General features: G+C 71.7%; 29 protein-coding genes and 2 pseudogenes. 6 read left to right on the forward strand and 25 right to left on the reverse strand.

Annotated features, from left to right (window positions below):
* Positions 1-371: pseudogene (locus VF106_RS43765) on the reverse strand (ABC transporter permease); the annotation flags it as partial.
* Positions 368-1,276 (reverse strand): ABC transporter ATP-binding protein, encoded by a 909-nt coding sequence (locus VF106_RS43770; protein ID WP_330845958.1) that lies wholly within the window; start codon positions 1,274-1,276, stop codon positions 368-370. The gene VF106_RS43770 and the pseudogene VF106_RS43765, both read right to left, overlap by 4 nt.
* 131 nt (positions 1,277-1,407) lie before the next feature.
* On the opposite strand from VF106_RS43770, the gene VF106_RS43775 reads away from it, so the two are divergent.
* Positions 1,408-2,613 carry a sensor histidine kinase gene (locus VF106_RS43775; RefSeq protein ID WP_330845959.1) on the forward strand — a complete coding sequence of 402 codons (1,206 nt, stop codon included), beginning with the start codon at positions 1,408-1,410 and terminating at the stop codon, positions 2,611-2,613.
* Positions 2,610-3,272, forward strand: coding sequence for a response regulator (locus tag VF106_RS43780; RefSeq protein ID WP_330845960.1), 663 nt, complete (start codon positions 2,610-2,612; stop codon positions 3,270-3,272). Before VF106_RS43775 ends, VF106_RS43780 begins: the two co-directional genes overlap by 4 nt.
* 76 nt (positions 3,273-3,348) lie before the next feature.
* Here the strand turns inward: VF106_RS43780 and VF106_RS43785 are convergent, their stop codons facing one another.
* The 8 genes from VF106_RS43785 to VF106_RS43820 all read right to left on the reverse strand — a co-directional run bounded on the left by VF106_RS43785 (position 3,349) and on the right by VF106_RS43820 (position 11,309).
* Positions 3,349-4,509 carry an MFS transporter gene (locus VF106_RS43785; RefSeq protein ID WP_330845961.1) on the reverse strand — a complete coding sequence of 387 codons (1,161 nt, stop codon included), beginning with the start codon at positions 4,507-4,509 and terminating at the stop codon, positions 3,349-3,351.
* A complete protein-coding gene (locus tag VF106_RS43790) occupies positions 4,506-5,630 on the reverse strand; it encodes a DegT/DnrJ/EryC1/StrS family aminotransferase (RefSeq protein ID WP_330845962.1) in 1,125 nt (374 codons plus the stop codon). Before VF106_RS43790 ends, VF106_RS43785 begins: the two co-directional genes overlap by 4 nt.
* A gap of 4 nt (positions 5,631-5,634) precedes the next feature.
* Positions 5,635-6,141 (reverse strand): cupin domain-containing protein, encoded by a 507-nt coding sequence (locus tag VF106_RS43795; protein WP_330845963.1) that lies wholly within the window; start codon positions 6,139-6,141, stop codon positions 5,635-5,637.
* Positions 6,142-6,183: 42 nt separating this feature from the next.
* The gene (locus tag VF106_RS43800; protein WP_330845964.1) at positions 6,184-7,383 is read right to left on the reverse strand and encodes a glycosyltransferase; all 1,200 of its coding nucleotides are present in this window, start codon (positions 7,381-7,383) and stop codon (positions 6,184-6,186) included.
* Between the two features lie 17 nt (positions 7,384-7,400).
* Positions 7,401-8,030: an HAD-IA family hydrolase gene (locus VF106_RS43805; protein WP_330845965.1), complete on the reverse strand. Its 630-nt coding sequence runs from the start codon at positions 8,028-8,030 to the stop codon at positions 7,401-7,403.
* Between the two features lie 50 nt (positions 8,031-8,080).
* The gene (locus tag VF106_RS43810) at positions 8,081-9,067 is read right to left on the reverse strand and encodes a BadF/BadG/BcrA/BcrD ATPase family protein (RefSeq protein ID WP_330845966.1); all 987 of its coding nucleotides are present in this window, start codon (positions 9,065-9,067) and stop codon (positions 8,081-8,083) included.
* Positions 9,054-10,295 (reverse strand): class I SAM-dependent methyltransferase, encoded by a 1,242-nt coding sequence (locus VF106_RS43815; RefSeq protein ID WP_330845967.1) that lies wholly within the window; start codon positions 10,293-10,295, stop codon positions 9,054-9,056. The genes VF106_RS43810 and VF106_RS43815 overlap by 14 nt, the downstream gene beginning before the upstream one ends.
* A 108-nt stretch (positions 10,296-10,403) precedes the next feature.
* Positions 10,404-11,309: an NAD-dependent epimerase/dehydratase family protein gene (locus VF106_RS43820; protein ID WP_330845968.1), complete on the reverse strand. Its 906-nt coding sequence runs from the start codon at positions 11,307-11,309 to the stop codon at positions 10,404-10,406.
* A gap of 238 nt (positions 11,310-11,547) precedes the next feature.
* On the opposite strand from VF106_RS43820, the gene VF106_RS43825 reads away from it, so the two are divergent.
* Positions 11,548-14,397, forward strand: coding sequence for an AfsR/SARP family transcriptional regulator (locus VF106_RS43825; RefSeq protein ID WP_330845969.1), 2,850 nt, complete (start codon positions 11,548-11,550; stop codon positions 14,395-14,397).
* A gap of 85 nt (positions 14,398-14,482) precedes the next feature.
* Here the strand turns inward: VF106_RS43825 and VF106_RS43830 are convergent, their stop codons facing one another.
* From VF106_RS43830 to VF106_RS43865, 8 genes are read right to left on the reverse strand one after another with little or no spacing between them, the layout of a single operon-like run.
* On the reverse strand, positions 14,483-17,161 hold the full coding sequence (locus VF106_RS43830) for an amino acid adenylation domain-containing protein (RefSeq protein ID WP_330845970.1): 2,679 nt from the start codon (positions 17,159-17,161) through the stop codon (positions 14,483-14,485).
* Entirely contained in the window at positions 17,158-17,982 is an 825-nt protein-coding gene (locus VF106_RS43835; protein ID WP_330845971.1) for an SDR family oxidoreductase, read from the reverse strand. The genes VF106_RS43830 and VF106_RS43835 overlap by 4 nt, the downstream gene beginning before the upstream one ends.
* 21 nt (positions 17,983-18,003) lie before the next feature.
* Positions 18,004-18,714, reverse strand: coding sequence for a thioesterase II family protein (locus VF106_RS43840; RefSeq protein WP_330845972.1), 711 nt, complete (start codon positions 18,712-18,714; stop codon positions 18,004-18,006).
* Entirely contained in the window at positions 18,711-20,507 is a 1,797-nt protein-coding gene (locus VF106_RS43845) for an acyl-CoA dehydrogenase family protein (RefSeq protein WP_330845973.1), read from the reverse strand. Before VF106_RS43845 ends, VF106_RS43840 begins: the two co-directional genes overlap by 4 nt.
* Positions 20,434-21,192, reverse strand: a complete 759-nt coding sequence (locus VF106_RS43850; protein ID WP_330845974.1) for a thioesterase II family protein — start codon at positions 21,190-21,192, stop codon at positions 20,434-20,436. The genes VF106_RS43845 and VF106_RS43850 overlap by 74 nt, the downstream gene beginning before the upstream one ends.
* Complete coding sequence (locus VF106_RS43855) at positions 21,192-24,134, reverse strand: type I polyketide synthase (RefSeq protein ID WP_330845975.1); 2,943 nt, start codon at positions 24,132-24,134, stop codon at positions 21,192-21,194. The genes VF106_RS43850 and VF106_RS43855 overlap by 1 nt, the downstream gene beginning before the upstream one ends.
* Positions 24,131-24,334 carry an MbtH family protein gene (locus tag VF106_RS43860; RefSeq protein ID WP_330845976.1) on the reverse strand — a complete coding sequence of 68 codons (204 nt, stop codon included), beginning with the start codon at positions 24,332-24,334 and terminating at the stop codon, positions 24,131-24,133. The genes VF106_RS43855 and VF106_RS43860 overlap by 4 nt, the downstream gene beginning before the upstream one ends.
* Before the next feature lie 3 nt (positions 24,335-24,337).
* Positions 24,338-25,999: a condensation domain-containing protein gene (locus VF106_RS43865; RefSeq protein WP_330845977.1), complete on the reverse strand. Its 1,662-nt coding sequence runs from the start codon at positions 25,997-25,999 to the stop codon at positions 24,338-24,340.
* 134 nt (positions 26,000-26,133) lie between these two features.
* Here VF106_RS43865 and VF106_RS43870 point away from each other — a divergent pair, with 134 nt between their 5' ends.
* The gene (locus tag VF106_RS43870) at positions 26,134-27,969 is read left to right on the forward strand and encodes an amino acid adenylation domain-containing protein (protein ID WP_330845978.1); all 1,836 of its coding nucleotides are present in this window, start codon (positions 26,134-26,136) and stop codon (positions 27,967-27,969) included.
* On the opposite strand, the gene VF106_RS43875 is transcribed toward VF106_RS43870, so the two are convergent.
* The 7 genes from VF106_RS43875 to VF106_RS43905 all read right to left on the reverse strand — a co-directional run bounded on the left by VF106_RS43875 (position 27,908) and on the right by VF106_RS43905 (position 39,196).
* The gene (locus VF106_RS43875) at positions 27,908-29,701 is read right to left on the reverse strand and encodes an AfsR/SARP family transcriptional regulator (protein WP_330845979.1); all 1,794 of its coding nucleotides are present in this window, start codon (positions 29,699-29,701) and stop codon (positions 27,908-27,910) included. The genes VF106_RS43870 and VF106_RS43875 overlap by 62 nt on opposite strands.
* A complete protein-coding gene (locus tag VF106_RS43880; RefSeq protein ID WP_330845980.1) occupies positions 29,698-31,509 on the reverse strand; it encodes a non-ribosomal peptide synthetase in 1,812 nt (603 codons plus the stop codon). The genes VF106_RS43875 and VF106_RS43880 overlap by 4 nt, the downstream gene beginning before the upstream one ends.
* Before the next feature lie 37 nt (positions 31,510-31,546).
* Positions 31,547-32,719, reverse strand: a complete 1,173-nt coding sequence (locus tag VF106_RS43885; RefSeq protein WP_330845981.1) for an acyl-CoA dehydrogenase family protein — start codon at positions 32,717-32,719, stop codon at positions 31,547-31,549.
* A 10-nt stretch (positions 32,720-32,729) separates the two neighbouring features.
* Entirely contained in the window at positions 32,730-35,834 is a 3,105-nt protein-coding gene (locus VF106_RS43890) for a non-ribosomal peptide synthetase (RefSeq protein ID WP_330845982.1), read from the reverse strand.
* A 9-nt stretch (positions 35,835-35,843) separates the two neighbouring features.
* On the reverse strand, positions 35,844-37,193 hold the full coding sequence (locus VF106_RS43895) for a hypothetical protein (RefSeq protein WP_330845983.1): 1,350 nt from the start codon (positions 37,191-37,193) through the stop codon (positions 35,844-35,846).
* Positions 37,186-38,460, reverse strand: a complete 1,275-nt coding sequence (locus VF106_RS43900; RefSeq protein WP_330845984.1) for an MFS transporter — start codon at positions 38,458-38,460, stop codon at positions 37,186-37,188. The genes VF106_RS43895 and VF106_RS43900 overlap by 8 nt, the downstream gene beginning before the upstream one ends.
* 154 nt (positions 38,461-38,614) lie before the next feature.
* Positions 38,615-39,196: a helix-turn-helix transcriptional regulator gene (locus tag VF106_RS43905; RefSeq protein WP_330845985.1), complete on the reverse strand. Its 582-nt coding sequence runs from the start codon at positions 39,194-39,196 to the stop codon at positions 38,615-38,617.
* Between the two features lie 390 nt (positions 39,197-39,586).
* Between VF106_RS43905 and VF106_RS43910 the strand changes: the two genes are divergently transcribed.
* A complete protein-coding gene (locus tag VF106_RS43910) occupies positions 39,587-39,793 on the forward strand; it encodes a hypothetical protein (protein ID WP_330845986.1) in 207 nt (68 codons plus the stop codon).
* 112 nt (positions 39,794-39,905) lie between these two features.
* A pseudogene (locus VF106_RS43915) lies at positions 39,906-40,265 on the forward strand (8-oxoguanine DNA glycosylase OGG fold protein); the annotation flags it as partial.
* Between the last annotated feature and the right edge of the window lie 169 nt (positions 40,266-40,434).

The following is a 40,434-nucleotide window of genomic DNA, read 5'->3' on the forward strand; positions in this document are numbered from 1 at the left end:
GACCGTCGGGCCGGGACGGCCGCGAGGGTCGGGCGGATGGTGCCGGTGCTGTACTCACTGATGATCACGAGGGCACCGAGCGTGCCGAGGGCGAGCATCATGATCAGCGCGCTGTTGGAGGTGAACGCCTCCAACAGGGGTATCCCGTCTCGGATGAAGTCGGCGCGGTCGGCGGCGTCCTGTTTCCAGTGGCTGTAGGTGTCGTAGGCGATGGCGGTGTTCAACCCGATGACGGTCAGACCTGTGGCGCCGTAGGCGATCCAGGTGGAGCGCAGGGACCGAAGTTTGATCCACTCGGCGGCGGCCAGGTCGCGAAAACGCGCGCGGGGTTCGATGGACACGTTCGCCGGGGTGGTGTTGGTCGTGGTCATCGGGGTTCTCCTGCGGGGTACTGGACGCTGTCGGCGGTGAGTTCCATGAACGCCTCTTCCAGCGAGGCGGACCGGGCGTCGAGGCGGTGCAGCGGGATGCGGTGCTGCTGGGCGATCTCACTGACCCGGGCCGCGGTCAGGCCGGTCACGGTGAGCAGGTCGCCTTCGGTGTGGACCGCCGCGCCCGCTGCCGTCAGCAGGTCCTTCAGGACGGGCGCTGCCGGTGTGCCGACCGTGACGCTTCGCCGGGTGCCACGGGCCGAGAACTCCGCGAGACTCTCCGCGGCGATCAGCACGCCACGGCCGATGACCACGAGCTGGTGGGCGGTGTGTTCCATCTCCGACATCAGATGGCTGGAGACGAACACGGTGCGGCCCTGCGCGGCGAGCCGCCGGAACAGGTCGCGCACCCACTTCACGCCCTCGGGATCCAGGCCGTTGAGTGGTTCGTCGAACAGCAGCACCGGCGGGTCGCCGAGCAACGCGGTGGCGATGCCCAGCCGCTGTTTCATGCCGAGGGAGAAACCGCCGATGCGGCGTCGCGCGGCAGAGGCGAGACCAACCTCCGCCAGTACCTCCGTCACCCGGCTCCGCGGGATCCGGTTGCCGCGGGCCAGGGCGGACAGATGGGCTATCGCGGTATGCCCGCCGTGCACATCGTGTGCGTCCAGGAGCGAACCGACGTGACGCAGGCCGCGGGACCGGGTCCGGAAGGGGCGACCGTCGACGGTGACCGTGCCGCTGGTGGGCGCGTGCAGGCCCAGGATCATGCGCAGCGTGGTGCTCCTACCGGCGCCGTTGGGCCCGAGGAACCCGGTCACCAGACCGGGCCGCACGGTGAAGGTCAGGTTGTCGACGGCCGTGGTGGCGCCATATCGCTTGGTGAGTTCGTTGACTTCGATCACGGCGACAACGGTGGCGGTGAGCGGGCCTGCTCGTCGTCGGACCGCCGCTGACACTTTGCCGGGCGGCACCAGCCCTGGTTGTACAACCACGGACCGATGCCCGGTCACGATCACACCTTTACGATCGCGGCATGCCCGCCGCACCCCGCCTGCCGCTGCTCAAGCGCATCCCGCCCGGCTTGTGGACGGCACTGGTGTGGTTCGTGGCGGCGGTGCAGCCCATCGTGGAATACGTCGTGCTGCCGCCGCGGGACGAGTACTCGCTCAGCTATCCCCGTGACGGTCTGGGTTCGTTCGAGGCCCGGGCGCTGCTCGTCCTCGCCGCCGCGCTGGTCGTGGCCGGCGGCGCACTGCTGCGCCGCCGGACGTCGGTGGGGTACGTGCTGGTGATCGCCGCCACGGTCGTGTCCACACTGGCCTGGCGGCAGGACGGGATTCCACCGTTCCAGTTCCTGGCAACCGATGTCGCCCTCTGCTACGTCGCCGCCACCCAGCCCCGACGCGGCTCGCTCACCGCGGCCGGCGGGACGCTCGGCGTCCTCGCCGGCTACCTCGTCCTGCGGTTGATCACCGGCGGCGACCTCAACACCGCTCCCGAGGCAGTTCTGGCCCTGACCGTGGCCATCGCCTGGCTCATCGGCAACTCGACGTCCCAGGCCCGGGCCCACACCCAGCAACGGCACGCCCAGGCCGCCGCGCAGGCGGTCACCGCCGAACGGCTGCGCATCGCCCGCGAGATGCACGACACGGTCGCCCACAGCATCGGCATCATTGCCCTGCAGGCCGGCGCCGCGGTCCGGGTCGCGCAGACCCAGCCAGACCGCGCCCGCGAAGCGATGCGCACCGTGGAGAAGACGGGCCGCGAGACACTGTCCGGACTGCAGCACATGCTCGGCACGCTGCGCGAGACCGACCACGACCACGCGCCGTTGCGACCCGCGGCCGGCCTGGCCGACGTCGAACAACTCGCCGCCACGACCACAGCGTCGTCGCACGTCCACGTGCGGGTGTGGTGGAAGGGCACACGCCGCCCACTGCCCGTCGACATCGACCTGGCGGCATTCCGGATCATCCAGGAATCGGTGACCAACACCGTGAGGCACTCAGGTGCCGATACCTGCCAGGTAAGCATCGGCTACCACGTCGACGAACTCGCCATCGAGATTCGCGACCGCGGGAACGGCGCCAGCACCGGCAATGGCACTGGCACCGGCTACGGGCTGGCCGGCATGCGCGAGCGAGTAGCCCTGCTGCACGGTGACCTCACCGCCGCGCCACATCCGGCGGGCGGCTTTCTGGTCACCGCCCGGCTGCCGATACCCGCGGAGGCCGGATGACCATCCGTGTCCTGCTCGCCGACGACCAACCCCTGGTCCGCACCGCACTCGAGATGGTGATCACCGACGCCGACGATCTCGAGGTCGTCGGCGAAGCCGCGGACGGCGTCGAAGCGGTCCGGCTGACCACAGAACTCGCCCCCGACGTCGTGGTGATGGACATCCGGATGCCCGGCACGGACGGCATCGAAGCCACCCGGCAGATCACCACCGGCACCCGCGCCGCCACACGGGTAGTCGTCCTGACCACCTTCGACGACGACGAGTACGTCTACAGCGCGCTACACGCCGGCGCATCCGGATTCCTCGTCAAAGCCATGGCCCTCGACGACATCCTCGCCGCCGTCCGCACCGTCGCCACCGGAGACGCCCTCATCGCCCCCAGCGTCACCCGCCGACTGATCACCGAATTCGTCAACCGCCCCACATCGACACCCCCACCACAGGCACAGCTCACCGGCATCACCGACCGGGAACGCGAAGTCCTGACCCTGGTCGGCAAAGGCCTGTCCAACACCGAGATCGCCCACGAACTGTCCATCAGCGTCGCCACCGCCAAGACCTACATGACCCGACTGCTGTCCAAACTCAGCGCCCGCGACCGCGTGCAACTCGTGATCCTCGCCTACGAAACGGGACTCGTGACAACAACCCGATAAACGCCAACATTCACCGACACGGCCTACCCGAACACAGTCCCACCGTTGGTGCGAGCTGATGCGGATCCGGTTGGGCTCATCCTGTTCGCGTGGTTCGACGGGCCCAGGACGTCGCCACCAAGGCTGCCAGGGTGCATCCGGCCAGTGTGGGGACGATCAGGTGCGGGCCGGCGAGGGTGATGACCGTTCCCACGGCAAGTGGCGCGGCGGTGCTGCCGAGCATCGCGCACGCCACGCCCGCGGCGCAGGCACGGCGAGGATTGGACGCCGTGGCGGACAACCATGCCAGGCACGTGGGCAGGACGGGGCCGGCGGCCAGACCTGCCAGGGCGTAGCCCGCCGGTGTGAGGCCCGGGATCATCGCGACGGCCAGGGCTCCCAGCCCGCCAGTCAGACACCAGGTGACCACCCGGTCCGGTGACGCGCGCCGTGCCAGCGCCGGGATCACGAGTCGGCCCGTTGCCAGCCCTGCCCAGAACAACGCGCTCAGCACGGCTGCCGCGCGTGGCGAATGGCCCTCCACCACCAGGTGTGTCGGCTCCCATGTCGCCACGCTCGACTCCAGGGCCGCGTAGCAGAACAGCAACGCGCAGAACGGGACCGCGACGCCTGTCCTCCCCGGGGAGGCAGTGGCCCGCGGGGTCAGGGACGGTGCGATGCCCGTCACCGGCACGACCGCGACCAGAACCACTGCCAGGACAAGGAACTCCACCGGGTAGGCGTCGGGCAGGCACAGTCCGGTGATGGCCGGGCCGGCCAGCGCACCGACGCCGAACGCCGCGTTGGCCAGGTTTACCCGGACGAAGCCGCGGCGGCCGGGCTGCCCCGCGAAGTAGGTGTTCACACACAGCGTCAGTGCGCCAAGTCCCAACCCGAACACGGCCGCGGCGACGACCTTGCCCCACCACCCGGGGGCGACGGCGATGCCCGACACCCCGGCGGCCGCCGTCACCAGCATGCCAAGCACCGCCGCGCGGGTGAGGCGCGCTCCCGGCAGTGCGCCGACGACCACCGTGCCGGTCAGCGCGCCCGCGAAGAACGCACTGACCAGCAGTGCCAACGATGATGCCGGCAGGTCGAACTCCTGCCTGAACACAGGGAGAAGGGGACCGAGACTGGCTTCTCCCACGCCGAGCAACGCGAACAGCAGGAACGCCGACAACTCCGTCGCCCCACCACCGGCCTCCCGCACGCGTCGACCGGCGATCACCCCGACGCGGGTCCGATCGGCCGTCACGGTGTGCCGTAGAACCCGCGCACCGTCTCGCAGACGTAGGAGATGTCGCCCTCGTCCAGGTCCGGGCGGATCGGGAGGCACAACGTTTCCACCGCGAGCTTCTCGGCGACCGGGAACCGGCCACGGCGCAGCCCCAGGTCGGCGAAGGCCGGTTGGAGGTGCAGCGGCACCGGGTACCGGACCACCGCGTCGATGCCGTGGTCCTGCAGGTGGTCGACCAGCGCGTCCCGCACGCGTTCGCTCTCGGTGCGGACCTGGAAAAGGTGGTACACGTGCTCCTCCGGCGCGGCGCCCTCCTGGAAACGCAGTGGCAGACCGGACAGTTCGGCGCGGTACCGGGCAGCCACTTCTCCGCGCGCCCGGCTCCAGTCGTCCACCATGTCCAGCTTGTGGCTGAGCACCAGCGCCTGGATCGCGTCGAGACGGGAGTTGTAGCCCAGGATCTCGTGCTCGTTCTGGCGCGGTTGGCCGAAGTGGCGCAGCAGCGCCACTCGACGGGCCACCTCCGGGTCGGGCGTGCTGATCGCACCGGCGTCGCCGGCCGCGGCGAGGTTCTTGGCCGGCGAGAAGCTCCAACACCCCGCGCTGGAGCGGGTGCCCACTCGGTGGCCGCCCGAACGGGCGCCGACGGCCTGAGCGCAGTCCTCGACCAGGGTGACACCGCCGGCAGCGCAGATACCGATCGCGCGCTCGACGTCGACCGCCTGCCCGAACAGGTGGACGACCACCACTGCCCGGGTCCTCGGCCCCAGCGCCGCGGGCACCTGGTCCAGGTCGACGAGGAAGTCGCTCTCGCGGCAGTCGACGAAGACCGGGGTCGCGCCGAGCCGCGCCGCCGCCAGTGCCGTGGCGTGGAACGTGTTCGCCACGGTCACGACCTCGTCCCCGGCACGCACCCCGACGGCGTCCAGGGCGAGCACAAGGGCATCGGTGCCGGAGTTGAGGCCGGCCACCCCGACACCGCCGAGGAAGTGGGCGAAGGCCCGCTCGAACTCCTCGGTGGGCGGACCGAGCACGTACCGCCCGTCCAGCAGGAGGCGCTCGATCTCGGGCACGAGGCCGTCCCGCAGCGCCCGGAACTGCGCGGCGTAGTTGTACTTGGGGACCTTGTAGTCGCGCATCTCGTCAGTGCTCCTCGGTGATCCGGCCGTCGACGCGCCCGTAGTCGTCCTCGACGCGGACGTTGTCGCTGCCGTCGTCACAGGTCGACGCCTCGACGAGGACCACGTCCGTCACCGCCGCGACCCGGTGGATGGCGCCGGGGTCCACGTGGGCGACCGAACCCGCCGGGAAGGGGATCTCCTCGTCCGGGGAGTCGATGCTCGCGCGGTAGTGGAGGACCGCGTCGCCGTCGAGGATGAAGTAGGTCTCCCGCTTGCGTTCGTGGTACTGCAGGCTGGTCCGGCGGCCGGCGAGGATGCGCACCACCTTGAAGCCGAACGGGCTGTCCAGCTCGTGCAACCACCTCTCCTGGCCCCATCGCTTGACCACGTTCTTGATCTCACGGAACGGGAGCATCCTGATGCCCGTCGTCACCACCTCCGGCGTGCCACACTCGTGCGGCACGTCCGGGGGCACCGGTTCCGCGATGCCCCTGGCGCGGTCCGCCGTTCCCGTCGACACCCTGTCCACTTGACCACTCCTGTCGGTTTCGCTGTTGATCAGAGCTGGTGATCAGCTGAGACGGCGCGCACGCGCGGAGGTCGTCGACCACAGCCGGATGGTCCGCCGCGACGACTCCTCCCATGTGGGTGCGGCCCACTGGTTGGCCGCGAGCACGGCCCGCCTGCGCCGCCGCTCGGCGGGATCCACGCACAGCCGGACGACGTGACCGGCGAACGTCGTGGCGTCGTCGGCGAAACAGACCGCCGAGCGCAGTGGCTCGGGGATGCCGCGGATCCCACCGACCGTCGTCGACACCAGCAGGCACGACCGGCGGATCGCCTCGATCACCTTGACCTTCACGCCGCCGCCGATGCGCAACGGACACAGGACGACGTCGGCCCGGTCCAGTTCGGCCGGGAGGTCGTCGACGTACCCGACGACGTCGACACCGGCCCGTTCGGCGACCGACCGGGCCAGGGCCGCCCCCACGTTGACCCCGACGAGCCGCAGCCGCGCACCAGGCACCCCTGCCTGGATGAGCGGGAAGACCTCGTCGACCAGCCAGCCGAGCGCGTCCCGGTTGGGCGGGTAGTCGTAGTCGGCGACGAACAGCAACCGCGGGGCGGTCAGACATCCGTCGTCCGGTGGCCGAGGAGGGGCCTCGGGCAGGTGGTCCCAGCCGTTCGGGATCAGGTGTGGCACGACGGTCGGCTCCCGACGGTGCATCTCGTCGGCGTCCTCGGGGCTGAGCGCGACGACCGCGCCCGCCTGCCGCCACGCCCACCCCTCGTGCCGCTCGATCTCCCTGATCCGGCTGTCCGGCACGGGTTCACCCGTGCTGGCGCGCTGCGCCACCAGCTGGGACTCGACGTTGTGGTCGACCAGGATCGTGCGGCCGTGCAACCTCAGGGGGACCAGGCGCACGAGATAGTGCCCCTCGACGTGCACCGCGTCGACGGGGTCACCGTCCCCGGTAAGCCGCTCGATGTGCGCGGCCGCGGCCCGCGACGCCCGGTCCGGCGTCGGGCCGGGCGGTGACTCGTCGACGAAGACGTGGGTCGTCAGGCCAGGGAGGTCGGGTACCGCGTCCCTGTGCCGGGCGACGTCGTCGGCCGGCGCGACGACGACCAGGTCGACGCGTGCCTCTCGCAACGCGTGCCGCACCAGGATCTCGCAACGCATCCGGCCGCCGCCCACGGGCGGCCACAGCATGTCGTGCGAGACGACGAGCACGCGTGGCCGCACGTCATTCGTGCCACCGATGTCCATGAACAGTCCTCCCCACGTCAGTGAGCTCTTCCCGGCACGACGGCCGGGTCGCCGCCGACCACGCGGGCGGTGAGCGCCCGCAGGTCTTCGACGCACCACTCGCACCCGAGTCGGTCGCGCCCGACGGTCGTGGTCACGCCCACGACCCGCATCCCCGCCGCACGCGCGGCGGCCACCCCGGCCGGGGCGTCCTCCACCACGACGCAGGCGGTGGGCCGGCACCCCAACCGCGCGGCGGCCTGGAGGTAGCCCTCGGGGTCCGGCTTGCCGCGCTCGACGTCGTCCGCGGTGACGAGGACCGGCGGGAGCTCCAGGCCGGCGGCGCCGAGCCGGATCCGCGCCAGCCGCCGCCACGCCGAGGTCACCACCGCCCAGCGCGCGGCGCCGAGTTGGGCGAGCAGCCGCCGCGCCCCCGGGACGGCCGCGATGCCGTCCCGGCAGTCCTCCTCCGCACTGGCGAGCCGGGCCAGTTCGCCCGCCACATCGAGCCACGGCGCCACGAGCCGGACGACCTCGTCGTTGCGGCGGCCGTGCGAGAGCCCCATCAGCTCGTCGACGTCGAATCCGTGGCCGTCACCCCAGTCCGACCACACCCGGCGCACGCACTCGGCCGAGTCGAGCAACGTGCCGTCCATGTCGAAGAGCACGGCTGCGCAGGAGATGGTGTGCCGAACCGGCCCGTCCGACACCCGGAGCTCTAGCACGAGGCACCGACCAGCCAGACGTGCTGGCCGCGGTAGGCGTCGGCCAACGCGGCCCGCTCGCCGGACTCGGCGACCCTGCGAGCGCAGGACAGTACCGCCGCGACGGGATCGGTGAGGACGACGACCGGGTGTCTGCCGCACCGGTGCTCGACCGCGGCGCGGACGGCCGCCGCGAACTCCGGCAAGCCGGTGACGAGACCGCCGGTGACGACCGTGCCGTCAGTGGCGGTCAGGCCCGACAGCTCGCGCACCCGGGCGGCCCCCGCGGCCAGTGCGTCCACCGCGGCGCCCACCACGTCCGCCGCGACCTCGTCACCGTCGAGCCAGCAGCCCAGCACCACGGGGGCCAGGCCGGCCACGGCCTGTTTGGGAAACGGCAGGGCGGCCATGCGCCTTGCCTGGGCGGCGACGTCCACACCCATCCGCCAGGACAGCGCGTCGGCGAGCGCGGACGGCGGGCCGGTGCCGTCGCGTGCCCGCAGTGCCGCCCGCAGGCCGCACAGGCCGATGTCGAACGCACTGCCCTGGTCGGCCCCGAGGTACTCGTGGCCGCCCACCTGCACCACGGTGTCCCCGTTGCCGCCGAGGAACCCGCTGCCGGTGCCGGCCACCACCACGGCCCCGCGGCCCGCGAGCGGAGGTGCGACGAGCATCGGGACCGCGTCGTTGGACACCGCGGTCACCCGCGATCGCGGCGGCAGCAGTGCGGTGATCGAGAACAGTTCGGCGGCCGCGCTCGGCGCCACGATCCCCGCCCCGGCGATCCAGCCCACCAGCTCGTGTCCCCTGGCCGCGTCGGCGATGACGGTGAAGACCTCGCGCAAGCGGTGGCGGAGGACGGCCTTTCCTGCCACGGCCGGACTGACCGAACCGAGCTCCCGCCGCACCGCGGGACGGCCGGGCACCTCGATCGCGACCCGGGTCGTCGTGCCACCCGCGTCGACGCCGTAGACGGCCGGCGGCCGACTACTCCTTGCCAAGGGGGGTCTCCTCGACGTGCCCGTCGACCAACCGGACCACCGAGGGTTCGGGGAGCGGGAAGATCATGGCCCCGCCGGACTCGAGGAAGTCCCGCTCCCGCGCCATGAAGCTGGCCCGGAAGTGCCACGGCAGGACGAAGTAGTGGTCTGGTCGAAGCGCCCGGGAACCCTCTTCGGACACGATCAGGATGTCCGTGCCCACGGTCCGCAGGCCCCACTTGTCCCGGTTGCGTTCCGCCGCCGCCGTGAAGTGCCGGTGGTCGAGGCCGAAGTACTGCAGGATCGTGTTGCCCTTCGTGGACGCGCCGTAGACGTGGAGAACACGGCCTGCCGCCAGCTCGCCGAGGACGAACACGCGCACCGCGTCCCGGATCCCGGCGATCCGGGACGCGAACTCCTGGTATGTCCGCACGTCACCCAGCCCCATGTCCTGCTCGGCCCGCGCCAGTGCCGCGACGCGTTCCGCTCCGCCGGAAAACGGCCACGGCGCGTCGTGGCCGTCGTGCTGGACGTAGAGCCGGAAGCTGCCGCCGTTGACGTCGTTGCGCTCGACGTCCCGTATCCGCAGGCCGTGCGCCCGGACCAGCCGGTCCATCACGTCCAGCGAGTAGTACCCGACGTGTTCGTGGCAGATGTTGTCGAAGTTGTTTCCGGCGAGCATGGTTGGCAGGTAGGCCATCTGCACGACCCAGAGCCCGTCGGGGGCCAGGACCGAGGCGATGTCGCGCACGAAGTCATGGGGGCGTTCGAGGTCGTAGAACATCGCGATGGACGTGACCACCTTGGCGCGCACCGACGGCCCCAGGTGCCGCCGGAACCCCTCGGCGCTGAAGAGTTCCGGCACGACCAGGTCGGTGCCGGCCGCCGCCTCCTGCTGCAGGTTGCGCGCCGGCTCGAAGCCCACCAGCCGCAGGTCCCCACGGCCGTAGGTCCGCAGCAGTGTGCCGTCGTTGGCGCCGATGTCGAGGACGACGTCATCCGCCCGCAGCGGAACGGCGGATCCGGCCCTGGCGGTGATGTCGGCCAGTGCCGCACGCATGGACTCGTTGGTTCCGGACCGGTACCAGTACTGGCTGTACAGCAGGGAAGGGTCGACGCCGCGGTGTTTGAGCTGCACGAACGCGCAGCCACCCTCGCCCGGGTCGCAGATCGCGAGGACGAGCGGGGCCAGGAGCGGCTCCGCGTCGTCCGCGAAGTCGGCCACGGCGAGGTTCCCCAGGTCGAGCACTTCCCGCAGGGCGCGCTTTCCGCAGGTTCTGCAGTTCTGAATTTCGTTGGCCGGCAGGTCCACCGGTGTCCTCCCCAGTCGCGGTCGGTGCGTACAGGACGATCGGCGTCAGGCGACGAGACTGGCGGCCGAGACGAGTTCGGCGAGCCCGGACTCGAGGTCGACGTCGGCCGTGAAGCCCTTCGCGCGCAACTTCTCGTAGGACACCGAGTAGTCGCGCTGATCCGGGTCCTCGGCGAAGTCGGCGAAATGCAGGTAGCAGTTGACGCGCCTGCGGACGGCGTGGACGATGTCCGCCTTCGACAGGTTCAGCGCCTCGTTGCCGACGTTGTAGACGTCATCGGCGACGACGTCCCAGTTCCTCAGCGCGAACACGATGGAGCGCGCCATGTCGCGGACGTGGACCAGTGTCCGTCGGGACTGCCCCTGGTAGACGACCAGGTTGCCGCGATGGACGGCCTGGTGCACGAAGTCGTTGACGAGCAGGTCGAAGCGCATGCTGGGGCTCACCCCGAACGCGGTGGCGTACCGGTAGACGACGCTGTTGCCGGCCGCCAGCACCAACTCCTCCGCCGCTGCCTTGGCACGGCCGTACAGCGTCAGCGGGGTGAGCTCCGTCTGTTCGGTACACACCGCGTCCAGCACCTTCCCGTAGACGCTCCCCGTGGACGCGAACACCACCCGCTGGTGGTTCCCGCGCAGCTCGAGCAGCAGGCGGGTGCACTCCACGTTCGTGGCCCATGCGTGCGCCGGTTCACGCTCGCACGCGGGCTGGCCCACGATCGCCGCGAGGTGGACCACGGCGTCGACGTCGGCCATGGCGACCGAGAGGGTGCCCTCGTCGGACATGTCCCGCCGCACCATGTCGAAACGCTGGTGCGTGCAGCACGACAGCAGACCGGGCCTGCCGGCTCTGACGGGGTCTATCACCCGGACGAAGTGCCCGTCGTCGAGCAGCATGGGGACCAGCACGGAACCGACGTAGCCGGCACCCCCGGTGACAAGTACACGCATCGTTCCCCTCTTCCTAACAACATGGATTCCCCCGTACGACCGCCGGAAGGCGTGGCTCGTGTGGTCACGACCGTGGCACGGGCCGTCCACAACCCGTCGACAACTGGGTGACACCGCGGGTGGTCGGGGCGGCGGCACGGCCGGTTCGGTCGGATGTCTTGATGTATCTGGACATCGTGGCCGTGGCTCATGTCAGTAGCGCATGGTTCGACGGGGTAGGGCGGGGTGGTGCTGGACCTTGGCAGAGGCGAAGTGGGGTGCGGCAGGCAGTGCGTGGACGTTCGGGGTGCTCGGCCCGTTGGAGGTCGCCGTGGGTGGCCGGGTTCTCGCGGACCTCGGCGGCCCCCAGCTGCGCGTCGTGCTGGCGTTGCTGGGGGCCAATGCCGGCCGTGCGGTGAGTGTGGCGGCGTTGGTGGAGGGGTTGTGGGGGACGCACGCTCCGTCGGACGCCGCCCGGACGACGCGCACGTATGTGTCCAGGCTGCGCAAGACGCTGCGGGCCGATGCGGGCATGGGGGCGGAGGACCTGATCGTGACTCGCCCACCCGGGTATGCGCTGCGACCGGATCCGGACACGGTGGACGCGGCACGGTTCGAACGACTGGCCACCGCCGGGCGGCAGGCCCTCGACGCCGGGCATCCGGCGCGTGCGGCCGAGCGGTTGACCGCCGCGCTGGAGTTGTGGCGCGGCGAGGCCTACGGCGAGTTCGCCCACGTCGCAGCACTCCAGGCCGAAGGCGAGCGGCTGGACCGGCTTCGCCTGACCGCCGTACAGGACCGGATCGAAGCGGACCTGGCGACCGGGATGGGCGAGGTGCTGATCGCGGAGTTGGAGGGGCTGATCACACGGCATCCCGGACACGAGCGACTGTGGGGCCAGCTGATGACGGCCCTGTACCAGGCCGGGCGTCAGGCCGACGCGCTGCGGGCGTTCCAGCGGGCCCGCGAGGTGCTCTCCGAGGAGTCCGGCCTGGAGCCGTCACCCAGGTTGATCGAGATTCAACGGCAGGTCCTGGCCCAGGACTCCCGCCTGCTCCCCACCCGTACCGCCAAAGCGGGCGGCGTCCCGGCCGCCCGGCCGGCGCAACTGCCGCCGGCGGTGCGGGCCTTCGCCGGCCGCCGCAGCGAACTGACCGGTCTGGACGCGGTTCTGCCTGGGCAGGCCGGGCCGGCGGGCGTGGTGATCTCGGCGGTGTCCGGGACCGCCGGGGTGGGCAAGACGGCGTTGGTCGTGTACTGGGCGCACCGGGTGGCCGCACAGTTTCCGGACGGGCAGCTGTATGTGAACCTGCGTGGGTTCGACCCGGCCGGGGCGGCGCTGGATCCGGCCGACGTGTTGCGGGGGTTCCTGGATGCCTTCGGGGTGCCGGTGGCGGGGCTTCCGGCCGATCGCGACACGTTGACCGGCCTGTACCGCAGTGTGTTGGCCGGCAAGAGGGTGCTGGTGGTGCTGGACAACGCCGGCGACGTCGAGCAGGTCCGTCCGCTGCTGCCCGGTTCTCCCGGCTGCCTGGTCGTGGTGACCAGCCGCCACCAGCTCACCCCGCTGGTCGCCGTCGAAGGCGCTCACCCACTGGTGCTGGGCCTGCCATCGCAGTCCGAGGCACGGGACCTGCTGGCCCGCCGGCTCGGACCGGAACGGGTCGCGAACGAACCCGCCGCGGTAGAGGCGATCATCGCCGGATGCGCGCGGTTGCCGCTGGCACTGGCCGTCGTCGCCGCCCGGGCCGCCACTCACCCCGGCTTCCGGCTCGCCACGCTGGTAACGCAGCTACGCGACGTCACCAGTGCGCTGGACGCTCTTCACGGCGGTGACGCGGCCACCGACATCCGGGCCGTGTTCTCCTGGTCGTACGGCGCGTTGAGCACAACCGCCGCCCGGCTGTTCCGCCTGTTGGGCCTGCACGTCGGCGCGGACATCGGGACAGCGGCCGCGGCCAGCCTCGCCGGTGTCCCGGTCCGAACGGTGCGGGTGTTGCTGGCCGAGCTGACCCGGGCCAACCTGCTCACCGAACACGCCCCCGGCCGGTACACCTTCCACGACCTGCTGCGCGTCTACGCGACCGAACAAGCCCACACCCACGGCAGCGACAGCCAGTTGCGGAGGGCCCGGCGACGGCTGCTCGACCACTACCTGCACACCGCCCACGCCGCGGCCCTGCTGCTCCACCCGCATCGTGCCCAGCCGATCACCCCGACCGCGGCCGAGACCGGAGTCACCGCCGCGCATCTCACCGACCTCGGGCAGGCACTGGCCTGGTTCACCGTCGAGCACCCCACGCTCCTGGCCGTGATCGAACTGGCCGCCGACACCGACACCTGCCAGTTGGCGTGGGCCCTCGCGACCTTTCTCGAGCGGCAGGGGCGCTGGCACGACCTGGCCGCCACCCAGCACGCCGCCGTAGGCGCCGCGCGGCGGCTGGCCGACCGGCCCGCCCAGGCCCGGGCCCACGGCAGCCTGGCCGGCGCCGATGTCCGGCTGGGTCGTTTCGCCGACGCCCACACTCACCTGCGGCTGGCCCTCGACCTGTTCGACCAGCTCGGCGACCGTGTCGGACGGGCCCACACACACCTCGACTTCGGGTGGCTGTTCGAGCGGCAGGGTCGCCACACCGAGGCGCTCGGCCACGCCATGCAGGCCCTCGACCTGTTCCGGGCGGCCGGCCACCAGGACGGGCAAGCAAGGGCTCTCAACCAGGTCGGCTGGTGTCATGCCCAGCTCGACGACCACCACCAGGCCCTCATCTGGTGCGAGCAGGCTCTTGTCCTGCATCAGGCACTCGGCGACCGCGCCGGCGAGGCCCACACATGGGACAGCCTCGGCCACGCCCACCACCACCTCGGCGCCCACGAGCACGCCGCCACCTGCTACCAACACGCACTGGACCTCTTCCGCCGGCTCGGCGACCGCTACAACGAAGCCGACACGCTCACTCATCTCGGCAACATCCACTGTGCGGTCGGCGACGCCGACGCCGCCGACGCCGCCTGGCAGCACGCCAAGACCATCCTCAGCGAGCTCGACCACCCGACTGGTGACGCGTGGGTCAGGTCAGGAGTGACTCCAGGAGTTGGGGCAGCACAGTGAGTTTGTGCGCGCACGTCCCGGTTGGCGCCCGGCCAAGCGGCACAGGAGGAACGCGCCATCGAACGCGACGAAGACGTGGGTCGCATCACTCCGCTTCGTGTGCGCGGGTGGCCTCGACGAGGGCGCGGATCGTCGGGTATCGGTAGAGCGATCGCAGTGGCACTGCCGGTAGCCGGCGTTCGCGGGACTTGGCCGCTATGCGCACCGCGAGCAGGGAGTTGCCGCCCAGGTCGAAGAAGTCGTCGTCCGGGTCGACAGGTATACCCAGGACAGAGCGCCACACCTCCAGCAGGGCTTGGATGAAGGCGTCCTCCGGTGGCTCACGTTCGCCGGCGGTGGATTTCGCGGGTGGCTTGGGGGGTGGGAGTCGGCGCAGGTCGATCTTGCCGTTGGTTGTCAGTGGGAGGCTCGGCACGGCGGTGACGGTGGTCGGCACCATGTGGTCCGGGAGGATGCGGCCGGCGCGCTCGCGGACCTCGTCCGTCGACGAACCGTCGAGCACGACGTAGGCGTCGATGCCGGTCGTGGCACGGTCCCCTTCGCGTAGCACCACGGCCGCCGCGCGTACCGCGTGGTCCTCGAGCAGCACCGACCGGACCTCGTCCAGTTCGATGCGGAAGCCGCGGACCTTCACCTGGTTGTCGATCCTGCCCAGGTGTTCCAGCGTGCCGTCCGGGCGGAGCCGGCCCTCGTCCCCGCTGCGGTAGAGCCGTCCGCCGCCGAACGGGTCGGCGATGAACCGCTCGGCGTTGAGTTCCGGCCGGTTCAGGTATCCAAGCGCCACCCCGGCCCCGCCGACGTGGATCTCACCGGGGATCCCGGGTGGCAGCAGCCGCCCGGCGGGGTCGAGGACGTGCGTGCGCCAGCCGGGGAGCGGCCGGCCGACCGTGCGGGACGCCGCGAGCGCCTCGCGGCGGGTGATGGTCCCCGCCGTCACGTGCACCGTGGTCTCGGTGATGCCGAACATGTTGACCACGCGGCATTCCGTCTCCGGGTGCCGGTCGAACCACGGCAGCAGCATCCTCGTGTCAAGCGGCTCCCCGCCGAAGACGACCAGGCGGACCGCGAGCGGCGGCCGTGTCCGGTCGGCCTCCAGCAACTGGGTGAACGCCGACGGGGTCTGGTTGAGCACGGTGACCTGCTCGTCGACGAGCAGGTCGTGGAACTCCTCCGGTGATCGGGACACCCAGAACGGAACCACCACCAGCCGCCCTCCGGTGAGCAGGCAGCCCCAGATCTCCCACACGGAGAAGTCGAACGCGCTCGAGTGGAACAGCGTCCACACGTCGTCGTGGCCGAGGCCGAAGTCCTCGCGGGTCGCGGCCAGCAGTGCGATCACGTTGGCGTGCGTGACCACGACGCCCTTGGGGCGGCCGGTGGAGCCCGAGGTGTAAATGACGTACGCGGGGTCGGCCGGCGTGGTCGCCGGCTCGGGTGCCGCCCGGTCGCCGAGCGCGGCCAGTTCCTCCGGGGTCACCAACCGGAGGCGGGCCGCGGTCGGGAACTCCTCGTGGGTGGTGACGACGACGCCGAGATCGGCGTCCGCCGTCATGTAGGCGAGGCGCTCCGCCGGGTAGGACGGGTCCATCGGGACGTAGACCGCGCCCGCCTTGAGCACGGCGAGCATTGTCGCCACCAGGTGTGCCGAGCGGTCGAGGCAGACGCCCACCCGGTCGCCGTCGCCGACGCCCGCGCGGCGCAGCCCGCCGGCCAGCCGGTCGGACAACTCGTCGAGCTCCCGGTAGGTGAGCCGCTCCCGCTGGTGGCACAGCACGACAGCGTCCGGCCGCTCGGCGACCCTGGCCGCGAACACGTCGTGGATCCGTGTCGCGCCGCCCTCCGGCGGTGCGGCGGAGCCGCCGAGGGCGATGACCCGTTGCCGCTCCCCTTCGTCGAGCAACTCGACGTCACCGACGGGCAGCCGGGGTGTCTCGACGACCTGCCGGTGCACCTCGGCGAGATGACGGACGAACTGCGCCGCGATCTCGCCGCCGATGCACGCCTCGTGCTCGTAGCGCAGTCGTGTCCGCCCGATTCCGATGGTGAGGGGGAATGGGAGCGCGAGCCAGCCGCGGTACTCGCCGGCGGCGGGTGGGTCGGTGTCGAAGACCAGGCCGACAGCGACCTGCCCGGCCGCCGTGCTCGCCGGTGACCGGAACCGGGTGACCAGGTCGTCGAGGGTGCGCGCCGCCATGTCCTCAACCGGTCCCGTCCCCCGGGTGGTCACGGTGTCGAGCACGGCAGTCAGCGCGCTCTCGCCGCCCTCGTAGCGCGACAGGACCACGGCGAGCGCGGCCAGCCAGGTGGGCGGGTCGCTGCCGTCGGCCCATGGGCCGAGGTCGAACTCGCCCGTGCCGGCCGCGGACCCACCGAGCCCCCACCGGGGGGCGGCCGTGGTCACCCGTGCCGGTGCCTGGCGGGACCACAGCGGTTCTGGTGTGGCACCACCGGTCAGGGCCGCGACGAGCCCGTCGAGGCCGCGCCGGCCGACCACCGCCCGGTCCGCCACGAGAACCAGGTCGACGCGGTCGTCGCCGCACAGCAGGACCGCGCGCAAACCGCGGGCGGCCGGGACGGCGAGTTCGGCGGCGAGCCGGCGCCGCGCGGCGGCGGTCGGCACCCGCTCCACCCAGAGCGTCGCCGGCACGTCCATCCCGGCCCGCCGAACGATCGCCGCGTAGTGCTCGGCGACCACCGCCGGCTCGACCGGTCCGGGCAGGCGGCTGCTGATGGCGTGACACCACACCGGGCTGACGGTGCTCATCGGACCGTGAACCCCCCGTCGACGGTCAGCACCGAGCCGGTGACCTGGCGGGACTCGTCCGACGCGAGCCAGAGCGCGGCGGCGGCGACGTCCTCGGGCTCGACCAGCGCGTTCATCGGCTGTGCCTGGACGAACGTGTCCTCGTGGTCGGTGACCGGCACGTCCAGCGCCCTGGCGATCTCGGACAGCATCCGGCCCTCCACCCATGCCGCGTCCCGGACCGACCCGGGGCACAGCGCGTTGACCCGGACCTTCATCGGGGCGTAGTCCAGTGCCGCGGCCCTGGTCAGGCCGATGAGTCCGTGTTTGGCGACGACGTAGCCGGCGAAGTTGCGGTAGCCGACGAGACCGGCCGTGGATGACACGTTGATGATGCTGCCGGCGCGCCTGCCGGTCATCATGGCGGCTACGGCCCGGGTCATCCGCCACGCGCCGGACAGGTCCACGTCGATCATGAGCCGCCACTCGTCTTCGGTGATTTCATGCACCGGCTTGCCGGAGGGCGCCGCGATTCCGGCGTTGTTCACCAGCACATCGACCTGTCCGAACCGTTCGTGCGCCAGGCCGGCGACCTCGGCGCTGTCCGCCGGCTCGCGCACGTCGGCCTCGGCGGTCAGCACGATCACGCCGTGGTCACGGCACAGGTCGGCGGTGTGCGCGAGCTGGCTCGCCGAGCCGAGCGGGTACGGGACGCCCGGCAGGTCCTTGGCGATGTCGACGAGCACGAGGCCCGCGCCTTCCCGGGCGAACGCGACCGCGCAGGCCCGGCCGATGCCCCGGGCCGCGCCGGTGATGATGGCCGCCTTGCTGGCGAGCCGCATGGCTGTCTCCCTCGTGGTCGGTCAGGCGGCGAAGGTTTCGACGTGGCGCAGCACCGGCTCGGCCCCTCGGGTGAGGTACATGTGCCCGCCGGGCACCTCGACGAGGGTGAAGTCCTTGCTGGTGACCGCCGCCCACTGCCCGGCCTGCTCACTACTCACCAGGTGGTCCTCCCGCCCGCGCAGCGAGATGATCGGCACCGGAAGCGGGGCGTCGTCGCTCGGCAGGTAGCTCTCGTGCATCGCCACGTCCGCCCGCAGGGTCGGCAGGATGAGCTGGCGCATCTCCTCGTCGGCGAGCGCCTCGTGGCTGTACCCGGCGAACTCCTGCACGCGCAGGAGGAACTCCTCCTCGGGCAGCCCGGTGGCGCGGCGCTCGCGCGGCGTCCACGGACCGGGCGAGCCGCTCACCACGAGCCCGGCGACGTCGTCACCGCGGGAAGTGAGGCGGTAGGCGAGTTCGTAGGCGAGGACGGCGCCGAGGCTGTGCCCGAACAGCACCAGCGAACGGCGTTGGGCGAGCCGGGCGGGCAGTCCCGGCAACACCTCCTCGATCGCCGCCGGCACGTCGCGGTGCGGCTGGTCGTCGATGCGCCGCTCCCGGCCGGGGAGCTGCGGTGCGAGGATCTCGATCGCCTCGCCGGCCAGCGCTGCCCACGGGCGGAAGAAGGAAGCGCCGGCGCCGGCGAAGGGCAGGCAGACCAGGGTCACGGATGCGTCGGCCTTGCTGGTCACCGGTCCCCCACCGCGGGCACGGCCGTGATGGCGTCGCCGAGCAGCGCGTCGTACCGGGGGCCGCCGAGCCAGCGCGCGGAGATCTCGGCGTACTCGCGCTCGTCGCCGTCGTCGAGCTCCGCCCACAGCGCCGCCACGCGACGCCGTGCGTTCGCGCAGTGGATGGCGGCGATCGAGGCGGCGTCATCGTCGCTCGCCGAGGCCGACCGGGCCAGGACGGTCGCCGCGGTGAGCAGTTCGTTGGCTATCCGGTTGAGCGTGAGCACCGTGTGCTGCCGGTTGAAGAGGTCCTCCCGGTCCGGGTGGCGCTCGGTCAGGTCGCGGCAGGTCCGGCCCAGCCGTGCGGCCTGCTCGGTGACGAACTCCACGTGCTCGGCGCCGTGGCGCGCGACGAGCCGCCGGGCCGCGGCGGTCTCGCCGTCGGCGCCGCTGTCCGCGGTGTAGAGGCGGTCGTAGTAGCAGTCGGTCAGGCGGATGCGGGCGGCCAGGTAGTCCACCAGGAAGTCGACCCCACCGGAGATCCGCAGCCCGCGGATGTCGCGGAAGAATCGTTCGACCGGCAAGGGCTGGGCGCCGCGGCGGGCCTTGCTGTGCGCGGTTTCGAAACCCTCTCCGCCGAGCAGCCCCATCGTGCGGTCGATGACGCGCCAGCAGCTCTCGGAGGCGACGTTCTTGAGCGCGGCGTGCTCGTGCAGGACATCGGCGCCCCGGCCGAGCATCGTCCAGTGGACGAGACTCTCCATGGCGAAGGTGTCAGCGACCGTGCCGGCGACGATGCGGTGGATCTCCTGGAACGAGCCAAGCGGACGGCCGTCGATCCGCCTGCGGTTGACGAACTCGCGGGACCAGTGCGCGCACAGCCTGGCTATGGCGAGCGAGGGCGGCACCACGCTCAGCGTCCGTGCCAGGTAGATGTGCTCCTTCATGTCGCGCGTGCGGCGGTCGCGGAACATGCGTGAGCTCGGCACCCGCACGTCGCGCAGCCGCAGGTTCGCGATGGGCGCGCCGCCCAGCCCCATGAAATCCTGACGCTCGACGACCTCCAGCCCGGGGGTGCGGGCGTCGACGAAGAACGACACGTCGCTGTCCACCACCCCGTCGGCGACGACGGTGGCGGTGACGTCGAGAAGATCCGCGATCGCGCCGTTGCCGATGAAGACCTTCTCGCCGTTCAACAGGTACGCCGTGCCGCCGTCGACCGGTGTCGCCGTGGTGCGCTGGCGAGGGTTGGCCGCGCCGGCCGGTTCGGCGTTCCCCGCGCCCGCCGGTTCGGTGTCGGCGCGGCCGGAGAAGTTGCCGGCGGCGACGTGGGCGCGGATCACTTCCCGCAGCGCGCCTTCGGGCAGCATTCGCAGGTAGCCGCCCGCGCCGAACCCGTTGCCGATCCCCATCATGTTGGCCACGGCGAGCGACCAGCTCGACGCGGTCTCGATGAGCCGGAAGGTGTTGAACGGGCTCAGGCCGACACCACCGTCCTCCTGGCCGACGAGCAACCGGAGGTAGCCCCTGTCCCGCACCGCCTCGATCACGTCGGCGGGCAGCTCGCGGGCGGCGTCCACCGCGTTCGGGTCGACATGCGCCCGCAGGTACCGGGTGAACTCGGCGACCCGCTCGTCGCCGACACGGCGGTCTTCGTCGTCCTGGACGGGAAACGGGACGAGCAGGTCCCAGCGCAGGACGCCGAGGAACAGCTCGTTGGACAGGCTCGGCCCGCCGGTCTCACCGGCGTTCTGCCCCGGTTGCCCGGCGGCTCCGGTCGACCGATTCGCGAATGACCCCAACGACGTCGTCATGGTGCTCCCTCAGGTAGAAGTGGCCGCCGGGCAGGACATGCAGGTCGAACCGGTTCGTGGTGTGGCCGGCCCAGCCCGCCAGGTAAGGGGTCTGCTGGTCGTCCGCGCCGCCGAGCGCGATGACGGGCATGTCCAGTGGCGGCGCGGGGGCATGGCGGTAGGTGTCCAGAACCGTGGCGTCCGCCCGCACACACGCCAGGACGATCCGCCGCATCTCGGCGTCCTGGTCGATGATGGCGGGCAGCTGCCCGCCATCGCCCGCGACGGTCGCCAGCAGTCGGTCATCGTCGAGTTGGTGCGTCGGCGGGCGCAGCGGCTGCACGTCCGGCGCGCCGAGTGCGGACACGAACAGCAGCGCCGGTTGCGGTCGGCCGGCGGTCCGCAGCGCACGGGCCACCTCGAACGCGAGGAGGGCGCCCAGGCTGTGTCCGAAGAACGCGAACGGCGGGGCGAAAGCCGCCTCGGTGGCGACGGCGTGCACGAGGTCGCTCATCCGGGTGTACGGCGTTTCGGCGATCCGCCCGCCCCGGCCGGGTGCCTGCACCCCGACCACCTCGAGGTCGGGCAGCTGGTCGGACCATCTCAGGTACTCGCCGGGCGAGGCGCCGCTGTGCGGGAAGCAGTACAGCCGAAGCGCCGCGTCCGGGACGCGCCTGCGGCACAACAGCCAACGGGGTGCGGGCATCACGTCGGCTCCTCCGCCTCGATCCGGGACAGCAGCTCGGCGACGCTCGGGGACAGCAGGATGGCGCGCACCGGGATCGCCACCCCGAAGTCCCGCTTGATGACACCGGCCAGCCGGGTGGCGATCAGCGAGTCGCCGCCGAGTTCGAAGAAGTTGTCGTCCGCGCCGACCTCGGGCAACCCGAGGACCTCACCGAACGCCGCCGCCAGCGTGCGCTCCGCGGCGGTCCCCCAGCTCGCCGGCGCGGCCGAACCACCGGGTTCCGGCTGCACCACCGCACGCGCCGGCGGTACCGCGAGCGGGATGGTCTGGCGGCCGGGCGCCTGCTCGACGGGCCGGGGCGCGTACTGCCGCCGCTGCCACGGGTAGGTCGGCAGCGGAACTCGGCGCGGTCGTGCGGGATGCATCCGGTTCCAGTCGAGTGGGACACCGCGCGTCCAGAGCCCGCCGGCCGCGTCGAGCAACGCCGCCCTGGCGGACGCCTGCTCGACCGCGTGCGGCAGGCTGGCGAGCGCGCCGCGCCGGCCGGCGACCGCCCGGTGGTGGCGGGCCAGCGTGGACAGCGTGCGCCCCGGCCCGACCTCCAGCAGGACGCTGTCCGCTCCGTCGAGCACGGTGGACAGCGCGTCGGCGAAGCGGACGGTCCGCCGCAGGTGCGCGGTCCAGTACGCGGGATCCCGTGCCTCGTCCGGTTCGACCACCCGGCCGTGTGTGTCGGAGATCCACGGCAACGTCGGGGCACGCAGCTCCATGTGCCGCACCTGCTCGGTGAACTCCCCCAGCACGGAGTCGACCAGCGCCGAGTGGGCCGCGCTGACGATCCGGAGCCGGCGGCTGTCCACCCCGCGCCCGTCGAGGTCTTCCTCGAACGCCGCCACCACTGTCGCCGGGCCGGACACGACGCACTGCGCCGCGCCGTTGACGGCGGCGATGGACAACCGGTCCGGCAGTACCGACTCGAGATCGCTCTCGGACAGCGACACCGCGAGCATCGCGCCGTCGGGGAGGCTGCCGAGCAACCTGCCGCGCGTGACGACGAGCGTCAACGCGTCACCGACGGAGAGCACTCCCGCCTCGCACGCCGCCGCGTAGGCGCCCAGGCTGTGCCCCAGCACGCACGCGGGCGACACGCCCAGGGCACGCCACAGGCCCGCGAGGGCGTGCTCCAGCGTGAACAGCACCGGTTGCGCCAGCTCCATGGTGTCCAGGCTCGCCCGTGCCGCCGCGAAGTCCCGCGCGTCGTCGGGGTGCGCGAGGAGGGCGGCGCGCAACGCCGGGCCGAGGTCCGCGCCGGCGAGCTCGACGCAGGCGTCGACCCGGTCGCGGAACGCGGCGGACCACTCGTACAGCTCCCGCCCCATCCCCGGATGCTGTCCGCCCTGCCCGGGGAACAGCAACGCGACCGAGGGCGAGATGGTGTCCTCGCGCGCCTTGCCGGCCGCCGAGCGCAGCAGTCGGGCCGCCGTCTCGTGGTCGGCGGCGACGACGTGGGTCCGGTGCGCAAACTCGCGTCGACCGGTCTGCAGTGTCCAGGCGACGTCCGCAAGCGCGTTGTCGGGGTGGTCGGTGAGATGGTCGGCCAGCCGCGCGGCGGCGTCGGCGAGTGCCGGCCCGGTTCGCGCGGACAGCACCAGCAGCTGTGATCCCGCACCCGGCCGGGCCGAACCGGACACCGGTGGCTGTTCCAGGACGACGTGTGCGTTGGTCCCGCCGATGCCGACCGAGTTGACCCCCGCCCGGCGTGGACCGTCCGCGTCGGACCACTTGGTCAGCTCGGCGGTGACCGTGAACGGGCTGCTGTCGAACGGGATGCTCTCGTTCGGGGTCTCGAAGTGGAGGCTGGCCGGCACGAGACCGTGCTCGACGCACAGCGCCGCCTTCATGAGGCCGACGACACCGGCGGCGGCGTCGGTGTGTCCGATGTTGGACTTGACCGAGCCGAGCCCGCAGTACCCGACGCGGCTGGTGCGGGTACGGAACGCCTTGGTCAGCGCGCTGACCTCGATCGGGTCACCCATGGGCGTCGCCGTGCCGTGCGCCTCGACGTAGCCGACGGTGGCCGGGTCGACGTCCGCGACGGCGTATGCCGCCTCGATCGCGGCGGCCTGGCCGGTCACGCTCGGTGCGGTGAAGCCGACCTTGTCGAAGCCGTCGTTGTTCACCGCGGAACCGCGGATCACCGCGTGGATGTGATCGCCGTCCGCGAGCGCGTCGGACAGCGGCTTGAGCACGACGACTCCCGCTCCGTCCGCGCTCACGGTGCCGCGCGCCCGCGCGTCGAAGGGGCGGCAGTAGCCGTCCGGCGCGTGGATACCGCCCTCCGGCGGGATGGCGACCGGGTACGGGGTGCGCAGGCTGACGCCACCCGCCAGCGCGATGTCGCACTCACCGGCGAGGACCGCCTGCGTAGCCACGTGGATCGCGACGAGCGACGTGGAGCACGCGGTCTGCACCGTGACGGCCGGGCCGCGCAGGCCGAGCTTGTAGGCGACCCGCGTGGTGAGGAAGTCTGCCGCCGTGGCGAGTTGGAGGTGCCATTCGGGCACGGTGCCCGCCACCGCGGGGTCGGCACGCAACTGATCCGCATAGGTCGTCACGCCGCTGCCGCCGTACACGCCAACGGCGCCGGTGTACCGGACGGGGTCGCAGCCGGCCCGCTCCAGCGCCTCCGCGCAGCATTCGAGAAACAGCCGTTGCTGCGGGTCGATCAGCACCGCCTCCGCAGGGGAGTAACCGAAGGCCGCGGCGTCGAACCAGTCCGCGTCCGGGGTGATGCCGTAGGCGGGGACCGCGTGCCCGTCGCCCGCCTCGGGGAAGCGGGTGACCAGGTCGTCGCCCGCCAGCAGGTGCCGCCAGAACTCACCGACGTGCCCGGTCCCGGGGAAACGGCCGGCCATGCCGATGATGGCGGCACCGTCCACCGTGGACTCCGTGTCGCTCATGCCCGATCGACCGCCTCGCGCAGGCTTCGCGGGCGCATGTCCGTCCACACCTTCTCGATGTGCGCCAGGCACGCTCGTCTCGGCCCGCGCATCGGCTCGTCGGTCCACCCGGGCGGCAGGGCCAGGTCGGCCGGCCAGATCGAGTACTGGTCCTCGTGGTTGCGCACGACGACGAACTCCGCACAGTCCTCGAAGGGCATGTCTCACTCTCCTCTTCCGCGAACTGCCCGCCGGTGCTGGCGGGACCGGGTCGACGGTGACCGACGGCGGTCCGGCGGCCGGTTCGGGGTGGTGGCCGGCGCGGCACGGCCAGACAGGTGCGCGGCCAGCGCCGCGATGGTCGGGTGTTCGTAGAACGCGACCATCGGTAGTTCTCGGCCGAGCTCGCGCTCCATGCGCGCGTGGACGATGGCCATCGTCAGCGACTGCCCGCCGGCGTCGAAGAAGTTGTCGTGCACGGTGATGCGGTCGTTGTCGAGCACCTCCCGCCAGATGCCGGCGAGCACGTCCTCCAGCACCGCCCCCGACGGTGTGTCCGCCCTGGGGGGCGCGTGCGGCGCCAGCCGCCGCAGGTGGGTGTCCGGCGCCTCGACGGCCGCGGCGAGCAGATCGCGATAACGCCGCACGAGCTCCAGGGCGGTCCGTTCCGTCAGCGTCCCGGTGCGGTAGGTGAGCGCGACCTCGTGCCCGCCGTCGGCCTTCGCCTGCACCGCCACACCCAGATCGAACTTCGACGTCGTCGCCGCCAGTGTGCGCGGCTCCACCGACAGGCCGGACAACGCCGGCACCGGAGGCGGTCCGGGTTGGACGGCGAACACCGTCTGCACCAACGGGTTGCTTCCCACCGTCCGGTTCGGACGCACAGCGTCGACGATCCGGTCCAGCGGCACCTCGTCGTGGGCCAGCGCGTCCAGGGTGGACTCCCGGACGTGCGCCACCAACTCGGCGAACGTCCTTTGTGCCTCGAGATCGACGCGGATCGGGATCGTGTTGGCGAACAGGCCGATGAGGTCGTGCAGCTCGCGTCGCGGCCGGCCGGCGACCTGGGTGCCGATCAGCACGCTGCGGGCTCCGATGTGCTGCGTGAGCAGCACGGCGTACGCGGCGAGCAGCACCATGAACGGGGTGGCCGAGGCCGTGCGGGCGATGGCCGAGACGCCGGTAATCGTCGCCGCCGGGAGCTCGGCCACGACCCGGGCGCCGTGGCTGGAGCGGCGCTCCACCAAGCCTTCCGCCGGCAGGGCGAGCGTCGTCGGCGTGCCGCGCAGGTAATCCAGCCACCACCCGAGCTGGCGGGTGAGGCGGTCGCCCGACAGCAGCTCCCGCTGCCGCCTGGCGTGGTCGGCGTACCGCACGGCCGGCGCCGGCAGCGCACCAGGCTCGCGGTTCGGCGTGTAGTAGTGGGCCAACTCCCGGAAGAGCACCTCGGTGGACCAGCCGTCGATGACGGCGTGATGGAGGAACACCCCCAGGACGTGCTCCCGGTCGCCGATCCGGACGAGGCGGACGCGTATCAGCGGACCACGCTCCAGGTCGAAGGGCTCGCCGGCCCACTCCCGCACGAGCGCGCCGGCCGCGTTGCGCGACGCCGCCTCCGGCAGCGACGACAGGTCGACGACGTCGAACGGCAACTCGAAATCCTCGACCACCCGCTGACAGGGAGCGCCGTCGGCGCCGATGGGGAATATCGTGCGCAATGTGTCGTGTCGCGCCACTACGCGCTGGAAAGCGCGGCGTAATGCGGCGGTGTCGACTTCACCACCCAGGTCCATGACCAGGTCGAAATTGTAAGCGGAATCGTGCGGCGCGAGCCGGTCGATGAACCACAGCTGTTGCTGCGCGAACGACAGCGGGGCGTCTGACACGGCACCTCCGTAATCACCATACGAACGTCGTTAAGCCTGTGCCGCAAGGCTCCTCGCTGTCAACGGAGTCCGTCTCAACCAACCGTAAATGTCGGCTAAACACATTATCAAACCGGCTCTGGCATGATGACCACGTGACACAATCAACGGTGCACAACACTGCGTCCGACTACACGGTCAACGTGTTGCAGACGATCTGGGCACACGAGCTTGGCGTGGACCGGATCGACGCCGACGAGGATTTCTTCGACCTGGGCGGCTATTCGCTGCTCGCCATTCGCATCACTGCCGAGGTGAACGAGGCGTTCGGGATCGAACTGCCACTGCCGGTCCTTTTCCGGAACCCGACGCTCACCCGGTACGCCGCGGTCGTCGACCGCGCGGTCCGCGAGCGGCACGGGCCACTCGTCATCCACCAGGTCTTCGAGGAGCAGGCGCTCCGGCGGCCGGAGGCGGTCGCGCTCGCCGGCGGCGGCACGCTGATCACCTATGCCGAGGCCAGCCGGTGCGCCAACCGGTTGGCGCACCGGCTGATCGGGCACGGCGTCGGTCCAGAACAGCGGGTCGCCATCTTGCTCGCACCGTCCACCGACTACGTGCTCGCGGTGCTCGCCGTCCTCAAGGCCGGTGGCTGCTATGTGCCACTCGACACCACCTACCCCCGCGCTCACCTGGCGGCGATCCTCGCGGACACCGAGGCCGAGGTGGTCGTCACCACCGGCGAACTGGCGCCGCTGGTGGCCGGGTGCCCGGTCCGCACGGTGTGCGTCGAGGACCCGTCGCCCGGCGGCGAGGAGAGCGACCCGGGCGTGCCGACCAGTCCCGACAACCTCGCCTACGTGGTGTACACGTCCGGTTCGACCGGCCGTCCCAAGGGCGTGATGGTGCGACACGGCAGCGTCGTCCGACTGGTGCGGGACCCGATGTGGGTGCGGCTGGGGCCTGGCGCGGTCATCCCGCAACTCACGTCGATCTGCTTCGACGTCTCGATGTTCGAGATCTGGGGTGCGCTGCTCAACGGCGGCCGCCTGGTCGTCGAGCCGGGCGCCACCGGGTCCCTGCGCTCGCTGCGGCGCGTGGTCGCCGAGCACGGCGTCACCACGATGTGGCTCACCGCCGGGCTCTTCCACGCCGTGGTCGACGAGGACGTCGACAGCCTGAGCGGCGTCGAGCAACTGCTCGCCGGCGGCGAGGCCCCATCGGCCAAACACGTGCGGAAGCTCCTCCACGCACACCCGGGCATGCGGTTCATCAACGGCTACGGCCCAACAGAGGCGACGATCTTCGCCACCACCCACACGGTGTCGCCGGATGACGAGACGGGCGCGTCCATCCCGATCGGCGACGCGGTGCCCGGCGCCCGTCTGCGGATACTCGACGACCGGCTCCATCAGGTGCCGGACGGCACACCCGGACAACTGTTCATCGGTGGCACGGCCCTGGCCCGTGGCTACCTCGGCCGACCCGCGCTCACCGCGGAGCGGTTCATGCCCGATCCGCACGGGGACGTGCCCGGCGGCCGGCTGTACGCGACCGGGGACCTCGTGCTGCGCAAGAGGGACGGGTCGATCGAGTACCTCGGCCGGATCGACCGCCAGGTCAAGGTCCGAGGCTTCCGCGTCGAGCTGGGCGAAGTCGAGGCCGCGGCCCGCCAGCACCCCGCCGTGCGCGACATCGTGGTGACCGCGCACGGCGACGCGCCGGAGAACCGCCTGCTCGTCGCCTACCCGGTGCTGGATCCGGCGCAGGACCCGGCTGAGGCGTTGACCGCGGTGCGCGCGTGGCTACCGGAGCGACTGCCCAAGCACCTCGTCCCCGACGTGTGGCTGCCACTGCCAAAGCTCCCGTTGACCGCGAGCGGCAAGGTCGACCGCCGCGCGCTCCCCGACCCACTCCAGGGCGGATCGGTCACGCGCACCGAGGGGCGCCGAGCGGGTGCCGCGGGCACAGACCCCGAGCGAAATCCCTGACCAGCATCGGTTGCCGGTACCGGGGGCGGCCGGCGCCGTCGCGCCCGGCCGGCGCCACGAGGTGCGCGGACACGAGCCGATCCACCGCGATGTCCACGGTGGGCGACGAAAGGCCGGTGTCGCCGGCCAGCGTGTCGACGGTGGCGCCGGCCGGCTCGGCCAAGGCCAGGCAACGGAACACCGCCTGCTCGTGAGCGTCGAGCCGGTCGTAGCTGTGCTGGTAGCGCACGCGCAGGTCCAGCTCACCCACCCGGAACTCGCCCAGCCGCCGGTTCTCGTCGGCCAACTGCCCGACGAACTCGGTCAGCCGCAGCTCAGGACGGAGCGCGAGCCGGGTGCCGGCTATGTGGAGCGCGAGCGGACTGCCGTCGCACAGTGCCACTATCCGCTCGGCCGCCCGCCGGTCACCGTCGACTCGCCGGCGACCGAGATGCCGTTCCAGCAACCGCAACCCGTCCGCGCGGTCCAGCCCACCGATCCGCAGGATCCGGGTGAACTCAAGGGCGGACAGCCGGCTGTCCGACGCGGCCAGGAGCGCGCTGCCGGGCGAGGTGGGGGTCAGCAGCGCGACCTGGGACTCGGTGGCGACGTTGTCGAGGATCACCAGGAGCCGGTGGGTGGCGGTGACGCTACGGTAGAGGGCCTGGCGGCGTGCCGGGTTCGTGGCGGCGTCGGCCACACCCAACGCGAGGAGGAAATCCTCCTGTGCCTGGTGGACTGAGGTTTCCGCGAGGTCGGCGTAAAGCTCCCCGTCGGGGAAGGCGTGCCGCGACGTGCGGACCGCGCCGAGCATGACGGCGCTCTTGCCGACCCCGGGTGCGCCGGTGATCAACAGTGTGCGGGCGGAGGTGTGCGTGGTGTCCCCCGCCGCCGCGAGGAACCCGCGAATCGCCCGAACCTGTGTGTGCCGGCCGATCAGGTCGACCGCGCCCGGCGGCACCTGGTGCGGCACGACGCCGCGCGAGCGACCGTCCGGTGGCGCGCCGTCGGGTTCCGCGTCCGCCCCGTCGACGAGGATGTCGCGCACCAGCGTGTGAAGGTCCCGGCCCGGCTCGACACCCATCTCCGCGACCAGGGCGGCCCGCGCCCGCCGGAAGGCGGCCAGCGCCTCGACCTTGCGGCCGCACTTGTTGAGCGCGAGCATGTACAGCCCGAGCAGCCGCTCCCGATAGGGGTTCTGGTCGACCAGCGAGCGCAGCCGGTCGGCCAGGTCCGCGGACCCGCCGAGGGCGAGCTCCGTCTCCGCCAGGTCCTCGACGGCGGACAGCCGCATGTCGGCCAGCCGCGACCCGTGCACCCGTTCCAGCAGCGGCGAGTCGACACACGCGCCCAACGGCTCCCCCCACAGCGCCAGCGCGGCGCGGAACCCGGCTGCCGCGCGTGCGAAGTCACCATCCGCCATGGCCCGTCGGGCCTGGCTCGTCTCCCGTTCGAACACCCACAGGTCGAGGTCGGTGTCCGCGACCCGGATGGCGTAACCACCGGGTTCGGTCACCACGTCCGCGCCCGCGGCACCCAACTTCTTGCGCAGCTGGTGCACGTACACCCGGATGAGGTTCTCGGCGCTGCGCGGCCGGTCGCCCTCCCACAGCGACTCCGCGATGTGGTCGATGGACTGGTACTCGTTTGCGCCGAAGAGCAGGGTGGCGAGCAACGCCCGCTGCTTCGCCCCGCCGAGGTCGACCTTCCGCTCCCGCCAGAACTCGACGCGCCGGAGCAGGCGGTACCTCACCGGGACACCTCACCGCGCGCCGTCCGCTCCGCCACCAGCATCGCCACGTGGCGCAGGTCGGGCTGGCGGAGGAGTTGGGGGGCTCGCAGCCGCACGTCGTATCTTTCCTCGAGGGCGGCGAGCAGTCGCGCCGCGCCAACCGAGTTGCCGCCCACCGCGACGAAGTTGTCCCCCGGCCCGAGCCCGGGCAGGCCGAGGATCTCGCGGCACAGCGATACCACTGCCCGCTCGGTCGGCGACCCGTCCGTCGCGGCGTGCGCCGTGCCGCGCGCGTCCGTCGCCGCGAGCAGCGCCCGCCTGTCGACCTTCCCGTTGGGGGTCAACGGGAACCTGTCTACGACCTCGATCCTCGCTGGCACCGCCTGCGCCGGCAGCCATCGCCTCGCGTGGTCCCGCAGCTCGGCGGTGGCCGGCGCGGAGCCGTCCGGCACGGGCTGGACGAACGCGACGAGCTGGCTCGCACCGGCGCCGTCCGTGCGGGCGACGACGACGGCCCGCCGGATGCGCGGCTCTCGCTCCAACGCCGCCTCGACCTCGGCCGGCTCGATGCGTACCCCGTCGACCTTGACCTGGTCGTCGAGCCGGCCGAGGAACTCCAGCACACCGTCCGGACGCATGACGACACGGTCGCCGGTCCGGTAGACCCGGTCCAGGTGCCCCGAGCCGGTGGGTGGGGAGACGAACCGCCGGGCGGTGAGCTCGTCGTCGAAGTAGCCCAGTGCCAGGCACGGCCCGCCGATCACCAGTTCGCCGGCCTGGCCGCGGGGCACCGGCTGGCCGTCAGCACCGACGACCAGCACCGTCGCACCCGGGATCGGCCTGCCGATCGGCGGGTGACCACCGGTGTCCGACGCGCCACCGGGCGGCATCGGGTGCACGGTCGTCACGACGGTGGCTTCGGCCGGACCGTAGGCGTTGTGCACCCGCGCGGTCACATCCGCCGCGGGCCAGCGGCGCAACCGGTCCCCGCCGATGCAGAGGTGGCGCAGCGCCAGCCCCGCCGGCCACGGCCGGTCGAGTACGGGCTCAGCCATGGGCGTCGGCAGGAAGGCCGCCGTGATCCGCGCGTGCCGCCACCAGTCGGTGAGCGCCCGGGAGTCCCACTGGACGTCCGGTGGCGCCACCGAGAGCGCCGCACCGGCCGTGAGGACCGCCCACATCTCCATCACGTGGGCGTCGAAGGGTGCGCCCATCAAGAAGCTGTGGCGTTCACCGGGACCCAGTTCCACGAGGTCGCGGTACCAGCGCAGCAGAGCGCCGAACGACTCCGCGCCGACCGCGACCGCCTTCGGATCACCGGTCGACCCCGAGGTGAGCACCGCGTAGTGGGTGCCCCTCGGCGCGGTGGCGGCATCGGCCGTCAGCGCCGCGACTACCGACGGGGCGGCCTTGGCCCCGGTGACCGGCACGGCGAGCGGGAGCGGCTTCTGGTCAGTCGCCGGCCACCGCGCGGGGTCACCGATCAGGCAGCGCACGCGGAGGTCGCTGGTGGCCGCGCGGAGCCGCTGCTCACCGGGTGCCGTCCCGAAGGACAGGTAGACCGCGCCCAGCCGCGCCACCGCGAGCGCGACCGCGACCAGCGCCGCCGAGTGGTCGAGGCACACGCCCACCAGGTCGCCCGTTCGGACGTGGTCGCGCAGGGCGTCGGCCACCTCGTCGGCCGCCCGGTCGAGCTCGGCGTAGCTCCAGCGGAGATCGCCGTCGTGTAGGGCCGGTGCGTCCGGGGTTCTCTCGGCCCAGTCCCGGAACAGCTCGTGCACCGCGCCGTTGCGGGGCATCCCGCCGGATTCGATGCTCGGGGAACTCAACGTCGCCTCCTGTGCTGGTGTCGCGTCACTTGCTGGCTCATTCCAGGCCCATGGCCTTGGCGACGATCACCTTCTGGACCTCGGAGGTCCCCTCGATGATCGTCGTCATCCGGACGTGGCGGTACAGGAACTCCAGTGGGTGGCCGCGCACCCAGCCCGAGGCGCCGTGGACCTGGAGCGCGCGGTCCACCACCCGGACCGCCACCTGGGTCGCGGTCAGCTTGGCGAGGGCGGCGTTCTCGAGCGCGTCCGCTCCCCCGTCGACGAGTTGGGCCGACGCGAGCGTCAGCAGCTTGGCGCACTCCACCTCGGCGTGGCTGGTCACCAGGTGTTCCTGGATGTGTTGGAAACCGCCGATGCGCCTGCCGAACGCCGTCCGGTCCCTGGCGTGCTCTACCGCGAGCCGCAGCGCGTGCTCGGCGATGCCGTTGCACTGGCCGGCGACGATCAACCGCCCCCAGGAGAGGCTGTCCATCGCGAGCGCGGCGGCCGCCCCGACGCCGTCTTCTCCGCCGATGACCGCGTCCGGCGGGACGTGCACCCCGTCGAGCAGCAGTTCGAACAACGGCTCGCCGGACATCCCCGTGTAGCGCTGCCCGATCCGCAGCCCCGGCCGGTCCATCTCGACGACGAACGCGGATGCGCCCGCCGTCGGGCCGGCACCCAGGTCGGTGGCCGTGACGACGATGGCGATGTCGGCCTGGTCCGCGTTGCTGACGAACGTCTTGTGTCCGTTGAGCGTCCAGCCGGCCGCGGTCCGGGTCGCGACGCTGGTCAGCTGGAAGGCGTCCGAGCCGGCCCGCGGTTCGGTGAGGGCGAAGCAGCGGGTCAGCTCGCCACGCACCAGCGGCACCAGGTAGTGCCTGATCTGATCCGGTGTGCCGTGGCGGAGCAGCGGGCTCGGCCCGTCGGCACCGCCCAACGCGTACGGCGCCAGTGGGCAGCCGTCGCGGTTCGCGGCCTGGTGCAGAAGGACGACGGCGGTCAGGGGCATCCCGGCTCCGCCCCACTCCTCGGGGTACTCGCCCGCGTAGAAACCGAGTGCCGCGGAGCGTTTGCGCACGTAGGACCGCAGGTCGGCGGGTGGCGGTGCGCTGGTCTCGGTGACCTCGGCCGCCAACGGGACCAACTCTCGCTGAACGAAGCTCTCGAACGAGCTCACCAGATCGGCGTGGCCGCCCTCGAGGACGGCGGATGGCGCAGACCGCACCGTTGGCCTCCTAACCCCGTTGTTCCAGTACGAGTGCCTGGTCTGCCAGCACGGGGTTCTGGAAGAACGTGCGCAACGGCGGACGGTGACCCAGGTGCGGTTCGAACCAGGCGGCGAGTTGGGCGGCGAGCAGGGAGTGCCCGCCGACCTCGAAGAAGTGGGAGTCGGCGGCGAACCGATCGTGCCCGAGCACCGCACGCCATCCCCGCGCGACCAGTGTCTGCCCGGGACCAGTGAAGTCCGGCTCCGGGCGCGGGCGCTCGGCCTCCACCTTGCCGAGGTCGGCCGCGATGCGGGTGAGTGCCGCCCGGTCCGGCTTGCCGCCGGCCAGAGTGGGCAACTCGGTCAGTGCGAACCACGTGCTCGGGACGAGCGCGGCTGGCAGGCGCCGAGCCAGCGCGGCGGTGAGGGCGGCCTGGTCCGGCCGGTCGGCGCCGGCCACGAAACCGACCAGACGCGGGCCATCGTCGGTGTCCCGGCTGAGCACCACGGCACAGGTCCGGCCGTCGAGCGCGCCGGCGGCGATCGCCTCGATCTCCTCCAGCTCGATGCGGTGACCGCGGAGCTTGACCTGGTTGTCCCGGCGGCCAAGGAACCACAGCCGGCCACTCGGGTCGCGATAACCTCGGTCGCCGGTGAGGTACACCCGCTCCCCGCCGAGCGCGGCATGGGCGACGAACCGGGAGGCGGTGGCGTCGTCGTGGGCCACGTAGCCGTCTGCGAGCAGCGAGCCGCCGATGGCGAGTTCGCCCACTCCGCCGGCCGGCAGCGGCCACCCGCCGTCGTCCAGCACGTGCACCCGCACGCCCGCCAGCTCGACGCCGAGCGGGAGGTCCAGCTCCCCAGCCAAGTCCGCCTCGGTGACCTCGTGCACGGTGGAGGTCACCACGGCCTCCGTCACGCCGTAGGCGTTGCACACCGTGGCGCCCGTGTCGGCGAGCAGGCCCCGCAGCGCGAGGGCGGGCAGTCGTTCACCACCCAGCACCAGCAGCCGCGGCGACCACCGCCTCTTCCGGGCGGCATCCCGCAGCGCCTCCTGGGTGGCCAGGAAGTAACTGGTCGGCAGGTTCGCCACCGTCACACCGCGCAACGCCAGCACCGCGGCCAGCTCGGGCCCGGTCGGCACCTCGCGCTGCGGCAGCACCAAGCAGCTTCCGGCGGCCAGTGACGGCAGCACCTCCTCCACCGCGACGTCGAAGGAGGGCTGGGCGAACACCAGCACCCGGTCCTTCGCGCTCAACTCGAACCGCGCGGTGATCGCGCCGACATAGCCGGCGAGTGCCGGCCGGCTGACCAGGACCGGCTTGGGTGTGCCGGTCGACCCGGAGGTGTGGATGAGGTACGCGCCGTCCGCCAGCACCGCCGCCGGTTCGGCCGAAGGGAACGCCGGGCCGTCCAGCAGGGCCGGGACGCGGTCGACGGGAAGCGCGAGCGAGCTCTCCCGAGTGGCCAGCACCAGCGCTGGGCGCAGTCGGGTCAGCAACCGGTCCAGGCGTGCCACCGGATCCCTCGGCGACAGCGGGGCGTAGACCGCGCCGGACCGCAGGCACGCGAGCAACGCGACCAGGTTGTCGATACCGCGCGGCAGCACGACGGCCACCGGCTGGCCCGCGGTCACGCCCGCCGCGCGGAGCCGTTCGACGAGGGCGCTGACCCGGTGGTCCAACTCGCCGTAGCTCAGCTGGTCGTTGCCGGCGATCGCGGCGAGGGCTCCGGGGTCGCCGGCGCGGACCGGGTCGAGCAGCGTGAGGTCGGGCTCGTGGGCGGCGGCCTCGGGTGGGAGCGGTGGCACGGCGAGGGCCGCCAGCTCCGTGTGCGGTTCGGCGACGTACGCGCGCAGCAGCGCGACGAACCGGTCGGCCAGCAACGCGACGATGCCCGCGTCGAACAGGTCGCTGTCGTGGTCCCAGAGCAGGGTCATACCGGCCGCCCCGAGGCGCGCCCCGACCACCCTGCGGTCGTCCGGGAGGAGCACGACGTCGAGGTCGAACCGAGTGGTCCCGGTGTTGTGCCCTTCGTACAGCGAGACGTCCAGGCTGGGGACCTCGATTTCCGGCAGCGGCGCGTCGTGCGCGCTGAACATCACGTTGAACAGGGGGTTGTCGGTGCCGCTCGTGTGCAGTCCCAAGGCCCTGGTGAGCTCCTGCACCGGCACGTCCTGATGGGGCAGCGCACGCAGCAGTGTGTCCGTGACGTCGTCGACCGCCTCGCTCGCGGCGGCGCCCGGACGCAGCGAGACCCGGAGCGGCAACGTGTTGACGAACATGCCGATGGCGCGCTCGAAGCCGACCGGCCGGTTGCCCACGGCGGTGCCGACGACCATCTCGCGCTGACCGCTGTGCCGCCGCAGGAGCTCCCCGAAGAGGGTGAGCATGGCGCTGAACGGGGTGTGGCCGTCCGTGCGGCAGCGCGCGCGGAGTTGCTCGGCGAGGTCGGCGTCGATGTGTTGCCGCAGCTGGCTGCCGCGATAGCGGCGCACGGCGCCGGGTGTGCGCAGGCCGGGCAGCGTGATGTGGAACGGGACGTCGCGCAGCTCGTCGCGCCAGTACGCGAGGCCGCGATCCCGCGCGTCCGCCCGGTCGCCCCCGGAACCGACGTGCTCCGCGTAGGACCGGGTGGGCGCTAGTGCGGGCGGTTCACCCACGATGTGCGCCCGGTAGGCGGTGAACACGTCGCGCAGCAGGATCGCGAACGAGTGGCCGTCGTGGATCAGGTGGTGCTCGACCTGCACCAGCCGGTGATGCCGCTCGGCGAGTGTCACGAGGTGCCAGCGCAGCAGCGGCGCGAGCCCGGTGTCGAGCGGTTCCTCCGCCTCCGCGGTCAACAGCGCGGCGAAGGCGGCCTCCGGATCCGCGGCGCCCGTCAGGTCGGTGACGCGCCAGCGCAACTCGGCGTCGTCCCGGATCCGTTGGCGGGCGATCCGACCGGCGGTGCGGACCAATTCGAGCCGCAGTCCGGGATGGTGGGCCATGGCCGTGGCGAAGGCGGCACGCAGCGCGGCCGCGTCGAGCGTGCCGCGCAGGTCAAGCACGGCGGTGAAGTTGTAGCTGCGGCTGCCGGGCATCAACTGCTCGTGCAGCCAGACGATCTCCTGCGAACTCGAGAGGTCGAACATCGCGAGAGCTCACTCCTTGCCGGGGATGTGCGCCACGGAGCGGCTGGTTCCGTGGCGAGTCGGTTGGTCAGCGCCGTGGTCGAGGTGGTGGCGGAGGGTGTGCAGCAGGACCGTGCCGGCCGCTCGCGCGTCGTCGTCGGCCAGCCGGCCGCGGTCCCACACCACGCGCACCAGCAGGTCCTCGCCGAGTGAGAAGGCGACGGCCAGCGGCGCGGCGTACCGGCGGGGCGTCGTGAGGTGGACCTCCCGACCGGGTGTGCCGCCGAGTGTCAGCGGCGGTCGGCGCCCCAGGTCCTCGAACACGACGAAGCCGTCCAGGCTCCCCGACCAGCTCGCTCCCTCCCGACGTACGGCCCGGAGCACCTCGTCGTACGGGGTGTCGGCGTGCTCCAGGTCGTCCCACCACATGGCGGCGGTCTCCTCGAGGCTCACGGCCTGCTCGCGGACGGGATGCACCACGGTGTTGAGGAAGCAGCCGAGGATCTCCGGTGTGCCGGGCGGGCGGCCGCCCCACGTGTAGCCGAGCGCCGGGACGCCGGCCCCTTTGCGGAGCACCACCGAGACGGCGTCGAGGAGCACCGGGAAGACCGATCCCCGCATTCCCTCGGGAGCGGGCAGGCGGTGGCTCAGCATCCCGTTGTCGGCCGCGTCGTCGGGTGGCGACGTGGCGCCGGGGTGGACCGGATCCTGGTTGGTGAGCACCGACAGCCGCGTAGCCCAGTAATCGAGGTGCGCCGGCCGGGACGCCTCCTCCTCGGCGGCGAGCTGGCGGGTCACCGCGTCCCGGTACGCGGCCGCGTCCTCAGGTGCCGTGCGGTGCGGAATGTCTTCCGTGTACGCCTCGGTCAGTCCGGCGGTCACGATGCCCAGTGCCCGCTCGTCGCAGACCACGTGGTCCAGCACGATCGCCAGCAGCTCGTCCTCCTCGTCCGGGCCGCGCGCCAGCAGGAGGCGCAATACCGGACCACCCGCCCGCCACGAGCCCAGTTCGGCGCGCACGGCGTTCCTGACGGTCGTCCCCGCCGACACCTCCCGGACCTCGACCGAGGGTGGACCGAGACGCAACGCGGGGGTCCCGCGCACCACGGTGACGGACCCGCGGAGGGCCGTGTGGCGGCTCGCGAAGCGGAGCGCGGCACTGCGCAGACGCGCCACGTCGACCGTGCCCTTGGGGAACGTGAAGAACAGGGGCACGATGTCGGGGCACCGGCCGGGGCCGAGGTCGCTGGTGAGCAGGAAGCGCCGTTGCGCGCCGGTCAGTGGGAACAAGGCCGCCGAGTCGTCCGACTGTGCGATCACCGCCCGGTACTGCGCCAGATAAGTCTCCGTGATGCTGCGCGGCACTCGGCTGTCACCCACCCTGCTCGGCCTCCGTCGTCGTGCGTGCGAGCGTCTCGGCCTGGTCTCCGGCGCTGTCGTCCGTCGGCACGGTTCGCAGGCGCCGGAACGGCGACAGCAGCAGGGGAACGGGTCCGGTGAGGAAACCGATCGCACACACCCACAACGCGGCCCGGGGACCCCCCACCGTGGCCAACGCCCCGCCCGCGACCGCACCGATCGGCATCACCGCGGACGCGACGAAGCGCATCGTGGCGTTCATGCGGCCGAGCAGCTCGTTCGGACAGATCAGCTGGCGGAAGGTCAGTTGCGCGACGTTGTAGACGACCGCGCCGAACCAGACGACCGCCAGCCCGACCCCGAACATGACCGCCGCCACCGACCCGGCCGACAGCGGCCACAACAGGGCGAACGGTGAGGACACGGCGATCGACAGCAGGATCAGCCGCACCTGCCCGACCCGCCGGGACAGTGGCTGCGCGAGCAGCGCGCCGGCGACGCCACCCACGGCGGAGGCGGACAGCAGCAGGCCGATCGCCAGCGGCGACAACCGCAACTCCTGTGTCCAGAACACGACCTGCACGGCGAACAGGTACGCGGTGAACAGGTTCGCCAACCCCGTGGTCACGGCGATCACCCGCAACAGCGGGTGGCGGAAGACGAAGCGGACGCCCTCGGTGATGTCTCGGCGCAGCGACCGCTTCCCGGTCGACTCCGCCACCGTCTCGCGCACCCGGATGCCCAGCAGCAGCACCGCGGACACCACGTAGCTGATCGCGTCCGCCACGAGGGTGAACGGCGCCCCGATGGCCTGTACCAGCCCGCCGCCGAGCCCGGGACCGGCGACCTCCGCGCCCGACTGCACACCCGCCAGCGCGCCGTTGCCGCCGATCAACCGGTCCCTTCCGAGCACGGCCGGCACCAGCGACTGGGTCGCGATGTCGGAGAAAACCGTTGCGGCGCCGACGATCGCGGCCACGACGTAGAGTTGGACCATCGTCAGCCGGTCCACCGCGGCAGCCACCGGAACAGAGCCGATCGCCACGCACCGCACCACATCGGTCTGAATGAGAACCGGAAGCCGACGCAGCCGATCGACCCACGCTCCGGCGGGTAGCCCCACCACCACCAGGGCCGCCGTTTCCGTTGCCGTCAGCAGACCGAGTTCGAAGGGCGAGGCGTGCAGATCCAGTAGCGCGACCAACGGCAGCGCGACGAGCGTCACCTGGCTACCGGTCTTGCTCGCGGCGAACCCGAGCAATAACAACCGGAAATTGCGCACGCCCATCAACCGATCACCAGAGGTTTTCCGGCCCCCAACGAAGCGCCGCCATGTCGCCGTCACAGTGGCGAACGTACAACTCGATCGCATTGGCAGGGAACGGCTTCTGGCGCGGGTTGCCCTGTAATGCGATCGAGTTGCCCCATTGGCCTCAGGCCGGTCAGGACACGCGATGCCCGTCGGTCAGCACACCGTGGCGCATGGCGTGCGCGACGACGTGCGCGCGGTTGCGCAGCCCCAGTCGCGCCATCATGTTGCGGAGGATGTTCTTGATCGTGCGCTCGGAATAGTTGAGATTCGACGCGATCTCGGCGGTGCTGTGGCCGTCGGCGAGGAGCCGGACCACGTGGATCTCCCGCATGGTCAACCCGAGACGGCTGTCCGCGTCGTGATCCTGGTGCATCGACCGCACCCGTTCGATCAACGCGCGCACCATGGTGTCCGGGAGATCGGCGCGACCGCTGTTGCTGTTCTCCACCGCACGTATGATGTCCCTGGCGCCGACATGGCGACGGCACAGGATACTGACCACGCCGTGCGCGACGAGTTGCACAACGTATTTCTCGTCGACGATGTCGGCGATCAGGACGATCCGCATGTGCGGGTTGGTCGACGCCATCTCGACGTCGGCCACACGGGTCAACGTCTCGTCGGTGACGACGTCGACGATCATCAGCACGACGTCCGCGGCGGGCTGCCGTTTCGGTGTGAGCAGCCGACACCCGCGGTACAGACGTAACATCGCATGCGCCCCTTGCTGGGAAAGTTGATCATACGAGTCTATTGCGATCTTCACGACTCTGTTGACCATCGATGCACCCTCCGACCTCATACCGGGATGGCAAGATCAGTTGCCATTGATTCGGGACGTGGGCGGTGCGAAGCATGGCCGAACAGTCGCGTGAATGACGTGGTGAACCAGTTTGGTGCCCGCGGTCGCCGACGCGGGCCCCAGGACGGCCGGCAAGGGTTTCTCGCGTTCCCCCAACCAAAACGCCAGAACGCGCCCCCGCGGATTTGGACAGGCACGTTGTGTCGCACGACCTCGCCCCCACAAGCCCCCCGACCATCAAGGCATCGCCACACAGACCCGAATTCGAGAGTAGGTCGGCGCCAGGGCCCGGACATCGTGATGGGTGCCGCACCCTCTCCGCTTGCCACGCGGATCGCCGATGTCACACAGATCCGAGCCACACCATCCGGCGATCATCCGTCTGACAACCGCACGGACAGCCGCGCCAAGTGGCTCGCCATCCTCGGCACGAAGCTCGACATCGCCAGAGCGGTCGACCCCGGCGGGTTCTTCGGCCTCGGCGGTATCTGCTACGCGCCAGCCTGACTGTCCACTTTGCTCAGTGACAGCGAGGTCCGGCCCTGGCTGACCGACGCCGTCGCCGACGGCACTTGATTCGCCACCGGACAGGCCGGCGGTCTCGCGGTTATGTGGTCCGACGCTGACGCGGGCGCAGGTGTGGACGACGACCGGGGACGGATTCACGCTGCTGTGGCGGGCCCTGGCGTGGAGTTCGGGCAGTCGTCTGCGGCAGAAAAGCCGTCGGCTGGACAGCGTCGCCGCCGATGTGTCGCGGGCAGAGAAGCTGCTGACAGCGGCGGCTGAGGTGTCGCGTCAGGATCCGGCCGGTGCGTGCGCCGTGTTGCGGCCGGATCGCCGCAACGCGCTGCTGTCGCCGGGGCCGTCGTTCTTCACGAAGTTCCTCTACTTCGCCGGCGGTGGCGCGCCGGAGCACCCGTGTCTCATCCTCGACCGGGTCGTGGCCACCGCGCTACGCGATCACTGCGGTTGGACATAGCTGCACCGCATGGGTCCCTGGCCCGCCTACACCTATCAGCGTTGCTGCGATCTGCTCGCCCGCTGGGCCGGAGACCACCACCGCGCGCCCAATGAGATCGACGGACGCTCACCCGCGGATCTCAGGAGTCGTCGTGATCATCACCTAGCCGAAGTGCTTCAGCGCGACG

Origin of the sequence: Actinophytocola sp., from assembly GCF_036378875.1 — a bacterium.
GTDB lineage: Bacteria > Actinomycetota > Actinomycetes > Mycobacteriales > Pseudonocardiaceae > Actinophytocola.

Bases quoted from the DNA above. Each gene is read 5' to 3' on its own strand.
- VF106_RS43775 (WP_330845959.1), top strand. From the start codon at position 1,408: ATGCCCGCCGCACCCCGCCTGCCGCTGCTCAAGCGCATCCCGCCCGGC.
- VF106_RS43780 (WP_330845960.1), top strand. From the start codon at position 2,610: ATGACCATCCGTGTCCTGCTCGCCGACGACCAACCCCTGGTCCGCACC.
- VF106_RS43790 (WP_330845962.1), bottom strand. From the start codon at position 5,630: ATGCGCGACTACAAGGTCCCCAAGTACAACTACGCCGCGCAGTTCCGG.
- VF106_RS43800 (WP_330845964.1), bottom strand. From the start codon at position 7,383: ATGGACATCGGTGGCACGAATGACGTGCGGCCACGCGTGCTCGTCGTC.
- VF106_RS43820 (WP_330845968.1), bottom strand. From the start codon at position 11,309: ATGCGTGTACTTGTCACCGGGGGTGCCGGCTACGTCGGTTCCGTGCTG.
- VF106_RS43830 (WP_330845970.1), bottom strand. From the start codon at position 17,161: ATGAGCACCGTCAGCCCGGTGTGGTGTCACGCCATCAGCAGCCGCCTG.
- VF106_RS43835 (WP_330845971.1), bottom strand. From the start codon at position 17,982: ATGCGGCTCGCCAGCAAGGCGGCCATCATCACCGGCGCGGCCCGGGGC.
- VF106_RS43845 (WP_330845973.1), bottom strand. From the start codon at position 20,507: ATGACGACGTCGTTGGGGTCATTCGCGAATCGGTCGACCGGAGCCGCC.
- VF106_RS43850 (WP_330845974.1), bottom strand. From the start codon at position 21,192: ATGCCCGCACCCCGTTGGCTGTTGTGCCGCAGGCGCGTCCCGGACGCG.
- VF106_RS43855 (WP_330845975.1), bottom strand. From the start codon at position 24,134: ATGAGCGACACGGAGTCCACGGTGGACGGTGCCGCCATCATCGGCATG.
- VF106_RS43860 (WP_330845976.1), bottom strand. From the start codon at position 24,334: ATGCCCTTCGAGGACTGTGCGGAGTTCGTCGTCGTGCGCAACCACGAG.
- VF106_RS43890 (WP_330845982.1), bottom strand. From the start codon at position 35,834: ATGTTCGACCTCTCGAGTTCGCAGGAGATCGTCTGGCTGCACGAGCAG.
- VF106_RS43900 (WP_330845984.1), bottom strand. From the start codon at position 38,460: ATGGGCGTGCGCAATTTCCGGTTGTTATTGCTCGGGTTCGCCGCGAGC.
- VF106_RS43905 (WP_330845985.1), bottom strand. From the start codon at position 39,196: ATGTTACGTCTGTACCGCGGGTGTCGGCTGCTCACACCGAAACGGCAG.
- VF106_RS43910 (WP_330845986.1), top strand. From the start codon at position 39,587: ATGGGTGCCGCACCCTCTCCGCTTGCCACGCGGATCGCCGATGTCACA.